52 protein-coding genes (2 of these 52 running past the window's edge) are annotated in these 57,671 nt (G+C 35.0%); 22 read left to right on the forward strand and 30 right to left on the reverse strand.

Annotation, left to right across the window (positions count from 1 at the left end):
- The 3 genes from dprA to ACXR6G_RS16260 form a co-directional block, all read right to left on the reverse strand.
- Nucleotides 1–896: the 5' portion of a DNA-processing protein DprA gene (gene dprA, locus ACXR6G_RS16250; protein WP_458362499.1), read on the reverse strand. It extends 208 nt beyond the left edge of the window; 896 of the gene's 1,104 nt are visible here — the first part of the coding sequence; its start codon is at nt 894–896; its stop codon lies off the left edge, out of view.
- A gap of 62 nt (nt 897–958) precedes the next feature.
- Nucleotides 959–1,525 (reverse strand): hypothetical protein, encoded by a 567-nt coding sequence (locus ACXR6G_RS16255; protein ID WP_458362500.1) that lies wholly within the window; start codon nt 1,523–1,525, stop codon nt 959–961.
- Nucleotides 1,526–1,567: 42 nt separating this feature from the next.
- Complete coding sequence (locus tag ACXR6G_RS16260; RefSeq protein ID WP_458362501.1) at nt 1,568–2,026, reverse strand: hypothetical protein; 459 nt, start codon at nt 2,024–2,026, stop codon at nt 1,568–1,570.
- 142 nt (nt 2,027–2,168) lie between these two features.
- Here ACXR6G_RS16260 and aroB point away from each other — a divergent pair, with 142 nt between their 5' ends.
- The 11 genes from aroB to ACXR6G_RS16315 all read left to right on the forward strand — a co-directional run bounded on the left by aroB (nt 2,169) and on the right by ACXR6G_RS16315 (nt 11,842).
- Complete coding sequence (gene aroB / locus ACXR6G_RS16265; RefSeq protein WP_458362502.1) at nt 2,169–3,230, forward strand: 3-dehydroquinate synthase; 1,062 nt, start codon at nt 2,169–2,171, stop codon at nt 3,228–3,230.
- Nucleotides 3,214–3,762 carry an adenine phosphoribosyltransferase gene (locus ACXR6G_RS16270; RefSeq protein WP_458362503.1) on the forward strand — a complete coding sequence of 183 codons (549 nt, stop codon included), beginning with the start codon at nt 3,214–3,216 and terminating at the stop codon, nt 3,760–3,762. Before aroB ends, ACXR6G_RS16270 begins: the two co-directional genes overlap by 17 nt.
- 198 nt (nt 3,763–3,960) lie before the next feature.
- Nucleotides 3,961–5,181, forward strand: a complete 1,221-nt coding sequence (aroA, locus tag ACXR6G_RS16275; protein ID WP_458362504.1) for a 3-phosphoshikimate 1-carboxyvinyltransferase — start codon at nt 3,961–3,963, stop codon at nt 5,179–5,181.
- Between the two features lie 160 nt (nt 5,182–5,341).
- A complete protein-coding gene (locus ACXR6G_RS16280) occupies nt 5,342–5,785 on the forward strand; it encodes a DUF2141 domain-containing protein (RefSeq protein WP_458362505.1) in 444 nt (147 codons plus the stop codon).
- 154 nt (nt 5,786–5,939) lie between these two features.
- On the forward strand, nt 5,940–6,854 hold the full coding sequence (locus ACXR6G_RS16285; RefSeq protein ID WP_458362506.1) for a hypothetical protein: 915 nt from the start codon (nt 5,940–5,942) through the stop codon (nt 6,852–6,854).
- Between the two features lie 103 nt (nt 6,855–6,957).
- Complete coding sequence (locus ACXR6G_RS16290; protein WP_458362507.1) at nt 6,958–8,103, forward strand: beta-ketoacyl-ACP synthase III; 1,146 nt, start codon at nt 6,958–6,960, stop codon at nt 8,101–8,103.
- 24 nt (nt 8,104–8,127) lie between these two features.
- On the forward strand, nt 8,128–8,562 hold the full coding sequence (locus ACXR6G_RS16295; protein WP_458362508.1) for a hypothetical protein: 435 nt from the start codon (nt 8,128–8,130) through the stop codon (nt 8,560–8,562).
- Nucleotides 8,549–9,553, forward strand: coding sequence for a BtrH N-terminal domain-containing protein (locus tag ACXR6G_RS16300; protein WP_458362509.1), 1,005 nt, complete (start codon nt 8,549–8,551; stop codon nt 9,551–9,553). The genes ACXR6G_RS16295 and ACXR6G_RS16300 overlap by 14 nt, the downstream gene beginning before the upstream one ends.
- On the forward strand, nt 9,553–10,302 hold the full coding sequence (locus tag ACXR6G_RS16305; protein WP_458362510.1) for an ABC transporter ATP-binding protein: 750 nt from the start codon (nt 9,553–9,555) through the stop codon (nt 10,300–10,302). Before ACXR6G_RS16300 ends, ACXR6G_RS16305 begins: the two co-directional genes overlap by 1 nt.
- Nucleotides 10,302–11,567: an ABC transporter permease gene (locus ACXR6G_RS16310; RefSeq protein ID WP_458362511.1), complete on the forward strand. Its 1,266-nt coding sequence runs from the start codon at nt 10,302–10,304 to the stop codon at nt 11,565–11,567. Before ACXR6G_RS16305 ends, ACXR6G_RS16310 begins: the two co-directional genes overlap by 1 nt.
- 14 nt (nt 11,568–11,581) lie before the next feature.
- Complete coding sequence (locus ACXR6G_RS16315) at nt 11,582–11,842, forward strand: phosphopantetheine-binding protein (RefSeq protein WP_458362512.1); 261 nt, start codon at nt 11,582–11,584, stop codon at nt 11,840–11,842.
- A 125-nt stretch (nt 11,843–11,967) separates the two neighbouring features.
- On the opposite strand, the gene ACXR6G_RS16320 is transcribed toward ACXR6G_RS16315, so the two are convergent.
- From ACXR6G_RS16320 to ACXR6G_RS16380, 13 genes are all read right to left on the reverse strand, one after another.
- Entirely contained in the window at nt 11,968–12,834 is an 867-nt protein-coding gene (locus ACXR6G_RS16320; RefSeq protein ID WP_458362513.1) for a UbiA family prenyltransferase, read from the reverse strand.
- Between the two features lie 27 nt (nt 12,835–12,861).
- On the reverse strand, nt 12,862–13,659 hold the full coding sequence (locus tag ACXR6G_RS16325) for an SCO family protein (protein ID WP_458362514.1): 798 nt from the start codon (nt 13,657–13,659) through the stop codon (nt 12,862–12,864).
- A 685-nt stretch (nt 13,660–14,344) separates the two neighbouring features.
- Complete coding sequence (locus ACXR6G_RS16330) at nt 14,345–14,995, reverse strand: hypothetical protein (protein ID WP_458362515.1); 651 nt, start codon at nt 14,993–14,995, stop codon at nt 14,345–14,347.
- 95 nt (nt 14,996–15,090) lie between these two features.
- Nucleotides 15,091–15,324, reverse strand: coding sequence for a hypothetical protein (locus tag ACXR6G_RS16335; protein ID WP_458362516.1), 234 nt, complete (start codon nt 15,322–15,324; stop codon nt 15,091–15,093).
- A gap of 137 nt (nt 15,325–15,461) precedes the next feature.
- Complete coding sequence (locus ACXR6G_RS16340; protein WP_458362517.1) at nt 15,462–16,784, reverse strand: DUF4302 domain-containing protein; 1,323 nt, start codon at nt 16,782–16,784, stop codon at nt 15,462–15,464.
- 189 nt (nt 16,785–16,973) lie between these two features.
- The gene (locus ACXR6G_RS16345; protein ID WP_458362518.1) at nt 16,974–17,885 is read right to left on the reverse strand and encodes a zinc-binding metallopeptidase; all 912 of its coding nucleotides are present in this window, start codon (nt 17,883–17,885) and stop codon (nt 16,974–16,976) included.
- 17 nt (nt 17,886–17,902) lie between these two features.
- Nucleotides 17,903–19,411 carry a RagB/SusD family nutrient uptake outer membrane protein gene (locus ACXR6G_RS16350; RefSeq protein ID WP_458362519.1) on the reverse strand — a complete coding sequence of 503 codons (1,509 nt, stop codon included), beginning with the start codon at nt 19,409–19,411 and terminating at the stop codon, nt 17,903–17,905.
- A gap of 122 nt (nt 19,412–19,533) precedes the next feature.
- Nucleotides 19,534–23,136, reverse strand: a complete 3,603-nt coding sequence (locus ACXR6G_RS16355; protein ID WP_458362520.1) for a SusC/RagA family TonB-linked outer membrane protein — start codon at nt 23,134–23,136, stop codon at nt 19,534–19,536.
- Between the two features lie 148 nt (nt 23,137–23,284).
- Nucleotides 23,285–24,466 (reverse strand): FecR family protein, encoded by a 1,182-nt coding sequence (locus ACXR6G_RS16360; protein WP_458362521.1) that lies wholly within the window; start codon nt 24,464–24,466, stop codon nt 23,285–23,287.
- 232 nt (nt 24,467–24,698) lie between these two features.
- Entirely contained in the window at nt 24,699–25,217 is a 519-nt protein-coding gene (locus ACXR6G_RS16365; protein WP_458362522.1) for a sigma-70 family RNA polymerase sigma factor, read from the reverse strand.
- Nucleotides 25,218–25,481: 264 nt separating this feature from the next.
- The gene (locus tag ACXR6G_RS16370) at nt 25,482–27,344 is read right to left on the reverse strand and encodes a tetratricopeptide repeat protein (protein WP_458362523.1); all 1,863 of its coding nucleotides are present in this window, start codon (nt 27,342–27,344) and stop codon (nt 25,482–25,484) included.
- Nucleotides 27,345–27,475: 131 nt separating this feature from the next.
- A complete protein-coding gene (gene deoD, locus ACXR6G_RS16375) occupies nt 27,476–28,192 on the reverse strand; it encodes a purine-nucleoside phosphorylase (RefSeq protein WP_458362524.1) in 717 nt (238 codons plus the stop codon).
- 278 nt (nt 28,193–28,470) lie between these two features.
- The gene (locus ACXR6G_RS16380; RefSeq protein WP_458362525.1) at nt 28,471–28,923 is read right to left on the reverse strand and encodes a nucleoside deaminase; all 453 of its coding nucleotides are present in this window, start codon (nt 28,921–28,923) and stop codon (nt 28,471–28,473) included.
- 175 nt (nt 28,924–29,098) lie between these two features.
- Between ACXR6G_RS16380 and aspS the strand changes: the two genes are divergently transcribed.
- Nucleotides 29,099–30,859: an aspartate--tRNA ligase gene (gene aspS, locus ACXR6G_RS16385; protein ID WP_458362526.1), complete on the forward strand. Its 1,761-nt coding sequence runs from the start codon at nt 29,099–29,101 to the stop codon at nt 30,857–30,859.
- 137 nt (nt 30,860–30,996) lie between these two features.
- Here the strand turns inward: aspS and ACXR6G_RS16390 are convergent, their stop codons facing one another.
- The 11 genes from ACXR6G_RS16390 to ACXR6G_RS16440 form a co-directional block, all read right to left on the reverse strand.
- The gene (locus ACXR6G_RS16390) at nt 30,997–31,284 is read right to left on the reverse strand and encodes a hypothetical protein (RefSeq protein ID WP_458362527.1); all 288 of its coding nucleotides are present in this window, start codon (nt 31,282–31,284) and stop codon (nt 30,997–30,999) included.
- Between the two features lie 36 nt (nt 31,285–31,320).
- Complete coding sequence (locus tag ACXR6G_RS16395) at nt 31,321–31,497, reverse strand: hypothetical protein (RefSeq protein ID WP_458362528.1); 177 nt, start codon at nt 31,495–31,497, stop codon at nt 31,321–31,323.
- A 68-nt stretch (nt 31,498–31,565) separates the two neighbouring features.
- Nucleotides 31,566–32,732: a 1-acyl-sn-glycerol-3-phosphate acyltransferase gene (locus ACXR6G_RS16400; RefSeq protein ID WP_458362529.1), complete on the reverse strand. Its 1,167-nt coding sequence runs from the start codon at nt 32,730–32,732 to the stop codon at nt 31,566–31,568.
- Between the two features lie 188 nt (nt 32,733–32,920).
- Nucleotides 32,921–34,261 (reverse strand): peptidoglycan DD-metalloendopeptidase family protein, encoded by a 1,341-nt coding sequence (locus tag ACXR6G_RS16405; protein WP_458362530.1) that lies wholly within the window; start codon nt 34,259–34,261, stop codon nt 32,921–32,923.
- Between the two features lie 5 nt (nt 34,262–34,266).
- Nucleotides 34,267–34,641 (reverse strand): BlaI/MecI/CopY family transcriptional regulator, encoded by a 375-nt coding sequence (locus ACXR6G_RS16410; protein WP_458362531.1) that lies wholly within the window; start codon nt 34,639–34,641, stop codon nt 34,267–34,269.
- Between the two features lie 150 nt (nt 34,642–34,791).
- The gene (gene groL / locus ACXR6G_RS16415; RefSeq protein WP_458362532.1) at nt 34,792–36,426 is read right to left on the reverse strand and encodes a chaperonin GroEL; all 1,635 of its coding nucleotides are present in this window, start codon (nt 36,424–36,426) and stop codon (nt 34,792–34,794) included.
- 44 nt (nt 36,427–36,470) lie between these two features.
- Complete coding sequence (locus tag ACXR6G_RS16420) at nt 36,471–36,749, reverse strand: co-chaperone GroES (protein WP_458362533.1); 279 nt, start codon at nt 36,747–36,749, stop codon at nt 36,471–36,473.
- Nucleotides 36,750–37,101: 352 nt separating this feature from the next.
- Nucleotides 37,102–37,449, reverse strand: a complete 348-nt coding sequence (secG, locus tag ACXR6G_RS16425; RefSeq protein WP_458362534.1) for a preprotein translocase subunit SecG — start codon at nt 37,447–37,449, stop codon at nt 37,102–37,104.
- 2 nt (nt 37,450–37,451) lie between these two features.
- Nucleotides 37,452–38,498: a hypothetical protein gene (locus tag ACXR6G_RS16430; RefSeq protein ID WP_458362535.1), complete on the reverse strand. Its 1,047-nt coding sequence runs from the start codon at nt 38,496–38,498 to the stop codon at nt 37,452–37,454.
- 120 nt (nt 38,499–38,618) lie between these two features.
- Nucleotides 38,619–39,119: an LptE family protein gene (locus tag ACXR6G_RS16435; RefSeq protein WP_458362536.1), complete on the reverse strand. Its 501-nt coding sequence runs from the start codon at nt 39,117–39,119 to the stop codon at nt 38,619–38,621.
- A 72-nt stretch (nt 39,120–39,191) separates the two neighbouring features.
- On the reverse strand, nt 39,192–40,433 hold the full coding sequence (locus ACXR6G_RS16440) for a sigma-54 interaction domain-containing protein (RefSeq protein ID WP_458362537.1): 1,242 nt from the start codon (nt 40,431–40,433) through the stop codon (nt 39,192–39,194).
- Between the two features lie 307 nt (nt 40,434–40,740).
- Here ACXR6G_RS16440 and kdsB point away from each other — a divergent pair, with 307 nt between their 5' ends.
- Nucleotides 40,741–41,490, forward strand: coding sequence for a 3-deoxy-manno-octulosonate cytidylyltransferase (gene kdsB, locus ACXR6G_RS16445; protein WP_458362538.1), 750 nt, complete (start codon nt 40,741–40,743; stop codon nt 41,488–41,490).
- 207 nt (nt 41,491–41,697) lie between these two features.
- Here kdsB and ACXR6G_RS16450 read toward each other — a convergent pair whose 3' ends face one another.
- Entirely contained in the window at nt 41,698–42,645 is a 948-nt protein-coding gene (locus ACXR6G_RS16450; protein WP_458362539.1) for a radical SAM protein, read from the reverse strand.
- A gap of 547 nt (nt 42,646–43,192) precedes the next feature.
- Between ACXR6G_RS16450 and ACXR6G_RS16455 the strand changes: the two genes are divergently transcribed.
- Nucleotides 43,193–44,530: an MATE family efflux transporter gene (locus ACXR6G_RS16455; protein ID WP_458362540.1), complete on the forward strand. Its 1,338-nt coding sequence runs from the start codon at nt 43,193–43,195 to the stop codon at nt 44,528–44,530.
- A 74-nt stretch (nt 44,531–44,604) separates the two neighbouring features.
- On the opposite strand, the gene ACXR6G_RS16460 is transcribed toward ACXR6G_RS16455, so the two are convergent.
- Nucleotides 44,605–45,282, reverse strand: a complete 678-nt coding sequence (locus tag ACXR6G_RS16460; RefSeq protein ID WP_458362541.1) for a Crp/Fnr family transcriptional regulator — start codon at nt 45,280–45,282, stop codon at nt 44,605–44,607.
- Between the two features lie 387 nt (nt 45,283–45,669).
- Between ACXR6G_RS16460 and ACXR6G_RS16465 the strand changes: the two genes are divergently transcribed.
- The 4 genes from ACXR6G_RS16465 (at nt 45,670) to aspA (ending at nt 51,267) form a co-directional block, all read left to right on the forward strand.
- A complete protein-coding gene (locus tag ACXR6G_RS16465; RefSeq protein ID WP_458362542.1) occupies nt 45,670–46,983 on the forward strand; it encodes an anaerobic C4-dicarboxylate transporter family protein in 1,314 nt (437 codons plus the stop codon).
- A gap of 50 nt (nt 46,984–47,033) precedes the next feature.
- A complete protein-coding gene (locus ACXR6G_RS16470; protein WP_458362543.1) occupies nt 47,034–48,107 on the forward strand; it encodes a type II asparaginase in 1,074 nt (357 codons plus the stop codon).
- 149 nt (nt 48,108–48,256) lie between these two features.
- The gene (locus tag ACXR6G_RS16475; protein ID WP_458362544.1) at nt 48,257–49,426 is read left to right on the forward strand and encodes a porin; all 1,170 of its coding nucleotides are present in this window, start codon (nt 48,257–48,259) and stop codon (nt 49,424–49,426) included.
- Between the two features lie 434 nt (nt 49,427–49,860).
- Nucleotides 49,861–51,267: an aspartate ammonia-lyase gene (gene aspA, locus ACXR6G_RS16480; protein WP_458362545.1), complete on the forward strand. Its 1,407-nt coding sequence runs from the start codon at nt 49,861–49,863 to the stop codon at nt 51,265–51,267.
- 203 nt (nt 51,268–51,470) lie between these two features.
- Here aspA and ACXR6G_RS16485 read toward each other — a convergent pair whose 3' ends face one another.
- Entirely contained in the window at nt 51,471–52,370 is a 900-nt protein-coding gene (locus ACXR6G_RS16485; RefSeq protein WP_458362546.1) for a hypothetical protein, read from the reverse strand.
- Between the two features lie 820 nt (nt 52,371–53,190).
- Between ACXR6G_RS16485 and ACXR6G_RS16490 the strand changes: the two genes are divergently transcribed.
- The 4 genes from ACXR6G_RS16490 to pstC form a co-directional block, all read left to right on the forward strand.
- Entirely contained in the window at nt 53,191–54,777 is a 1,587-nt protein-coding gene (locus tag ACXR6G_RS16490; RefSeq protein WP_458362547.1) for a sensor histidine kinase, read from the forward strand.
- A 3-nt stretch (nt 54,778–54,780) separates the two neighbouring features.
- Complete coding sequence (locus ACXR6G_RS16495; protein ID WP_458362548.1) at nt 54,781–55,479, forward strand: response regulator transcription factor; 699 nt, start codon at nt 54,781–54,783, stop codon at nt 55,477–55,479.
- 465 nt (nt 55,480–55,944) lie between these two features.
- Nucleotides 55,945–57,009 carry a phosphate ABC transporter substrate-binding protein PstS gene (gene pstS, locus ACXR6G_RS16500; RefSeq protein ID WP_458362549.1) on the forward strand — a complete coding sequence of 355 codons (1,065 nt, stop codon included), beginning with the start codon at nt 55,945–55,947 and terminating at the stop codon, nt 57,007–57,009.
- Between the two features lie 185 nt (nt 57,010–57,194).
- Nucleotides 57,195–57,671, forward strand: the 5' portion of a protein-coding gene (gene pstC, locus ACXR6G_RS16505) for a phosphate ABC transporter permease subunit PstC (protein WP_458362550.1). Its footprint extends 378 nt past the window's final position; 477 of the gene's 855 nt are visible here — the first part of the coding sequence; its start codon is at nt 57,195–57,197; its stop codon lies beyond the right edge, outside the window.

Genomic DNA, 57,671 nt, shown 5'->3' on the forward strand with positions numbered 1-57,671 from the left:
TCCTTCTTTCCCAAATCATTCTCCCAGCCAAGAATATATTCAAGGTCAGCAACTGATTCTATCAAATGAGCCTGATTGGTTTTAATTAAATGATTACATCCTTGTGAATAAACATCACCAGATCTACCAGGGAATGCAAACACATCTCTATTGTATGAATTCGCAATTTCAGCTGTAGTCAGTGATCCACCTTTTCTGGCAGACTCAATCACTAGAGTAGCATCAGCCATGCCAGCAACAATTCTATTTCGACGAACAAAGTGTCTTGGATCAATATTACTTTTCGAAGTAAATTCACTAATGATACTTCCACTATGAATAATCTCTTCTGCATATTTCCGATGCTGGGCTGGATACATCAGGTGAAAACCATGTCCTACTACGGCAACGGTTGGTAAATTATATTTCATTGCTGCCTTGTGAGCGCAAATATCAATACCATAAGCCAAACCACTCACTATAATAGTCTTCTCAGCATGTGAAGCAAGTGCTTTAATAAGTTTATCACAATTATCCTTCCCATATTCTGTGGCATTACGAGTCCCTACTACACTCAATATACGGGAAGCATTAAAATCAATATCTCCTTTATAATATAGTGTGGTTGGAGAATCAGGACAATTCAATAAACGTTGTGGGAAATTTTCATCGAGATAGAAAGCTACTTTAATAGCATTGTCTTCAATAAACTTCAATTCAGATTCAGCATCTCGCAAGGCAGAATCTCGATCTAACTTCTGTATGATGTTCTTCCCAATACCAGGAATTTTCAGTAGGTTTTGTTTCTTTTCCTTAAAGAACGCCTCAACGCCACCCGAATAAGCAATCACTTTTCGTGCATTAATACTGCCGAGACCAGTTAAAAAACTAAAGGCTACTTTATAGAGTGTTTCCATCGTTTGGATTTAGATCATCCAAATTAGGGAATTACATTGTTAAAACAAAAAAAGATAAATTCTTACATATCAAATGCAAAACCTATAGTCACAAAACCGGCATTACCATAACCCAACTCTGTAAAAATGTCGATATTCTCACTTATATTGTATCGGCCACCAATCAGAATTCCTAAATCGAATAAAAAGTTATTCTCTTTATTGTTAATACCTTTTTCAGTTTTAATTTGCTCCAAAGAGAAACCTGTTTTTAATGAGGCATATAAGTCTACTCCAAATTCGGGGGATATATTTATTGCATCCAAGAGGTCATTCAGATCATAAGATATCACACCTCCAAAGCGGTAATAATTATAAGTGATCTCAGTAAACTCATCAAACAGAGATTCATTCTTCTGTCCCGCAAAACCAATATAAGCACCTAAACGGAACCCATCACGCCAAGGCTTATCAGCCTGAATCAAAAATGAGGGGTATTGAGTTTCATTTCCATTTTTAAAATTGTGATCAAACTTCCCGTACTTAGCAAATGGTAAACCCACTTGAATTCTTAAGCCCTCTTCTACTTTCTGTGAAAATAATGACAATGATAAAAAAGACAGAACAGCTAAAATGATATATTTTTTCATGTATATATTATAATGAATACTTAATTAGTAAAATATCTGTAATTACTTTTTTGAATACTTCGAAAGAGATTTTAAAACCTCAGATCTTTGTTCTTTCGATAATGCTGACAAGCTAATTCCTGGATATTTGGCCAAGCCTTTTGCGCTCATTTGAAAGAGAAAAAGATCTTCACGCAATCCTAAGCTTCGTTTCTCTAACTCAAAATGAGAAAAGGTCTTCTTACTTATTTCAATAGATTTAAACTTATCGTGAAAAGGATGTAAAGGGTAATACCTCACAATAAGCTTATCGTCAGTCTCTTTATAAATAATAAAATTATATTCCCTTGTTAGATTAAGCCCTATCATAATAACAAAAACGGCAAATAGACTTACCAGTATGAGAGTCATATAGGATGGGTTAAGATAAACAGTTAGAACAGTTAAACTCAAATATAGGAAAGTTGTGATATAATAAAAAAGCTTAATATGTGCTGCTCGGTTCTGATTGCTTATAGTCATGTCTGTATCAATATAAATTATTGGTATATGATTGTTATTAGTCTAAATAGCCTTAGTACATATTTTTGAAATCAGCAAGTTTGACATCACTCGCTAAAATACTATATTTGACCAAAGTTAGAAACTATAAATAAGTTCGCAAATGAGTCTTCAATCATACGATTTAATTTTTACTGAAAACATTGAAAAAGAGCTTGGCAAAATTTTGGAAAACTATTCCAAGTCAAAAATCTTTATTCTTATGGATTCAGGTGCACAAGAACATTGTTGGCATCTACTTTCGGGAAATGAGACATTGCAAAATGTTCCTAAGCTTTTAATTGAGAATGGAGAACAAAACAAATCACTGGAATCAGTTGTGAAAGCATGGGAGTTCCTTGGTGAAAATGGAGCTAACCGACACAGTCTTGTCATCAATATTGGTGGTGGCATAATGTCTGACTTAGGTGGTTTTGTTGCCTCTACTTTTAAGCGTGGCTGTCACTTTATTAATATACCAACAACACTTCTTGCACAAATTGATGCTTCGGTTGGCGGAAAAACAGGTTTCAATTTTAATGGACTTAAAAATGAAATTGGCATTATAAATCAACCTGACATGGTAGTTATAAGCCCCGAATTCTTAAAAACGTTACCCATAAAGGAATTCAAATCTGGCTTTGCAGAAATGTTGAAACATGCCATCATCTTTAGTCAAAATTACCTAGATGAGCTTATCACATTTAATTTTGATGATATCAACTACTCCAAATTACTTAACCTGATTAGAAAATCAGTTGCAGTAAAACAAGAGTTTGTGATGAAGGATCCGATGGAAAAAGATGTGAGAAAGGTTTTAAACTTCGGACACACCATTGGTCACGCTTTCGAAAGTTATGCACATCGCCATAAGCTAGAACTGTATCACGGTGAAGCTGTAGCGCTAGGTATGATAGGAGAACTTTATCTATCGGTAAAGAAAAAAGCCTTCCCTCAAGATAAATTTGAAGAGATAGTGAAATATATAACAGATATTTACTCAGACTTTTCTATTTTTGCGGAGGATTACCCCGAATATTATCAATTGATGTTACACGATAAGAAAAATAGTGATGAAGGAGTTAATTTCACTCTTCTTCAGGATGTTGGCGCTTATACGATAAATAACATCTGCACAGAAGAAGAAATATTTGAAGCTCTCAATCAGTATGGAAAAAGAAATTAAGATGGACGTTAAACTTCAAGAAGCAAAAGACTCAATTAGAGATATCGTTGATTTTCCTAAAGAAGGTATTGTATTTAAAGATATAACTACAATGTTGAAGGATGAAAAACACCTAAACACATTAGTGGATTCTCTTTATGAGCAGTATAAAAACAAAGGTATTACTAAAGTAGTAGGACTCGAAAGTCGCGGTTTTATTCTAGGTACAGTTTTAGCCTATAAATTAGGCGCTGGTTTTGTTCCAGTACGTAAACCTGGAAAATTACCTGCACCTACCTATTCAGAAAAATATTCTCTTGAATATGGAGAAGATGAAATGTTCATTCACCAGGATGCATTAGGCACTGATGATGTTATTTTAGTACACGACGATTTATTGGCAACAGGTGGGACAGCTAAAGCGTCTATCAACCTAATCAGCAAATTCAATGTTAAGGATGTTTATATCAACTTTCTAGTTGAGTTAGACTTCTTAAACGGACGTGAGAAATTAGATACTCATTATCAAGTTGATTCTCTTTTCCATTTCTAGACAATAGAAATTAAGGAATTACACCATACAGCCGTTGGGAAATTCAGTTTTCTAACGGCTGACTTTTTGTACAATCATTTTTAAGGATAAAGATCTCAAGGATAAAGGTTAAAGGATAAAAGGGAGAGATAAACCGAATTATACTTAATAGGTATCAACTCTTTTAACCCATATCAATTTCACTCATAACCAGAAGCCATGCATTACACTATATCTAAGCCAGAAAAAAACATTGAAGGGAAAATCATTGTTCCCTCATCGAAAAGCATTTCGAATCGAGTGCAAATCATCAATGCTTTAAGTTATAGCTTTGAACCGATTAAGAATCTATCTATCTGTGATGATTCTAAGGTCATGCAAGATATTCTGTTTTCGAACACCAATGTTTTTGATATTGGACACGCTGGTACAAGTATGCGATTTTTAACAGCTTACTTATCAAAAATATTAGGCGAATGGACCCTTACGGGTTCTGATCGAATGAAAGAGCGCCCAATATCTGTTTTAGTCGATGCACTAAATTCTTTGGGAGCCCAAATCACATATCTTGAAAAGGAAGGATATCCTCCTTTGAAAATAATGGGATCGAATATCACGGGTAAAGAAGTTGAATTAGCTGGTAACACCAGTTCTCAATATATTTCAGCATTACTCCTTATTGCTCCTACTCTTGAAAATGGTCTTCGCATCAAACTACAGGGCAAAATTGTATCTCGTTCGTATATTGAAATGACTCTAGCTATCATGGAAGAGTTTGGAATCCAGTCGGAGTTTAAAAACAATGAGATTTTTGTTGAGAAACAAGCCTATAAAGTAATGCCTTACACGGTAGAAGGCGACTGGTCCGGAGCTTCGTATTGGTATGCATTTATGGCGTTGGCTCCAAAGGGTAAACTCTATTTAGATGGGCTAAGAAAAAACAGTTTTCAGGGAGATTCTGGTTTAATTGATGTGTTTGAGAAACTTGGTGTGAAAACCAATTTCACTAAAAAAGGTATGTATATCGAACAAACTAATGATGTTTGTAAAAAACTGGTTTTCGATTTTATTGAGATGCCTGACTTAGCACAAACATTTGCAGTGGTTTCCGCCTTAAAAAATATTCCTTTCCATTTTAAAGGCCTAGAGACACTTAAGATAAAGGAAACCAATCGTATTACAGCCCTTATCGATGAGTTAGCAAAATTAGGCTATGTGCTATACGAACCACAAGAAGGTGAATTGGCTTGGGATGGTGAAATGAAAGCTGAAAGTAAAGAAGTTATCATCGAAACTTATCACGATCATCGTATGGCAATGGCTTTTGCCCCTATTGCGATGATTCGCCCAGAGATTAAAATTGATGATCCAATGGTTGTCAACAAATCTTACCCTAACTTCTGGGAAAAGCTACAAGAGGTAGGATTTGAGATAAAGTAAGGTAACGAAACAATTGGTGTTTTATAAGGTTAACACTAATTGATAATCTAAGCACTTTGCATGTGAGACAATCAAATTACACAGTCACTAATCCTAACAAAAAAACGGATCAAAACATTGTAAAACAAGTTATTCATATCAAACAAAAGCATTTCACTCAATGATTAAAAGACTCTTTTTAATATTTATATTTACAACAATTAGCATTTATTGTTTTTCACAAAAAAACATAAACAGAGCTAATATACACGTGAAAATTAAAAATATATCAAGCAAAAAAGGGAAAATCACTGTATCCATCTTCAACAGTGAATATTCATTTCTTAAAGATCCATTCAAAACATATGAGGGAGATATTGTTAATAAAGAATTAATTGTTAAATTTGATAATATCCCATTAGGTACATATGCAATTTCATGCTATCATGACAAGAATTCTAATGGAAAATTAGACATGAATAAAATTGGAATGCCTAAAGAACCAATAGGAACATCAAATAACGCAAAAGGGCAATTTGGACCTCCTAAATTCATCGATGCCAAATTTATTCTCGATAAAAACAACATCAGTTTAGAAATAAGTCTCATTGATAAATTTCATTAGCTTCACGTAATTAAAACATATTAATTACGTGAAGCTAATGAATAGGCTATAATAATGTATTAGGATAAAAGCGAAAATTTTAATACCGAAAGCTTCCTTCTCATAAAAGAACAAGGAAAAAAAATTACAAAAAAAAAAGATAACTTCTATTTAGATGAAAAAAATATTGGTCCTTTATTATTCACAAACAGGACAATTAAAAAACATTGTTAACTCAGTTACAAAACCATTACAGAATTGTAATGATATAGAACTTACTTTTACAAATTACTCCCCTATACAGGCTTATAGCTTCCCTTGGACATCTGAAGATTTTTTTGATGCATTTCCTGAGTCCGTAAATGGAATCCCATGCAAATTAAAACCATTAGATTGTGATATAGAAAAAGATTACGATTTAATAATATTAGCTTATCAGGTATGGTACCTATCTCCCTCTATACCAACATGGAGCCTTTTATGCGACGATAGATATTCTAACATTTTTAAAGGGAAGAATGTAATAACTATTCTAGGTGTTAGAAACATGTGGATAGGAGCTCACAAGAAACTAAGCAAAAAGCTAACAGATATAGGCAGTTCTCATATTGGGAATATTGTTCTTACAGACCCATACCCAAACCTTATTAGTGTTGTTACTGTAATAAAATGGATGACAACAGGTAATCAAGGTCCATACAAATTTTTCCCACGCTCTGGTGTCAAACAAGAATCGGTCGAATCCGCAACAGCTTTTGGATATATAATTAAAGAAGCTATTGAAAAGAATAGTTATGACGACTTGCAGGAAAATCTTGTAGCTAATAATGCTGTAAATATTGACTTTACACTAAAAACTACTGAACAAAGTGGACTAAACATATTTAAAATATGGTCAAAATTTATTCTTAAAAAAGGAGGAGCTGGGAATAAAGACAGAAGGAATAGAATAAGGCTTTTCAAATATTTTTTAATGACATTAATATTTGTAATATCTCCAATCTCAACAGTTTTATTCAAAATAATTAATCTTTTATTTTACCCTATTTTGAATAGCAAACATAAAAAAATCAAACTCCTTAAAGAATAATAATTATCTTCAGCATTCAAAAATAAATCAATTCCCTTTTTTCACTTAAAAAGTTAAGTGTATAACGCTATTTTTCATACACTAATCCATACAACACAAGAAAATGAGTAACAAAGTCTATATCACTAAATTAAGAAAATTCCTCCCAAATAAAACCGTTGAGAATAGTGAAATGGAAAATCATCTTGGTTTTATAAAAGGAGTTAAATCAAAAGCAAAAGCACTCATTTTAAGAAACAATGGTATAAAAGCACGCTACTATGCCATTAATAGTGACGGAAAACACACACATACTAATGCAGAGATGGTTGCAGAAGCAATAAAAAAACTCTGCCCTGAAAAAGAAAACTTACAAAATATCGAAGTACTCGCAGTAGGCACATCATCACCTGATCAGCTATTACCTGCCCATGCATCAATGGTACACGGTTTACTAAAGAACAATCCTATGGAAGTTATTACTCCAGAAGGATCATGTAACTCAGGAATGCTAGCTTTTAAATACGCATACATGTCTGTCGTCAGTGGAAATTCCAAAAACGCTATTGCAGGAGGTTCTGAGAAATTTTCATCTTGGTTAAGATCACAAAACTTTGAAGATGAAGCATCTAAACTTGAAGAACTTAAACAAAAACCTGTAATTGGTTTTGAAAAAGAATTTCTGAGATGGATGCTGTCAGATGGTGCTGGAGTAGCACTACTAGAAAATAAGCCAAATAAATCAGGATTATCCCTAGAAATAAATTGGATTGATATTACCTCCTACGCAAATGAATTACCAAGCTGTATGTACGCAGGAGGCGAACGTACAGAAAGTGGTCAGATGAAACCTTGGAGAGAATTTACACCTCGTGAAATTGCGGATAATGGTCTTATGTCACTACGTCAAGATGTAAAACTTTTAGGAGACAATATTATTAAATATGGAGCTCTTGGATTAAAACGAGTTACTGAAAAATATAATTTTAACACAAATGAAGTAACTTATTTCTTACCACACATGTCATCAGAATATTTTAGAGCCCAAATAGAAGATGAAGCTGAAAAAATAGGCTGTCCAATTCCACAAAAAAAATGGTTTACAAATCTTTCTAAGTTTGGAAACGTAGGTTCAGCATCAGCATATTTTATGCTAGAAGAGTTATTCAACTCAAACAAGCTCAAAGCTGGTGACAAAATACTCATTATGAGTCCTGAAAGTGCAAGGTTTTCATATGCCTATGCAATGCTTACAGTTATTGATAACTAATGATAAAAAGCCAAATTTTCTGTTATGGAAAAACATAATGTACCACAAGACAATATTAATTTATTTAATGAAAAGCTCGATGAATTACAGTATGCTCTTGATTCTAATGGCAATTATGTTCAGGTTAAAAGTGTTGGATGGGAACCCAAAAATATTGCCATGAGGCAAGCTTGGGAAGAAGTTGACGATAAGATTAAGATTGCAATTGAAGCAGTTAAAAATGAAGAGAAAAGTCCGATATTCTATTATATGCATAAAAACATAATGAATATTAAAATATTAGCTGAATATACAGGTATGTACTCTTGGACTATTAAGAGACATATGAAACCTAAAAATTTCACAAAGCTAAGCGACAAGAAACTTGAAGCATACCGAGAGGCTTTTAATTTATTAACTATTGATGAATTAAAGAGTTTTAATATCAATTTGATAATAGAAGTAAATGATAAACTTTGAACACAGAATGTCAGGACATTGTGAAAATGGAGTGACTTCAAATATATTACGACACTATAATATTAATCTAAGTGAAGCAATGGTCTTCGGATTAGGTTCAGGTTTATTTTTTGTTCACTTACCATTTATAAAGTTAAATGGAGCTCCTGGCACATCTTACAGACCAATGCCTGGTGAAATTTTCAAAAGAGTTAACAAGGTTATTGGTATAAAAACCAAAATTACAAGATATAAATCGAATCCTGAAAAGGCAATGTCCGAACTCGATAAAAAACTTGAAGAAGGAACACCTGTAGGATTAGTCGTTGGCGTTTATAACCTAACTTATTTTCCTGAAGTATATCGATTTCACTTTAATGCACATAATATAGTCGCATTCGGAAAAAAGGAGAATAGATATATAGTAAGTGACCCAATAATGGAAACTCCAAAATGGATTACTACTAATGATTTAAAAAAGGTTAGATACGCAAAAGGACTCATAAAACCCAAAGGGAAAATGTATTACGTAAAGGAAGTTCCCGAAAATTTTGATTTGAAAAAATCAATAAGAATATCAATAAAAAGAACCGCCAACCAAATGCTGACACGTTCAAATCCTTTTGTGGGCATAGCAGGAATTAGGCTTTTAGCAAAGTCGGTTGTTAAATGGGAGAAAAAATTATCAAAACAAACTGCAGCCAAATACTTAGGTTCAATCATACGTATGCAAGAGGAAATCGGAACAGGTGGTGCAGGGTTTAGATTTATCTATGCAGCATTTCTACAAGAGTCAGGCAAAACCCTTAACAACACAGAATTACTGACAGCCTCTAAAGAAATGACAAAGATTGGAGATATGTGGAGGAATTTCGCTTTGCATGCCTCTCGCCTATGTAAATCTAGAATAACTGAAAATGAATCCTATTCAATGTTATCAAATCTATTATTGGAAATCGCAGATGCGGAAAAAAAACATTTTAAGAACCTATTGAAATTAAACCTCCAATAATGACTAAGCCATTTATCTTGATCGAAAACTTATATAAAAGCTATAAGTCTAGCCAGACTAAAGCTTTAAACGGTTTAAATCTCAATGTTTCAAGAGGAACAATTCATGCTTTACTAGGTCCTAATGGTGCAGGAAAAACCTCAAGTATAAATATACTTTGTGGATTATTAAAACAAGATTCTGGAAAAGTCACAATAGCTGGCTTTAAAGTACCAGAACAAAAAAAACACATAAAAAAACTAATTGGTTTAGTTCCTCAAGACATTGCATTATATCCTGAGTTAACTGCATATGAAAATCTCATGTTTTTTGGAAGTATGTATCGAATTCCTAAAAATGAGTTAAAAATTAGAATTGAATTATTACTTAAAGAACTAGGCCTTTTCGAGAAAAGAAATAATCAAATAAACAGTTATTCTGGAGGTATGAAAAGAAGAATTAATTTAATTGCTGGCCTTCTACATTCACCAGAAATATTAATCTTAGATGAACCAACAGTCGGAATTGACATTCAATCGAAATTAGTTATTTTAAATTTCTTGAAAGAAACAAATAAAAAAGGAACAACAATTATATACACTTCTCATCATTTAGCTGAAGCTGAAAAGTTCTGTGATTACATTTCTATTATAGATCATGGCGTTGTGATTGAAGAAGGCTTGTCATCAAATTTGCTAAATAAGTATCCAAACTACAACAACCTTGAGGAAATTTTCATACACTTAACAGGGAAAAAATTAAGAGATTAATGAGAACGTTTATTCAAATAATAATAAAAGATTTTCGTCTACTTATTAGAGATAGAACAGGACTTTTGATTCTCTTCGGAATGCCAATTGTTTTAGTTTTAATCATGACATTACTCCAAGACTCTTCATTAAAAACTCTACAAAAAGAAAAGTTCGACCTAATAATAATAAATCAAGACAATGATATAATTGGAAATGCAATAATATCGGGTTTAAATTCATCTAATATCTTCAATACCTTTAGTTCATACGAGGAAAAAACACCAACAATTGAAGAAGCTAAACAACTGGTAGCAAAAGGAAAATTTAAAATGGGATTAATTATTCCAAAAAATGCTACATCAAATTTTAAGATTATTATTTCAAAGGAGATAGGTAAACAAATAACACAGAGTCAGAATTTTGACAATCAAAATCCAATTTCAAACTTAGAAATATTCTTCGATCCTGTTATAAAAGCTTCATTTAAGCAAGCACTTAACGGAACTATTCGCCAAATAATAGCAAATATTCGAACTCAATTGTTATTTAAATCATACACTACTGTTGTTGAAAAGTTAAATGGAAACGCAAACAATGATACATTCCCTACTGAAAATTTCAATATTATTGAAACAACTGTTGGGGCTAAATTAAATAGTAAACTTCCAAATTCAACAGAACACAACATACCAGCTTGGTCAATATTTGCAATATTTTTTATTGTTATTCCTCTCACAGGAAATATAATTGCAGATAAAACTAACGGAATCTCTGTAAGGTTAAAAACAATGCCAACATCGTATATATCACAAATGATATCCAAAATAGTTTTATACACGATTATTGCACTATCACAGTTCTGTATCTTACTAGTTATTGGCTGTCAATTATTACCATTAATCGGGCTACCAAAATTAAATTATTCTAATATCTACAATATTATTCTAACAACATTATTTATCGGATTTGCAGCAACTAGTTATGCTATATTGATTGGAACGATAGCTAAAACACATAACCAAGCATCCAATTTCGGTAGTATTTCTGTTGTCATTTTTGCAGCAATTGGAGGCATCTGGGTTCCTACATTCATGATGTCAGACACAATGCTCATTATTAGCAAAATATCACCTCTAAACTGGTCGCTAACGGCTTATTCAAAATTATTTTTACAAAATGCTAGCCTAATAGAAATTAAATACGAATTACTCAAGCTCTTCTTTTTTTCAATACTTGCTTTAGCATTAGCATCAATTTATGAGCTTAAAAAAAACAATTATTAAAACACACAATACTCATGGAAGAATTGATTAAAGAACTGAAAGAGAACATCATAATACAACTTAAACTTGAAGATTATACCATCAATGATATTGGCACAGATGATCTTCTATTTGGGGATTCTCTAGGTTTAGATTCTATTGATGCAATTGAACTAATAGTTCTACTAGAGAGAAATTACAAAATAAAAATCGAAGATCCTAAAGAAGCTAGAAACATACTCATGTCTGTTAAAACTATGGCAGAATACATACACGAGCATGTAGATCAGCATTAGAAACACACACCAACTTCTGGGAACAGTTAAAAGAAGTAGGATTCAATATTGAAGAGAATTAAAAACACATTTATATAAAAAAAGCTCGACCTACAAGTCGAGCTTTTTTTATGCTGTAATTTCATTTACAGATAAAGCTTATCGATGCTAATCATGATCATGATCAGCAAGAAATATAAGTTGAGTTGAAGAAACAATTTTCGAACTGAAAGTCTATCGTAGTTTTTCAAAATAGGAAAACTGTAAACGATAATCCACAAAGAAAGAATCAACAAAACCCATATTGCAAATTGTGAACTGATGACATCGTACATAGGCAGTAGAAGAGCGACCATAATGGTTGCCAACATCCAAATAAGCGTAATAAAATGAATCTGTTTAACGGAGAACACATCGGTTAGAACTTTAAAGCCTCCGCGCTTATAATCTTCACCATAAAGCAATAACAGAAGCCAGAAGTGAGGAATTTGCCCTATAAAAAAGAAGAATGCCAAAGCCAAAATTGGAGGTGCTAAAATATCACCCCCAGCAGCCACATAGCCAATTAATGGTGGGAAAGCGCCACTTAGTGCACCAGGAACAACGGCAAAAGCTGAAATTTGTTTTAAGGGTGTGTAAAGTAGATTATACCACAGAATTGAAAAAAGAGCAATATAAAAACTCAACATATTACCTCCCCAAACTAGCAAGCCACAACCAACTATTAAGAATAAGAAACTCCAAACAAACGCCTCCTTCACACTCAGTTTACCTGATGGAATCGGTCTAAACATTGTTCTATTCATCAAGGCATCTTTCTTATGCTCCTGAATGTGATTAATGGCTGAAGCGCCAGCAACAATGAACAAAATCCCAAAAATAACGGCAGCCATATCCAATGAGAAATCAATCGATTGCAACAAATATCCTGTGAAACAAGAAACTGCTATAGGAATAGCAATCTTAATTTTCCCCAATTCTAGTAGACTCTTTATTTTTGAAGTTTTCGACATAGATTAATATTTAGAATTCAATTTCTTTTAATTATCCACTCTCTTATATAATTTTCTCTTTGGCTTGAAAAAAATTAATAATAAAAAAATAATTAAGGCCATAAAGATGGTAACGCTAGCCGTCACCGCAGTGATATTAAAAACGTAAGTTCTACCAACAGGATCGTAAGAATAGCAATATTCAAGTACTTTTTTTATAGTTGGTCCTGTTTGTCCCTTATTGGCTTCTCTAATTGCCAATTGAAACTCATAAGGCAAAAAGTAAGTTCCATTTAAATAGCGAGTGATTGTTCCATCGGGGCTTACGATGATAACCGTTGCAGCATGAGTAAACTCATTCCCTGCTTTATTATAGAGAAAGCCGACATTTTCAGTAGCCTTAGCAATGTTCAAACTATCTGCAGTAAAAAAACGCCAACCCTCATCTGTATTTTTATCATGAATCAAATCTTGATAATTTTTCTTCTTTTGATTGGCTAAATCTGTTGTTTCCTGTGGGTCGAAACTGATGGTTAAAACCTGATAATCTTTGGATATTTCTAGATCGCTAGCATCAATTAAACCAGTCAAACCATCCAGTAATGGACTACAAATACCAGGGCATTTAAAATAAACGAAAACAATAGCTGTGGGTTTATCTATCTGATCAAGTAGATTAACCCTTTTCCCCTCCTCATTTATGAGATTAATATCATCTGATATTTTTTCGCCAAGATGCTCAACAATGCCAACCTTAAAATCGGAATCATATTTTGTTTCAGTTTGGCTGAAAAGGGAAATAGCAAAAAGGTTAATTAAAAAGCAAAGACTAAATTTCAACTTCATAAATAATCCTCCAGCGTGTTAGATTAGGGTAAGAAATAGGTTTTAATCATACTAAAAAACAACATATGACTCTTACTAAAAATATGAAATTATTCTGATGGAGCTTAGTCTGAAAAGTCTTTTTTTTAATGACTTAGCTTATTTAGACTAAGGCAGAATCAATACAAATAAGTTAAGATTCAAGCTATACAATGTTTACATAGGAGTAATACACAATTAAGGAGTCTTAGATTAGGTAATCATTCAAAATAAGAATTTAAGAAAACGAAGGGTACGAAAAAAGGAGAAGCTTGGGGGTTTCTCCTTTTGTAATGCATCCTACTTTAGATCTAAATTACACTCTCCACAGCCACTTGTATTTTGCAAATTAAACTGAAACAACCGATAAAATTGACTTCGATGGCTGTGAAGAGAATGTAATAGGGCAGTTTAAATTAAAACAAACAAAACCCAAAACCTTGTTTTCAATTTCCATAAAATCAGATCCGACCAAAGAAGATTTAAGTGAAAGTTTGTACTTCGAAGTACCAAACAAAGTTACAGAGGGTTCTGCTCTTTTACCGACTAACTAAAAACTTTACTAATAAAACAACTCAAATTCAAAACTGGGTGGGTGTTACCCTGAATTCTTTTCAATCTACTCTAAACCTATAAATTATCAAGTTACTCGTCACCGCTCATATTCCTATTTATTATGGGCATTATTTTCTTTACCTTTTCTATTCATCCATATTTTCATAGTAAAACCAAAACTCAAGCCACCTATAAGCCAGATAGGGATTCCTATTAGCATACTCTTTTGTGTGATTTGTTCTTGTTCAATAAGTGGGAAGATTAAAGTCATTGTTACATACATGAAAAATCCCCAAAGAAGTCCTGCTTTTAACCAATTCTTAGTAGTGTTTTTCTTGTCAACTACTTCAAGATTTAAATTCTTATACCTTTCAGGTTGCTTGTCCAACCAATTTTGTTTTAGTGTTTTCCTAAACCAACCCCATAAAGGGAAAGTCACAGTTAGAATTAACAAAGAGGTTAGATTTCTTTGAACAGGAATTATTTCAGAACATTTGTCACAATAGCAACCATACCAGTTTTTTAATGCGGTTTTATTTTGAGCTGAATATTTAACATCTGGATGCAATTCCCCACAATGTGGACAGGGTATAATAGAACGCTTATAAAAAGGTTTACCCCCAAACCTCTCAATCAGAATTACTTTCGGCATAGTCTGCCCTAATACCAATTCATTAAATACTAATCCTGGATTAATTATCCAATGTAGAATAACTGGGCTTTTCCAGTTCCAAATCTTGTATTTTGTTTTATCATATTCCATAGTGGTAGTTTTTATTTATATTGCTCATAACGCATAGATAAACGCTTTTCGTTCTGCTTTATCTTTAAAATTTACTCTGCTAACTATTTTCATGATTAATCGGTTTTTTCGCCTATCTCTCTTCTTCCTTTTTTATTTATACTCTTAAACTGAAGATATTGCATCACCAAGCCGCCAATTAACCAAATAGGAAGTGCATACAATTTTTGCCAGTTTATTAACTCACCCTCCATCAAAGGCAAAAGAAAGGAGATAGCAAGGAACATGATGACTCCCCAGATTAAACCCGGGTAAATCCATGTTTTTAATCCATAACTCGTATCAAACATTTTCTTTTTTTATAATTCATAATATAAAAAAGCCCTCCTACCATTAGTACTAAAGAATACAAAGGCAGAAGGGCTATTAAATCACCAACTAATCATTCATTTTTAATCATTTTGATTGACCAGTAATCTAAACTTGACTAATCGTCAGAATAAGTCAACCCAAAGGTCATGTACATTTCCGGATCCTCATTACTTACCAAACAGTAAGAAGAACCATACTCCTTAAGCTCTATAGGAACTATAGTCCATCCCTTAGTACTTGTTATCAATGCTTTTATAGCCTGACCTTTCTCTGTAGACATTAATGCCTCAACATAAGCCAGATCATCAAGTGGTGCAGCATAATGTGGTGCATAGCCTAGGAATTCCATTTCAACAACATCTTCAGTTATCTTATTATAATTAACTTTAATCTTAAGAGAATTCCAATCTTTAAAATTTAAATTGAAAGTACAAGGTGACCAAGAACCAACATAAGTATCTGTAGAAACATAATTTAATGCAGCCTCAGGATATACACCATCAATCAAATCAAATAATTTAGGACTAAATATCTTTGCAGAACCACCAAATGTTCTTGGTCCAAAAAACTTATCAGTCATCCCATCCACATGAGCAGGACAAACTCCCTCATATTTAAAAGTACCCGTTACACCAGCATCTGTTACATCAAACTGATTCTTAGCTTCATCATATTTAAAAGAACGAACGCTAATGCCATTAAAAACTAAAGGGTGATGAAATTGAAAACCTTCGTGAGTAAAATTAACTGGCATAAACTCACGTTTAGTTTCTCCACCGTCTACATAATTAAGAAATGCAATAATCTTATCGCCACTATATACCATGTTTACTTTCGCATCCCAACCTTCAACTGATAAGTTAAAATAAAAAGGAACAACAACTTTTTCATTTAGTCTTTCTAAAAGATCAGTATACTTTGCATATTCTCTAAGCTGAGTCGTTGTTTCAGCCGTAGCTTTAACAAGAACCATAGGGTCTTCATTGACTCTTTCAGCAAGATACAAGGTATCTCCGTCAGCTGATTGTCTAATGAAACCAAACTCTAGTTCGCCACCAAATCCCTTACCTGCTATGCCAATCTCAGGATCGGTCATCTTTGAAAATTTACTATAAGTATCGAAAATCAACAGAGGCTTTTCAAGCATCTTTACAGAATATTCCGCTTCATCAGAATAATCATATAACTCCCAATTCATATTTACAGTACCTGTTTCCTCAAATTTAAGCATATAGGTAACTGAACCTAACTTGTCTGGATTAGGATAGTAATGGGTTAACCATCCATACTCAGATGAGATTAAGGCCTCTTTAAACTCCTTAACAGCTTCACTTGCTCTTTCGTCCGGGGAAAGATCAAACTCACTTTCGAAATCATTATTACATGCCGAAAACGCAAGTAATATGAGAGAAGTGATATATAAATTTAATGTTTTCATATGTTTATAATTTCATGTTTTTATCATATGGAAGTCGCCAAAATAATCCTCTTTCTGTGTGTGAAAGCATTACTCATAGCTCGTTTCATGTGATTATAATTTTCGAATTAAGGTCTTATGAAAGTCGCCAAACGATACTCATGCGTGAGAAAGATTTTCTCTTGGTTCGTTTCATAATAATTTCATCTTCTATTCACCTTTAATTTCCGCTAAAATTACTTCAATCTCATCCTGAAGATCATAGATATTTATATTCCAAACCTGCTGCATATAATCAGCAACAATTTTCTCTTTCTGTCGAATTTTAGCTTTAGCTTTATCTGCTGCTGGTATATCTTTATTCCAATTCTCATCGTAAATATAGATATCATCAATAATCTTATTCCAGCCCTCATTACCTGACATTAAAAACTTTGACAACATCTCTACAAAATCTTCATCAGGATTAAGCATCGAATAGGCCGTAATAAAACCCAATCTCTTAGCTTCTATATTATTAAAATTCATCCAGTTGGATGTGTACTCAGTACAAATCTTCTTGTATTCGATAGGATAAGCTACAGTTTGGTGTAGAATATGCCCAAATTCATGATGCATCGTCGAGAAAACTCTCAATATAGGCTCCATAGCTTTACTTTTTTCCCAGCTTTCTAAACCTGATAAATCGAATGAGATATAATTCAAGTCGAAAAGAGAGATTTTTCGTCCACCCTCAGCCTGTCCTAAAACAATAGATCCATTATCGTTATAATTATGACTCCCAATAAGAACCATTTGTTTAGGAATAAATCTTTTCATGAAATCAATACCTCCAGCATTCACATAGGGATCTATCCATATTTTCTTCATATTATCAAGAAAAGGAATCACATCTGCTTTTGCAGGAGGCGTTAAAATTTTAGAATTATCTACCTCTGAATTATCCCAACGGTATTTAACTTCAACATTGAATGGGTAAGTATAATTTTCTCTTATCCACTCATCAACATCATTCAACTCCGGTATGGAGGTATCAATTAATGACTTTCCTAAATCATCTTCCTTAGTACACGAGGTAAAAAGGATAGAAATAGAAAAGAATAGAAATAATATCTTTTTCATATCTTATATTTTTATAATTATCGTGGGTTTGCCTGTAATCCTATTGCAACTGCCTGAGCTGGTATCTGAATGGCTCTTCTCAAATCATCTTTTGGTAAAGTAACCGTAGAACCATCTACAAGATTGTGAACAACTTCAATATTAAGTCTCTTAACATCGAACCATCTTAAACCTTCGTGAACAAATTCTCTACGACGTAAATCAAGAAGATACGATACATAAAATTTCTGATCGGCATTAACCGTGTAGAAAGGAGCCAACTCGGGCGCAGCAACCACATCATAGGCAGCCTTAATTTGATCCAAATCGATTTTATTATCAGGATTATAAGATTTCTTTCTTTTTGTATAATAAGCATCCAAATCAGAAAGAGCAGATGTATAATCAGTCGTCATCGCATAAGCTTCAGCACGATTAAACAAAACTTCTTCGGCAGTAAATATGGGTACTATTGAATTGGGGTAACCGATATCAGCATTACCACCGTGCGATTCAATACGATTCTGAAACTTGGGAATAAATCCTAACTGCAATTCGCTAGCAGCATAAAGTAATTTATCACCTATAATCAGATCGAAATTAGATTCACCAGCATCAGATTCACCAAATAATTCAGTTGCCTTCGAAGAAGCAAGTGAATACCTGAATACAACAAGACCTCCACCCCAATTGGTATATTGTCTATTAAGTAATAAGTTTGCTGATTCTTCAGATTTTGTGTATTGTGCCCACAATTCCATAGCCTCATAAGTCATATACTTACCAGTCCAGTCTCTTAATTTAGAAGCGGCATTAGCACCTAAAACATAATTAGAATGTTCAATCACTTTGTCCCACTCGCCTTTGTATAAATAAAAACGTGAAGCAAAGGCATGTAAAGCTGTTTTAGTCATATGATATTTAGGGACAGAATAAGCTTCATCACTAATAAGATCGAAAGCTAGATTTAAATCTCTTTCGATGTTATCGTAAACTTCCTGAACAGTAGCTCTTTCATACTCTTTAAAAACAACTTTTTCCGATTCCTCAACAAAAGGAACACCTAAATCCGATTTAGCTGTTTCTGGATTGAAATGTTTAGCAAAAAGATTAACAAGCATAAAGTGAGAATAAGCTCTTGTCGCAAGGGCTTCACCCTTTTGTGCTTTGTAATTCTCTTTATCGGGGGCCAATTCTATCGCATTTAGAGCTTCGTTGGCAGCTGCAATAGCAGCATAACATGAATTCCAATAAAAAACAGGCGTATCATAATCTTCAGATCCGCTGTCTTTCCAAAAGAAAGCATCCTCATTGGCCTGGTATTCTGCAATATATCCTCCTACTCCCTTATCAGCAACATTATCCGACATCACTTCAGTAAATGCCAGACAACCTGCTTCTGGATAAGAAGAAACCAACAACTCACTGATAGCTTCCGGTGAATCTAATTTTGTCCGGTTATCAGGTGTTTCATCTAAAAAGTCGTTACATGACGATAGTAAGGCTATCCCCATTAAGACCAAGACTTTATTCTTTATATTTTTCATTTTATTTTTTTATTTTAGATATAAGTACAGAGATGATTTTAAACTTCAGTTAATTATCTCAAGTTCTTGATAAGCGAATTCATCAGTTATCACTCTATTATTTTATTACATCATCTTTAGTTCTAAAAGCTAGCTTTTAGTGTGAAAGTATATTGTTTTGGCACTGGCATAGCCACACCTCCAGAACCTAAAAACTCAGGGTCTTGACCATTCAATTTCTTGTCAGAGTATATCAGGAATAAATTTGTTCCCTGAACTTTTAATGAAAGATCACTAAAACCAAGTTTTGCCGCAAAAGTTTTAGGCAACTTGTAGGCTAATGAAATTTCTTTCATTCTGGCAAAAGAACCGTCTGCAACTCTTGCTGTAGACATATTATAGGCATTATAAGCCTTTTGGTCGTTTGCATTATGCATACGTTGAGATAAAATAGTAGGAACATCAGTGACATTCTCATCACCAGCTAACATCCAACGATCGAAAAATTCCTTAGGCATAGCATCCAAGTCAGAATATCTTGACTTAAATTCAGGATACAATCTCACCTTATTACCATACTGATAAGTCATGAATACATTCAATTTCCAATTCTTGTAAGAGAATGTATTACCTAAACCTCCAGTAATTGATGGATCGATAGAGCCTTCATACTTTAAGTGTTCGATATTATTTGATTGGAAATCAAAATCATTAACCGTTAAGTCTCCCTCCTCATTAATAAAGGTTGGCAAACCTTCGCTGTTTAAACCTTTATATTGAATAGAGTACAGCCCCCTTACTGGACCACCTTCCAAAGGTCCTCCAGTATCTCTAATCAAAGAGATCATCTTAGGAAATGATTTCAGATTTGTAATCTCATTATGATTGTAGGCAAAAGTGAAATTGGTATTCCATTTAAAATCTTCAGATTTAATGTTTTTAGTCGATAAGGTAAACTCTATACCATGAGATTTCATATCAGCGTAGTTGGCAAACTTCCAGAATTCTCCCCCAATACCTGAAGTCTTCACATAACCAATCAGGTCGAAACCTTTTCGTTGATAAGCATCCATACTGATATTAACTCGATTATTAAACAAACCTAGATCCATACCAATATTGGTCTCGTATTGCTTTTCCCAAGTCAGTTCAGAATTCTCTAAAGCGTCAATATACATTTGAGATTCCTGCTCCGAAAGATAAGGACGATCAGTAACTTTGTTCTTTAGTACTAGCGTTGAATTTTGAGCATTACCCATACTCGCTGTTAAACCATAAGTCGCTCTAAAAGACAGATAAGAAATTGTACCATTATCTTTTAAGAAATCTTCTTCTTTAGCATTCCACGATCCACTCACGTTCCATGTAGGTAACCATCGAGCCGAAGTAGAAATACCTAATTTATTAGACCCATCATATCTAAAGGTTCCATTAACCGTATATTTACCTGCATAAGAATAACTTGACGTGGCAAAAAAGGCAGCATATCTATCACGAAACTCTTCCATCCCATAGTAAGAATATCCATTTTGTAATTGATGTTTTACAAAATCAGGATTGATAAAAGGAACGCCTCCTCTTTCATACTGATAGCCAATACCATCAAAAGAACTGTTTTTTCGATCGGCGGATTTGACTTCCATACCCGCAAACGCATTGACAATATGTATTTCATTAAATATTTTATTCCAGTTCGCTGTTCCTCTAAAATAGTAGTTCAATAGCGTATTGTCGCTTCGGTTGTAAAAGCCACCCTTAGGTAAAACAACTTGAGGTAGTGAGTTTGGAACCTCATAATCCTTAAATAAAAACTTATTATTCCTAGCAATTTCATAAGTATCAGCTGCTCGATAAGCAGAAGCCATATTAGAATTTTCAAGGACTTTATGTTCCTGAGTCGATTTCACATATCTAATTGAAGCAACAGCACTTAAATCCAAACCTTTTATAGGTGTATAATCTAAATTAGACTGAAGTTTCAAATCAAGCACATCCAGTTCGAGATAATTGTTTTTCATCTCGTCGAGGATATTAAAATCAGCATAATTCATACGGTAATATTCCAAATTTCCATTATCATCGTATGGACGCATTGCTCTACTGGTATTAAGAGCATATGAAAATGGATTGATATCAAAATCACGACTATATTCCCCATTAATAGGATCCTCAGTACGATTTACTGATCCTGGCGCCTTTTGCTGTCTAAAAGATCCAGCTGTAAGAAAACCAAGTTTTAATTTATCATTGATTTTTACATTACCATTTGCATTGACAGTATATCGATCTACTTTATCTGCAATCGACCAACCTTTATCTCCATAATAACTGGTTGAAAAATAGAAGTTCGACTTATCTGTACCACCGGAAAGACTTACAGAATGATTTTGAGTTATGGTATTTTTGAATAACACATCAAACCAATCCGTATTTGCCATTTCATATTTCTGTAAAAATTTAGCTCTGGCCTCAGGTGTATTCTCCAAACCAAAACCTGTAGTCGGATCGTAGTTATTAATTTGGTCATACATCTTCTTATAAATACCACCATCTTTCTGACGGGATATTTCAGCATGATTTAACCATCCTTTGGTCTCTAGTTCTCTATAAACAGACATCTGCTCACGAGAATTCATGATATTATAACTAGAGTAAGAAGGTTTCATTCTCATGGTATATTCACCCGAATAAGAAACTTTTGTAACACCTGTCTTACCTCTTTTTGTTGTAATAACAATTACCCCATTCATGGCACGGGCTCCATAAAGAGCCGTAGCCGAAGCATCTTTCAGAATCTCAAATTTTGCTATATCATCAGAGTTCAATCCGGCAACTGCTGAACTGATCAAAGTAGAAGCATCACCCGACGAAAGATCATCAGGAGAAACATCAACAACATCCTCAAGAACAACGCCATCAACTACCCACAAGGGTTTTGAATCACCATAAATGGAAGAAGCTCCACGAACTCTAATTTTAGGCGCAGTACCAAAAGTTCCGGAAACAGTTTGAACAGAAACACCAGCTGCTTTACCTTCAAGCATCTGTGCCACATTAACAATACCATCCACTTTAGCTTCTTCAGACTTTATCGAAGTAGCAGAACCTGTAAATAATCGACGATCCGTTTTTCTAAAACCATCCGAAACAACCACAACTTCAGCCAATTGTTCAGCATCGGGCAATAGTGTAATTTTCAAATCCTTTTGTCCTTTAACAAGAATCTCTTGAGATTCCATTCCGATGAAAGAGAAAACCAAAACCACTTTCCCATTAGCAGGAATCTCAATTGCAAACTTTCCATCAAAATCAGTAGAAACACCATTCGTGGTTCCCTTTTCCAAAACAGAAACGCCTGGTAATGAAATTCCCAAATCGTCAAGCACTACACCTGAAACCTGCTTCTTTTGCTGCTGTTGTGTTTTCGCAGGTGAGTGAGTTGGCGAAGAGATTTTTCGTAAGGTTACGGCCTTACTCTTGAACTCATATTCCAATCCACTATCTTCCAAGCAACGGTTCAAAACAGATTTTACGGTTTCGTCCTTAGCATCCACGCTAAGTTCTTTTACATCTTTAACATCAGAAGAACTGTAAAGAAATACCAGACCAGTTTGTTCATGAATTTCCCACAACACCTGTTCCAACTCTGCACCTTCCATGTTAAATGTCACTTTTACATCCTGTGCCAATGTATTTGCCGAAGCACTTAATACACTAACAAACAGAAAAATGGCGAGCATTTTCATAACTAGTAGTAGTTTAAACAGCTTCCGGGATCGGAAGCCATTATTCAAACATTTTTTCATAACTTTGTAAAGATTTAGGTTTCACTTAAATTAGATTTCTGTTACTGCAGAAATATATTAGACAGGAAATGTTACAGCATTTCCTGTTTTAATTTTCACTAATTACAATGGTTTCTCCATTGATTTCGGCATTCACCTTATTGGTCAGCTCAAACATCTCCATGATAGAACTGATTTCACTACTTCGATTAAAATGCCCACCAAAACGGTGCTCCTTTGCCGAAGGATTATTATAAAACACCTTTAGGTCGTACCACCTTGCCAATTCGATCATAATATCCTCCATTCGTTGGTTTTTAAATAAGAAAACACCTTCCCTCCAGGAAGTAAACAGGGTCACATCTACTTCTCGCATATCAATACTTCCTGTTTTTTCATTCACTATAGCCTGCTGACCTGGTTCCAAGAATAACGACTCAGCCTCATAAGCTGAAGATTGCACCTTCACACTTCCTTCAACTAAAGTCGTCACAACTTCCTCGTTCCCTTCATAAGCTTTCACATTAAAAGACGTTCCTAACACTTCAACTCTAGTACCAGATACATTCACGACAAAAGGGTGTTTTGCATCCTTAGTCACTTCAAAATAAGCTTCTCCAAACAACTCAACTTCTCTTATTTCTTCTGAAAATTGAACCGGAAATTTCAAGGAACTCATGGCATTCAGATGAACTTTTGTACCATCGGCAAGAACCAACTTATACTCACTCCCACTGGGTATTTCGACTGTATTATACAGTAGCTTCCCTTTTTCGCCCCCTGCCTGATACGTTAAATTGCCTTCGCCTTTCTCAATTCGAGTTCCATCCTTCTCTTTTAAAGCAGAGACTTTTTTATTATCCAAATTCACCTTCTTTCCATTTGCTAAAATCAACTGAGCTTTCGGCTTTTGTACTTGTAATTGTGCAAACTGCTCTTGCTCCGGCAGACTAATCAAATCGTTGTATAAATAATAACCAACTCCCGAGAGAAACAGAGGAACTAATATAACTGCAGCATAGCGGAGGATGGTCTGAAATGCAAACACAATTCTTTTTGGGTTTACTGCCTCATCAAATCGCTTCCACCCTTCCTCTACATTCACCTGATGAAAGTCTTCATCCCAATTAAGAAACCCTTCTTGCTTCCTAATTCTATCATAAACCTGTCGGTTCTCTTCACTCTCATTGATCCAAAAATCCAATTTCTGCTTCTCGATCTCATCTAGTCCAAAATTCACTTCTTTGGCAATTAGCTGAGAGATTCTTATATGTTGGTCAATTCTATTCACTAGATATTTTTATTTGTTCTCTTTGGTTCCATAAAATCAAATTTACATGAGGTATGTTCTTTTGATCCAACAAACTTCTGATCCGGAACATTTCCTTAAGAAGATTGTACTACTAAAACAACTCAAAAATAAAAGGGGGTGGGAAGGTTTCGTTTTTTTTCAAAAAAAATATCAGAGCCCACATGAACTCCAACATAAGTGTGTGATTAGATATAAAAAACAGGCATTTTCATCAAAAAAACCCAGCTAATATCAACAAGAAAACAACAACAACATTCTTCAACTGTAAACGAAGCAAGCGATAAGCATTCGCTTTTACCGACTTGACGGTATTTATAGATATATTTAATCGAAGGGCAATCTCAGGATTTTTTATACCTTTCATACTCATTTGAACAACACGCTTCCCTTGTAAGGGTAGGATTTCAATGGCCTTATGAATTTCATAATAGGTTTCTTCCTCAAGAATATTATCTCTGAAGAATAACTCCTTCTCCATAGCCTGAACAGCGAAATCTAAAACAACTTTGGAATGTTTAATATAGTTTAAGCAAGAGTTTCGGGTAACCATATACAAGTATCCCTTCATGGCATTTTCATTATCAAATGCCTCCTTACCGTTCCATAACTTAATAAAAGCCTCCTGAGCCATGTCTGCAGCTATATCTCTATCATCAACATACTTGTTGGCAAACAAACACAAGCTGGAATAGAAGCTTTCAAAAAATGGTTTAAATTCTTTCTTCTTCACTGTGGCTAATCATTTGGGGTTAGACAATCGTAAGCGTATCAGGAAGAATTAGGGACTTCCCAAATACAGTGCTAAAATTATCAAAGCCAAACAAAATAGCTGAATTTACAGGCTGGACAAAAGGGGTCACGGACGGTTTAGCGACATAGACAAAAGGGGTCGCTGGTGAAAAACAATTGGAATTTTAATGAATTTATCCTTTGGGAAAGGAAAAAGTAATGATCTTGTGACGCCCATGAGTTCGGCATCTATATTGTATTTTTTTTAGAAATTACTAAGGAATTCAAAGAGATTATCAGAGGAATCCAATCCCAATTTTTTTCTTAATCGATAACGACGTTTCTCGATAGCATTAACTGAAATATTGAGGATGCGTGCAATTCCCTTAGCATCTAAATTCAACCTCAGGTAAGCACAAAATCTTAAATCGTTTGTATTTAAATCAGTATATTTCTCAATTAGTCTTTTAAAGAAACCTTGATGAACTTCCTCAAAATGCATTTTAAACATCTCCCAATCCTGATCCAGATTAATATTACCCTCTATTTCCTGAATGAGTCGTTTTAGGGAGCGTTGAACCTCATCTTTATCAGATGCTAAAACAGCTTCAACAGATTTTTTCAGACTGTCAAGCGTTTCGTTTTTACTTACAACATGTAATGCATTGGCAGCTAACTCACGCTCTTTGTGCTTTAAATCCTCTTGAAACTTCAACTGCTCAAGGCAATTTATCTCCTCATTGGCAAGCATTTCTTCATGCAACCTTAAGTTTTCAAGATCTTTCTCCCTTTTTTCGGAATCCATTTTTTCAAGAGCCAGTTTATCCATTAAACTAACTTGTTCAAGAAGTAGATTTTTTCTTTTAAGATTGACTTGCTTTAAATGTAGAAGTCTAAGAATTAAAAAGGATATGATTAGCAAACCAACAATAAGAATAACTTGATTTCTACGTTGAGTCCTCATTCTTATTTGTAGCAACTCAATTTCTTCTTCCTTTTTTTCTGTATCGTATTTTATTTGCAGTTCCTGAATCTGCTTCTGCGTTCTATCATTATATATTTCATCCTTATAAACCATGAATCGTTTCGTATTCTCCAAAGCTTTGGCAAAATCTCTTTTCATGGCATACACTTTAGCAATCCCCTCATAACAATCCTTAACATTCTCTTTATAAGCAGCTTTAAGCGAAACGCTTAAGGCATCCTCATAGAAAACCAAAGCCTTATCATAATCTATAACTGCTGCATAATACTCTCCGAGATTAAAAGAAGCCGAGACCACTCCCCTTTCATATTTAATTGATTTGGCAATTTCCAAAGCGGACTTATAGTTTTGATAAGCTTCCTTATAGTTCTGCTTTTTTAAATAAAGATCGCCCTGAGAATTCAAAGTTGAGGCAAGCATCTGTTTTTCACCAAACTCCTTCAAAACCGGGATAGCCTTAGACAAATAATCTAATCCTTTATCAAGATCTCCTAACTCATCAAGAATAATAGCCATATTAACTCGTGTTCTTGCAACTTGCAAACTATTATTCTCTTTTTGATATATCTGCAATAACTTATTAAACCACTCCAAAGCTTTGGAGTGATCTTTATATATGGAATAAATAATGGCAATATTGGTTTGAACAGCAATAACCCTCTCCTGATATTTAATATCCTCAGCCTTTTTCAAAGTCTGAAAATAGTACCTTAAAGCCTCATCATAACTCCCCATATTAAAATAGGTTATCCCTATTTCATTCCAGGAATCAACCAAGCCTTTCCCTTCCTTTTCACGATCAGCAATTCCTGCAGCTTCTTTGAAATGTTGCAAACCTTCAAAATAATGACCCAGATTGGAATCTTCTCGTCCTAAAAAGATCAATGCTTTAACTTGGTCTTTAGGCCGTTTTAACTTTTGAGATAGCTCTAAAGCTTCCTGTGCATAAGCAATACATTTCTCAGAATCGTTCTCAACCAGTTCCTGACAGAGTTTTAATAAGAGTTCCAGCTTATCATCTCCATCAACAATCATTAACCTGTTTTCCAGACTATCGACTTTTTCTTCATCTACAAAAGTCATATTCTCGGCAAAAGAGGATACAGATAAAAAAACAAGTAAAAAGGTCAGTAGATATCTCATGGGGACTAGTGTTACGAACATCCCAAATATAGGATATTAATTCGCTTATTGAAAAAAGTCGAATTACATAAATAAAAAAAGGAGAAACCCCCAAGTTTCTCCTTTTTAAATGCAATGTATTTAGATCTAAATTACTGCTTGATTGCAGTTTCCAAACCAATTGTAATCATTGTATTCAATGATGTTTGACGTTCTTCAGAAGTTGTTTCTTCTCCTGTTAAAATATGATCACTAACAGTCAAAATAGCTAATGCTTTAGCTTTGTGACGAGCTGCGATTGTATATAAAGCAGTGGCTTCCATTTCTACAGCTAGTACGCCATAGTCAGCCCAAATTTTAAATGGTTCTGGATTATTATCCAAGTCATGATAAAAGATATCAGAAGTTAGAGTTGCTCCAACTTTAATATTAACACCTTTTTCTGTAGCAGCTTGATGTGCATCAGTTAACAAACCAAAATCAGCACATGGAGCATAGTCCATACCTCTGAAAAGGTTTTTGTTCATTGCTGAATCTGTACAAGAAGTCATAGCAAGAATCACGTCAAATACTTTTACATCGTGATTGAATGAACCACAAGTACCAATACGAATCACGTTTTTCACGCCATACTGAGTAATTAATTCGTGAGTATAAATACTTATTGAAGGTATACCCATACCAGTTCCTTGTACAGAAATACGCTTTCCTTTATAGGTTCCAGTGAAACCCAACATATTTCTCACCTGATTATAACAAACAACATCTTCTAGAAAGTTGTCTGCAATATATTTTGCTCTTAGTGGATCTCCAGGTAATAGGATAGTTTCTGCAATATCACCCATTTTAGCTTCATTATGCGCGCTCATAATATCTATTTTTTAATGTTTTATTATTAAAAATGTAGTTCCCAAAACAATTTATTGCAAAATATATTGCACAAGGATACACAAATCTACAAAAGATTATAAACACTTTCAACAAAGAGAAATGGATGATATAAATGGTTGGATTGTAGTGATCCTAAATAGGTAAAAGGTTAAATTACCCCTAATAAAACCCCTATTTACTTCTTTAGGATTTTCAACTTGCTAAACTAATGCTTTTGTTTGGTGTTTCAAAATTAGGAATAACAAAACAACTATTCTTATCGTTTTTTAACAAAGAAACTCTTTACCAAATCAGCACTTTCTTTTTCTAAAATACCAGTTACAAGCTCGGTTCTTGGATGTAAGGGTGAAGGTGAGAATGCCGTATAACCTCTTTTCTTATCGCTTGCACCGTAAACAATACGGCTTATTTGTGACCAAGCTAAGGCACCAGCACACATATTACACGGTTCTAATGTCACATAAAGTGTACAATCTTTTAAATACTTACCACCTAAATAATTTGCAGCAGCTGTAATAGCCTGCATCTCAGCATGAGCAGTGACATCGTTTAAGCGTTCCGTCAAATTGTGAGCTCTTGCAATAATTCTATTATTACATACAACAATAGCTCCCACTGGAATTTCGTCCTCATCAAAAGCTTTATGCGCTTCTTCTAAAGCTTGCTTCATAAAATATTCATCCGAAAATGGATTAATCGTATCTCCCATAAAAGTTAAAAATAAAGAATTATTAGCCTTGAATGTAACTAGTCGAATTAAAATTAGGAGCTACAGTTTTGTCTCTAAACAAGATAAAATGCAAAAGCTTGCCCTATTTCAAAAAAAATCTATTCTAATTCACAAAAACTTAGTATTTTCGCAAAGTTAATAAAATAGGAATAAGATGTATAGAACTCATACTTGTGGTGAATTAAGAATTCAGAATATAAAGGAAACTGTAACCCTTAGTGGTTGGGTACAAAAAAAACGTGACCTAGGTGGAATGACCTTTATTGATCTTCGAGATCGATATGGTATTACTCAATTTGTTTTCGATATGGAAACCAATCCAGAGCTTTGTGCTCAGGCTAGAAAATTAGGTCGTGAATTTGTTGTTGCAATTACTGGAACCATTCATGAACGTCAAAGTAAAAACTCAAAAATGCCAACTGGTGATATTGAGGTGATTGCTGATAAAATTGAAGTGTTGAGTAAATCAATTACGCCTCCTTTTACTATTGAAGACAATACCGATGGTGGAGACGAACTAAGAATGAAATACCGTTACCTTGATTTACGTCGTAAATGTGTTCGCGAGAATTTGGTATTACGTCACAAGATGGGTATCGAGATTCGTAATTTCCTTGATCAGTTAGATTTTATCGAAACTGAAACGCCAGCATTGATTAAGTCTACTCCTGAAGGAGCTCGTGACTTTATTGTACCATCGCGTATGAATCCAGGTGAGTTTTATGCTTTACCACAATCGCCTCAGGTATTCAAACAACTGTTGATGATTTCTGGTTTCGACCGTTATTACCAAATTGTAAAATGTTTCCGTGATGAAGATCTTCGTGCTGACCGTCAGCCTGAGTTTACTCAGATTGATTGCGAGATGGCATTTGTAGAGCAAAACGATATCTTAAATACATTCGAGAGTCTAACGAAGCACTTATTCAAGAAATTGAAGAATGTTGAATTAAACTTCGATTTCCCTCAGTTGGATTATGCTGATGCCATGACTTTTTATGGTAACGACAAGCCTGACATACGTTTCGATATGAAGATTGTTGACTTAAGCGTTGTTGCTAAAGGAAATGATTTCAAAGTATTTGATGAAGCTGAATATATTGGTGCAATCTGTGCTACAGGTTGTGCAACTTATACACGTAAGCAATTAGATAAGCTAACTGACTTTGTAAAAAAGCCACAAATTGGCGCTAAAGGTTTAGTTTACGTGAAATATAACGAAGATGGTTCTTTCAAATCATCTGTAGATAAATTTTACTCTGCTGAGCACTTACAAAAATGGGCTGAAGCTTGTAATGCAAAACCAGGAGACCTAATCTTAGTTCTTGTTGGTGATCGCAACAAAGCGCTTCCTCAGCTTTCTGAGTTGCGTCTTGAAATGGGTTCTCAACTTGGATTAAGAGATAATGAGAAATTCTCTCCACTTTGGGTTGTAGATTTTCCTCTATTGGAGTGGGATGAAGACAATAATCGTTTTCACGCGATGCACCATCCATTTACATCACCTAAGAAAGAAGATCTTCACCTTTTGGATACTGATCCAGGAGCTGTTCGTGCTAATGCATACGATTTGGTTATCAATGGTGTTGAGATTGGCGGAGGTTCTATCCGTATTCACGATACAGATCTTCAAGCTCAAATGTTCAAGCATTTAGGTTTCACCGATGAAGAAGCTCAAGAGCAGTTTGGCTTCCTTATGAATGCATTCAAATATGGTGCGCCTCCACATGGTGGAATTGCTTTCGGTTTTGACCGTCTGGCTTCACTATTTGCAGGTATCGAATCTATTCGTGATGTCATTGCTTTCCCTAAGAACAATTCGGGTCGCGATGTGATGATTGATTCACCGTCAACAGTTTCAGGTGCGCAGTTAGATGAATTAAACTTAGCATTAAAAGCTATTGAGAAGAAATAAATCTCAAGCTCTTAAAATACATTACAAAGGCTGTCTCTTAGGAGATGGCCTTTCTTTTTTTAACGAATAGCTCAATCTGTTGCATAAAAAAACCATCGAATAAAATCCGATGGTTTTGAGATATCTTAGTGATTAGACTACCAGTCTATATCAGTGTCATCTTCTTTTTTATCAACAAGACCTTTTTCACGCTTAATCATGTCTTTATACAAGCCTCGCATAAACAAACAACCGTGCTTTACCGCTTCTTCCTTACTTTCGAAATTAGCTTTAATCAAATGATGCTCGCTAGTTTCCAGATCGGGATTATCTGTATAGTAATAAATACCAACATTACCTCTTCCACCCTTTTTCTTAATTTCTAGTCCCATCCAGGTTTCAAAAACCTCACCGTCAACCTTTATATGTCGTTTAAACTTTATCATTTCAATTCTATTACTTGATAAAACAAAATTAGAGCTTTATTTATCTTGCTCCAAATCCTTTATTTTCTTTTCCAAATTATTTACAAGAACCATGGTTAGTGTTAAAACAAACATCACCACCACTTCAATATAAATACCTGTTTTGTCTCCAGTTTCTCCTGTCGAGTGTAGAAGGTTTAAAACACTTGCTACCATAATTAGGAAGGTAGACATTATCAAAAGAAATTTAATCAGTTTCATCCTTATTAATATTGGTCTTAGTAATTGATATCTATTAAATCTTATACGTTATCTAATATAAAATCAGGCTTTGTTAACTCTATCTGATTTTTTACTGGATTAGCATATATTTCGAAGAATATTTCTTTTAATCTATCGTCGTTTCCTTCAACAGCTCCCAACTTCTTGTCCATATGTTTCAAGAACAATTCCTTTTCCTCATCCGTATATTTTTCTTGATATTCATCTGTCTTATTCAAAATATCAAAAGCAATATAGTTATCAGGCCAAAGTTTGAAGTTTTTATGAATTTTATAGTCAATCAAATCAGCCAAAGCTTTAAACTTATCACGACTATCATCCATCTCTTCTATCACATCAAGCATCTCAGAAATTGGCTTCCCAACTCTAAAATGAACGCGGCCTTTTTCATTAATAAGCCCCTTAAGCATGCTTAATAAATCATCCTTAGGTGTCTTCTTATAACCGTCATCAGTTTCTTTCAAGAAAAGCTCACGTGACTTTAAAGCATCGCATGGCTCATACTCATATGAAATAGCAACAGGAACAATTTTTAAAGATTTAAAATGCTCTGAGAAGGTTTTATTACCACCCATCTGCAACATCTTTAACAAACTCTGCTGTGTTCTATCATCACCATCTTTTGTTCTTCCTTCACGCTGTGCTATCCAAACCGAAGATTTCTTCGTCGTTATAGCATGCTCAATATAGGATGATAGATGATTTGAATTCACCAACATATCACGCACCGACGAATTTCGCTTGACAACAAAACTCTTATTAAGCTTTACCAAGTCGCTAATCCACGGTTTGATCAATAAATTAGATCCGATCGCAATTTCAGTTGTAGAAAAATCATTTCGATATAATAGAATATTCAAAAGAGCAGAGTCTAGAATAATATCTCGGTGATCAGATATAAAAAGGTAACTCTCGTTATTATCCAATTTATCTAATCCTTCGATACTGATTCCTTTTGTCGTATTTTTTATGATATTATTCGCCAAAGGGACAATGAACATCGATTGAAAATCATCAACAGTTTTTACTTGTGACAAGCTACCTTCAATTTTTTCTCGAGATAAATCGGGGAATAATTGTAAAGCAAATTTTAAAAAATCGTCATTCTTAATTAGTCGTTCTATTACTTCCGACACTTCGGAGTCGCAATAAGGACGTATATCATCATATTCTGATTCAGAAATCATTATCAAATCGGATTGGTTTTAAGGAACTGCAAAAATAAGTAAATTAAATGGATTATCTAAATAGTGAAGCATGATACAAACTCATTATCCTCTATATCAAACACTAAAATACAAAAGCAGTTACTAAAACTTTTCATTTAGCAACTGCTTTCAATTATTTTAAGTGTTTTACTCTTATTAATCGATATTTATTTCCTTTTAAGCGTGGTAAAATCAATCAAGTCAGCGGGATTAACATTTTGTCCATCCTTCTTAATTTCAAAATGCAAATGTGGTCCAGTAGATATACCTGTATTGCCAACATAAGCTATTAAATCACCTTTTTTGACTTCAGCCTTAGTATTTACCGTTAATTTCGACAAATGCGTATAGCGACTTGCGTAATCACCAGCATGTACAATGACAATATATTTGCCATGACCACTTTGCCCATTTGCATCTGTTATATCAACAACACCGTCTGCAGTTGCATAAACTGGTGTTCCTATAGATGCTGCGATGTCAATACCATTATGAAATTTTTTCGAATTTAAAATTGGATGAGTGCGTAATCCATATGTCGCAGAGACTCTCACCTTGACTGCTGGCTTTATAGGTAGAGTAAAACTTACTTTTGAATCTGATATTTTATTCTCAGATTTATTTGTTTTGACTTCGGCATAATCAAAACTCAACATTGAGATAATGAGAACAGGAAGTATAAGTACCAGCTTCAAATGAGCCCATACTGATGTATTTGATTTTTTAATCATTTTTATACGTTTTAGTGTTAATGAAGATTTAAATGCACTTGTCAAATTAAAGTTCATTTTACTTTCAATATGCTGCACCAAACACTGTTGATAACCAATCTTATTTGTATCATCGATGACACAGGCTTGATCAGCACAGTATTCATGCACCTCGACCAAGGCATTTTTTAATAGATAGATAATAGGATTAAACCAGAAAAAGGCCTTGAGTAATTCTATTATAAGCAAATCGATACTATGCAACTGTTTTGAATGAATTGACTCGTGCAAAAGAATCTGCTTATTTTCTGTCTTTGAAAGAATTGACGGATTCAAAAAGACATAATTAAAGAAAGAATATGGCGAATGAGCTTGTTCCAAATAAATCAAGTTCAAATCACCTTCTTTTTTTATTTCATTGGCTCGAATGATTTTAAAAATTGAAATTAAATTTAAAATTAAACGACCTAAAATCGTTAAAACACCAAGACTATATAAAAGTGTCAACCAAAAAGCAGAATCAAAAATAGTCTCCTGCGAAGAATCAGGATCTACAACAAATAGTTGATCTTCGATAGAGTTCTCAAACTCCCAAACAATCTGATTTGCTTTAGCCAATTCCTCATGTTCAATCGTAAAATTAATTGAGGGTAGAACTAAAGAAAACAAAATGGCAGCGAGTAAATAAATGCGATTCCTCTTAACATGTGTTTCCTTTACCAATACAAGCTGATAAAAGCCATAGAATATGGCAAGACACAGGCCTGATTTAATTGAATATAGAATAAAGTCAGTCATCAGAATTAACTTTTTTTGTTTTTGATTTGTTCTTCGATTAAAGCTTTCATTTCTTCCAATTCACTTAAAGACAGATCTTGTTCTTTGGTGAAAAAGGAAGCAAAACCTTTTGCTGAGTTATTAAAGAAACTTTTTATCATTCCTGACATAAACTCACGGGCATAAACTTTTTTAGGCACTAAAGGAAAATACTGATGGGTTTTACCAAAGGTTTCAAATCCAATAAATCCCTTTTTAACCAGAATTCGAATCACGGTTGCAACAGTTGTATTAGCGGGTCGTGGTTCTGTAAATTCTGATACAATATCCTTAAGGAAAGCTTTTTCTAACTTCCATAGGTATTGCATAATTTGTTCTTCTGCTTTCGTCAATTCTTTCATGACTCAAACATACGACTAATAAACTAGTCGTGCAACTATTTTTATAGTTTATCTTTAATGAAATATTATTTATCCAAGAAATAAGTAGACACAAAAAGGGCTGTCGATATTGAAATCGACAGCCCTTTATATATTTATATGAAATCAGATTTACATCATACCTGGCATGCCACCACCCATTGGAGGCATAGCAGGAGCAGATTCTGCTTCCTTTTCTTCAATTAATACACACTCAGTTGTTAAGAACATACCTGCGATAGAAGCAGCATTCTCAAGAGCAACACGTGAAACTTTAGCAGGATCAATAACACCAGCTTCGATCATATGTTGGTACTCACCAATACGAGCATTGTATCCAAAGTCAGCTTCACCAGCCTTAACTTTATCAACAACAACTGCACCTTCACCACCTGCATTAGCAACAATCTGACGCAATGGCTCTTCAATTGCACGTTTCACAATCTCGATACCTACAGTCTCGTCTTCGTTGTCTCCTTTAAGGCCTTCTAAAGCTTCAATGGCACGAATATAAGCAACACCACCACCAGCAACAATACCTTCTTCAACAGCTGCACGAGTTGCACTCAAAGCATCATCAACACGGTCTTTCTTCTCTTTCATTTCGATTTCAGAAGCAGCACCTACATACAATACAGCAACACCACCAGCTAATTTAGCTAAACGCTCTTGTAGCTTTTCTTTATCGTAATCAGAAGTAGAATTATCAATTAAGGTTCTAATCTGAGCAACACGAGAGTCGATATTTTCTTTCGCTCCAGCGCCATTCACTATCGTTGTGTTCTCTTTATCAATAGTGATTTTTTCACACTGACCTAACATTTCGATTGTAGCTTGCTCAAGCTTCAATCCTTTTTCTTCAGAAATAACCACACCACCAGTCAGGATAGCAAGATCTTCAAGCATTTCTTTTCTTCTGTCACCAAAACCTGGAGCCTTAACAGCAGCAACTTTTAATGAACCTCTCAAACGATTCACAACCAAAGTAGCCAAAGCTTCACCTTCAATATCTTCAGCAATAATCATCAATGGACGACCAGCTTGTGCAGCAGGCTCAAGAAGTGGCATCAACTCTTTCATTGTTGAAATCTTCTTGTCGTATAATAAGATAAAAGGATTCTCAAGCTCAGCTTCCATCTTATCTCCATTGGTAATGAAATATGGAGAAATGTAACCACGGTCGAACTGCATACCTTCAACTACTTTTACGTAAGTTTCGGTACCTTTAGCTTCCTCAACAGTAATAACACCTTCTTTTTTTACTTTTTCCATTGCTTCTGCAATAAGAGAACCGATTGTCTCATCATTGTTTGCAGAAATCTTAGCAACTTGCTTAATCTTGTCAAAGTTATCACCAACTTCGATAGATTGAGATTTGATATTCGCAACAACAGCTTCAACAGCCTTGTCGATACCTTTTTTCAAATCCATTGGATTAGCACCTGCAGTTACATTTTTCAAACCTACGTTAACGATAGATTGAGCCAAAACAGTTGCAGTTGTTGTTCCATCACCAGCATCATCAGCTGTTTTAGAAGCAACCTCTTTTACCATTTGAGCACCCATGTTTGCACCTGGATCTGATAATTCAATTTCCTTAGCAACAGTCACACCATCTTTAGTAATTTGTGGAGCACCAAACTTACGATCGATTACCACATTTCTACCTTTAGGTCCTAATGTTACTTTTACTGCATTTGCTAAAGCATCAACACCTACTTTTAGTAGATCGCGTGCTTCTATATTAAATTTAATTTCTTTAGACATCTCTAATAATTAATGATTAAAACTAATTGAATTTACGATTGCAATTAAGCAATATATAGGATATCGGCTTGCGACATCAATAGATAATCTTCATTGTCGATACTCAATTCTACACCTGCATATTTACCGTAAACAACCGTATCACCAACCTTAAGTTCCATTGGCTCATCCTTTTTATCAGAACCGACCAATACAACTTTACCTTGCAATGGTTTTTCTTTTGCTGAATCAGGAATAATAATACCACTAGCTGTCTTCTCTTCTATTGCTATTGGATCAATTAAAATTTTGCCCGCAAGAATTTTTCCTTTTAAGTCTGCCATGATTTTAAATATTTAGGTTTATTTTTTTGTTACTTTAATTTAGATCTTCAAAGATCAAGCTGTTTAAATAAACAACATCCTGCTTTTGTCATAATCTATGCCAAATAAAAAATCTTGACATTATTGCAGTTCGAAGATTTATTCAAATCTGAATTTACATCTAAACAATCAATATAGCAAGATCATAAACGTTTTACTATATTATATCTTTCATTAAATCAAGGCACTATGATAGTATATAACAAAACACCTCCTTGAAATCTTGAATTGTCCTAAAAACATCAGGGTATAAAAAAAGTGTCAGTATGATGACATACTGACACTTAAATATCTTAGAAGATGTAATTTAAAATTACTCTGCCTTTTTTGTTTCTTCCTCTTTAGCAGGAGCTTCAGTTGGGAAAACTGGCACTTCAGGAGCTGTTTCAGTTTCCTGTAATTGCTGTTCGATAACCGATTTAGGAGCACCATTATTGCCACGATCAACGGTAGCAGCTGCACCCATACAAAGTGCAAAAAGAATTAAAGCTAATCCCCATGTTGCTTTTTCAAGAAAATCTGTAGTTTTCTTAACGCCCATAATCTGGTTAGAAGATGAGAAGTTAGAAGCTAATCCGCCTCCTTTTGAGTTCTGTACTAAAACGATTAAAACCATTAGCACACAAACAATAAGGATCAATACTGAAATAATGGTAAACATACTTATCTATTTTTTAATTTTTCTATTCTTTCTAATTGACTCGCAAAGTAAATATTTTTTTCGGGATTTTTCAACATTAATTTCTCATAAACAGCTTCAGCCTTGTCAAAAAGTTTCTGTTTAATATAAATCGCTGCTAAAGTCTCACTCATACAACCGACATCATCTTTCAAACTTGCCTTTGAAATATCAATCTGGTTTTCAGCCTTTTCATTGAGTTTTGGTATTCGAGGCTTGTTTTCTATAAAGTTGGAAATCAAGTCGAAATTCTTGTTAGATTTCTGCTTTTCTGTTGACTTTTTTTCTTCCTTTTTGTCTACTATTTGTACTGATTTTACATCCGAAGAGGCCAATCTCGACATCCAATCCGAAAAAGAATGATTTCCATTTGACTCGGGTTGATCAGCAGCTGGCTTATCATCTGAATTTAAAACATAAAAATTACCTCCAAAATCCATATCATAGATTTCAGATTCCAAATTTAGTAAATCTGAATTTACAGATTTCTTCAGATTAGATTCAACTGTTACTTTGTTCTGATTATCTATTAGGGTTTCAACTTGATTTTCATTGGAAACACCTGCTTCCAAATCAACAAAATCGATAATTTCACCATTTGTTTCACCTAGTAGTTCATCTTGTTGAATCGATACTGGGAGATCAGTTCCCAGAGAAGAAAAAATCAAGGCATCAGTCCCTTTATCATCTAAAGTAAAAACCTCTTCCTCCTTTTCTATCTCGACAACTGAAACCTCATCCTCTTTGTTTTTTGTTGATGAAGCTAGAGTTTGCTCTGCTTTATAAACAGGAAATTCTAACTTATCGTTTAGGTACAAATACAAACGACGACGATCTGGAATAAGTAGAGCTGAATTCTTTAATTCTTGACTAAAACGAATGCTCTTTTGTTGATTTAATGTCTTTAGTAACAACAAATAGGGTGCTTGGTAAAATGGATATTCATCAATAAGAGCTTTCAACTCTTTATGACTATTCCCATCCATTTTCTGTGGATCTTTTAACCAAGTTTGCAACAATTCCTTGTTCATTCTTCAATCATTTATTACAGGTTCCCAATTGGGAATAATACGATATTCAAATTTCCTGTTTATCGAATCTTCAGGCTCAATGTTAAACTTAAGGAAAAATGCATTAATAAACCTCAAGAATTACCAGTTAACTACCGATTGGTTGTAAATATCATCTAGAATTTTCTCCACAAGGTCATTTTCAACATCACTCAACTGACTATTACTATCAAAGTCTTCGAATGCAGAAAAGCTCTTATCGAAATCATTATCTGGATCAATCTCATTGGTGAATTTCACACGAATCGTAATTGTCAAACGGTTAGTCGAAGCAATATCATTACTTGTGATGTCCATCGCTCGCGTTTGGTAACCGGTTATTTCACCTGAGAAATTCAAATGGCCTTCACCATCAACAATCTCATTGAGAGAAGTACGGCTACGGAATTTTTCTTTTAAATCTTCAGTAAACTTATCACTCAGGTTAGGATTTACCAAAGGGGCTCTATTCTGAAAAAACTGCACAGAAAAAGTTTTCACTCCTATTGATAAAGTTCCTCCTGTAAATGAATAGCTCACTTTACATGCTGTAAATGCTAATCCGATAATTATAATGAGTAATGATGATTTGATCCAATTCATAATTCTAATTCTTACATATTCTATTTAAAATCTGCCTCGGTAAATATACTCAAAAGCAAGCTTTCAATCGATCTAATTAATATCGTATTCCTTAATTTTTCTATAAAGCGTTCGTTCCGATATGCCTAAGTCCTGAGCCGCATGTTTCCTTTTCCCATTATGTTTATCTAGAGCCTTACGAATCAGTTCCTTTTCTTTATCCACAAGCGATAAAGATTCTTCAACAAACTCTTCGGTATCCTGAATATGAGGCACGTCTACATGAGACACATTCCCTTTCGAAGATGAGAATGCTTGATGCTGTACCACATCCAACTCCTGATCTTCATAGAGTTTACGAATCAATATGGCATTTTTTTGCTGCAATTCATTAGAATCTCCATCCTTCTGCATTAAATCAAAAACCAATTTTTTCAGATCAGTCATATCTTTCTTCATATCGAAAAGGACCTGATATAAGATCTCTCTTTCCGAAGAAAAACTTTTCTCCTCACTTTTATCTTTCCTATAAATAGCGGGCAACATCTGCTCATCATTTACTGGCAAATAGTTTTCTAAAATCTCAGCTGTAATCAAACGCTCTTTCTCAATAATTGAGATTTGTTCGGTTATATTCTTCAACTGACGAATATTTCCTGGCCATCTATAAGCTTGTAGAAGCTGTTGAGCCCCCTCATTTAATCTTAAAGCTGGCATTCGATATTTTTCGGCAAAATCCTGAGCGAATTTTCGAAACAGAAGATAAACATCTTCACGACGCTTACGCAATGCAGGCATTACAATAGGAACCGTGTTTAGTCTATAAAATAAATCTTCTCTAAACTTCCCACTCTTTACAGCTTGTGGAATATTGATATTTGTAGCAGCAACAACACGTACATTCGTTTTTAAAACCTTTGATGAACCTACTTTCATAAATTCACCTGTCTCCAAAACGCGTAATAGTCGAACCTGAGTAGAAAGAGGTAATTCTCCAATTTCATCCAGAAAAATGGTCCCATTATTAGCAACATCGAAATAACCTTTACGATCGGACAAAGCACCTGTAAAAGCGCCCTTCTCATGACCAAAAAGTTCTGAATCTATTGTCCCTTCTGGAATTGCACCGCAGTTAACGGCGATATATGAAGCATGTTTGCGTGCACTAAACTGATGAATAATCTGGGGGAAGACCTCCTTACCTGTCCCACTCTCACCCGTAATGAGTACAGAAAGATCAGTAGGTGCCACTTGCACAGCAATATCAATCGCTCGACTTAGGTCATATGTATTCCCTATAATTCCAAAGCGTAATTTTATTTTTTGTACATCCATTCTTTCAATATTGATAGAAATTTGATTTTAATATCAAGCTGTTTGAGCTCATATAATCCAAAATTAGCTCTAAAAACCTGCAATTATTTCCGATTGCATGACAAAATTACTACTTTTTGGATAGATTTCTAAAAATGATGCTCCCATTCTTTGGTAAATAATGTTAATAATAAAACTGAAATTTATTTATCCCTAAGGAAATTTTAAAAGGAAAGGAACTTCTTATCTTTACTCAATCAAAAATAAATGAAGAGACACTCTCCTATTTAAAAATTGGAGAAGCATATAAAATACAAATAATAGACACATGAAATTCATAGGCATTATTCCAGCCCGTTATGCATCAACCCGTTTCCCGGGCAAACCTCTAGCCGATATTGATGGTAAACCCATGATTCAACGCGTTTACGAACAAGTGAAGATTGCATTAGATGATGTGGTTGTTGCAACTGATGACAGTCGAATAGAAGAGGCTGTTAAAGCTTTCGGTGGTGAGGTAGTCATGACTTCAAGCGAGCACCAAAGCGGTACAGATAGAATTGCGGAAGCCATTGAAAAGATCGAAGCTGAAAGTTCTGAGAACTATCAAGTGGTTATTAATATACAAGGTGATGAGCCTTTTATTCAGCCAGAACAGATCTTAGCGCTAAAAGATTGTTTTAAAACGGCATCGACACAAATTGCAACCCTAATCAAACCCATTGAAAACTCCGATGAGATTTTCGATATGAATAAGGTGAAGGTCGTTGTGAGCAAAAATCTTCGCGCACTTTATTTCAGTCGTTCGCCTATTCCATTTTTACGAGGAAGCGAAAAGGAAGATTGGATAAAGAAGCAAACCTATTACAAACACATTGGTATGTATGCTTACCGTAGAGATACGCTAAACGAGATAACCAAGTTGCCGCAAAGCCCACTTGAAATTGCAGAATCTCTTGAGCAATTACGATGGTTGGAAAACGAATATGTCATCAAAACTGACATCACAAAACATGAATCGATAGGTATCGATACGCCTGAAGATTTGGAACGCGTTAAACAACTTGGCTTGTTATAACAACAAATCAAAGTTGGCCACAAATTTCACATCCCGATAAGTATCGAGGATAACACAAATTTTAATTTGGCATATATCATGCTCTGACTATAAGCAATCTGTGCTTGTAGAGTATGAATAAATATAGATTGTGATGAACAAAAAGAGCCTACTTTTAAGTAGGCTCTTTTTGTATATTGTAGTTGCTTAGTGGAATTAAGCTAAATCTTATTTTCCATTTTTATTCTTAAGCTGATAAAAGACACCTCTTTCTTCTTCAACTCTATCAATTACCCCCTCTAAATCTAAAAGATCAAGATATTCATTGATTTTATTGCTATCCAAGCCTAGAATCTCTGTCAAATCTTCAAGTGTACATGGTCTTCGAGAAATAGTTTCAATAATAGCCGATTTTGAATCTTTACGAAAAGATTTAGCTTTATCGCTCTGCTTGGGTTTTGCTATGATTTCAACATTATCAATTTTCCAAAAATCTACGATACGCTGCAATTCATCTCTTGTTGCACCTCGTAGGTTAGGTACTGTTCCTGGTCTATCCAAAGTATTCAGTTGAATAGATTCCGGCTTAATTTTCACGATGACTTTTTTTAGTTCTTTAAGCTCATTTTCATGATCATTATAACCTGGTAAAATAAAGACCTCTAGCCATATTCTCCCCTTAAACTCATTACATAAAGCGATCAATCCTTGAATACAAGTATCAACACTCAAATTATCAGCTGGCCTATTAATTTTCTTAAAAACCTCATCAGTTGCTGCATCAAGAGAGGGAAGCAACAGATCAGCATGCATTAAAGCTGCCCTCACCTTCTCATCGTGAAGCAAGGTTCCATTTGTAATCACAGCAACTGAAACATCAGGATTTGTCTGCTTTATAAACTGGATAATATCACCAAGATGCAGGTTTAATGTGGGTTCACCCGAAGCTGTAACTGTAATATAATCTGGAGCAGGGTTATTTTCAAAGTAATGTTTCAATTCATCCTTAATACAGTCTGAGTTGATATATTCCTCACGATTAAGTGATAATTTTGTTGTTCTTCCAACTTCACAATACACACAATCTAACGAACACACTTTTTTAGGAACTAAGTCAACACCTAATGACATTCCCAATCTTCTAGAGGGTACAGGTCCAAATAAATACTTATACATTCTGCTTATTTTCAAATTCCATCATTCAATAATCTAATCTTCACTGAGCAAATGTAGGTATTATGGATCAATGCACGCCATCTAAAAAAGAACTATGGCCTATTCTTTATTCTTAATCGAAAGAATAGACGTTCCTACTAAATCTTCAATACAACAAGTCGATAGTATCGATAGCGTGAAGAATTAGAAAGAGTCAAACAATTTAGTCTATTATAATGCAATGAAGAGTCTACCTTAAACAGATTCTTTTTTTTATTTTGATAAAAGTCAAAAAACATTACCTTCGCGGCCTTAAACATATAATTAACGACTCACTTACATCGAGTTTTTGTTTTGCAACATTTCACACCTTGAAATCCGAAACGCCAGTTTCGAAAAGAGTACAAAACAAAAGATGTAAGCTGGAGGAAAAGGTCTCGTTTTACTACCATTTTTATTATTAATAACATCTGTATTTCAATAATGAAATGCCGCAATTTCGTGCGCACAACTGTTGCATGACATTGAAGTGCTTTATTGTGATATGGATGTAAAATTTCAACTCATTATGAGACTTTGGGAGCAACACGCGGGTGAATACAAAAAAACACTTTCACTTAGTATTCCTGTGATTATCGCACAGGCAGGACAAATTACAGTCGGATTAATCGATAATGTCATGATTGGTCAATTGGGCACAACTCCATTAGCTGCAGCATCATTTACCAATACACTATTCAATCTGGTTTTAATATTCGGGATGGGTTATTCATTTGCTTTAACGCCACTAATTGGCAAAAGCTGGGGTGAAAAGGATCATGCTTCCGTTGGCTCCTGGATTAAAAATGGTCTCATGGCAAATGCCTTTATGGGCCTTGCCTTAGCCCTACTTTTAATCATTCTATATGTATTTATGCCCTATATGGGACAGCCTCAATCGGTACTCCAACCTTCGCGAGATTATCTGGCTATCCTGATAGCCTCGGTGATACCCATGTTGATCTTTTTTGGCTACAAACAATTTGCCGAGGGGATTGGTGATACAAAAACAGCAATGAAAATTATGCTTTGGGCCAATGTGGTCAACACCCTAGGCAACTATATGTTTATGTATGGGAAATTTGGTGCACCCGAAATGGGGCTTACCGGAGCAGGAATCGGAACATTAATAGCTCGAATATTTATGGCTATCGCCTTTATTATCCTTTTCTATAAAAACCAGAAGTACAAATTATTTACCAAACTCTTCAATCAGGCTTCATTCTGTTGGTCTAAATTTATGCAGGTCGTAAAATTAGGTATTCCCCTTGGTGGACAAATTGTAATGGAAGCCTGTGCATTCGGACTATGTGCAATTATGATGGGATGGGTTAGCGAAGTCGGTATGGCTGCACACCAAATAGCTATTACCCTTTCGACATTGGGATTCATGATTTATCAGGGATTAGGCTCAGGAACGACCATACGTGTTAGTCATTATAAAGGAGCGAATAATAAGGAAGGCATAATTCGGGCTACAAAAACGGCTATGAATTTAATGTACGTCTACTGTGCTTTTTCTGTCATTCTGTTTGTAGGTGCTCGTAATATATTACCTCTCATGTTTACCTCTGACACCACGGTTATACAACTAGCGGCTCAAATGTTGATTGTTTGTGGCGTATTTCAACTTGTAGATGGTATTCAGATTGTACTTGTAGGAACCTTAAGAGGATTTGCTGATGCTAAAATTCCTGTCATCATAACCTTTATATCTTACTTCATCGTTTCTCTCCCATTCAGCTATATGTCAGCATTTGTATGGGGTTTTGGTGCAGTGGGTATCTGGTTTGGATTTCCTATAGGGCTGATTGTTTGTTCAGTTCTATTCCAAATGCGATATAAATATATACTCAGGAAGATTTAATCAGAAAACAAGCTAATAAAAAAAAGAGATCTAATCATAGATCTCTTTTTTTGGCTTTTATATATAAGGATGATTTATCCTTTTTTCTTAATTTGTATCAAGAGGTCAATGTTCAGAAGTTCCACCCATTTATCTTCAACCTTGATAATCTTCTCCTTATTAAATTTTGAAAAAGTGTGGATGACACTTTCTCGAGAATAACCAATGGTCTCAGCTATCTCTTTTCTCGAAAAGGGCAATTTAAAGGTATTGGCATTTTCCATATGAGCATAGTGCAGTAAAAAAGTAGCCAAACTTCCCTCTACATTCTTATTGCTGTACATCACCATTCGCTTTACTTGGCGGTGCGAAGTCATCGACATGGTTTCAATGATACCCATGGCAAAACTACCATTGGTTTTTATTAGTTGTTTGAATACAGCGATATCTATCAGCAATACCCTGGTGGTTTCCATTGCAGTAGCCGAAATATGATAGGTCTTATCATAGAAGGCATGCGACAAACCCAAAAATCTGAACTCAGGCGCCATGCGAATCGTATTGTTTCGCCCATCAGATTCGATATTAATCTTAGCTAAACCACTTAAAACGTAATATATATGTGTCGCAAAACTTCCTTGCTTTATAATATTCTCATTCTTCTTAAAGTCAAGAGTTGTACTATTATTAATAATCATGCTCACATCCCGACCAGAAAGGGATGAAAAGCAAGGGTGCTTCAAATATTGCTCTAATGCTAAATTCTCGTCCATACTAATTCAATATTAAAATTTTTCATCAGCAAATATCTGCTATTTTTTCTCAACATGCATGATACAAGTTACTTAATTTCGAATTCATAGAGTAAAATAACTCACCATATAAGCTGATGTGTTAAAATAGCAAAAAAAAACACAGCCTCCACAACCAATCCTATTGTCCACTAAGTCATTGACTATCTTGAAAAACGAAAACAAATAAACAAAAAACAAAGTACATAGCTATGCTAGGGTGAGATATTTCACCATCAGTGATGAAGTATCCTCTTCTTTAGAGTAATTTACCCGCTCCAATTCCGTGTCCAGCAACAGATTACAAGGTATATCTGAAATGAAATAGCCATATATCTTTACCACCGAACTAGATAAAGAAATAAGCATATGTTTTGGATTGAATTTGCGGTCGTATTAATAGCAATTTTTGTTGGAGCCCGATTAGGGGGTATTGGTCTTGGAGTAATGGGGGGTATTGGTCTTACCGTTTTAACTTTTGGATTTAATCTACAACCTACGTCACCTCCTATAGATGTGATGCTGATGATTGTATCAGTAATTACTGCCGCTGCAGCCATGCAAGCCGCTGGAGGATTGGACTATTTGGTGAAACTAGCAGAAGGCGTACTTCGAAAGAATCCCAATCGAATTACCTACTATGGTCCAATTGTATCCTACTTGTTTACACTAGTAGCCGGTACTGGTCATGTATGTTATTCCATACTACCTGTTATATCAGAGGTAGCACGCGAAACGGGCGTACGTCCAGAGCGACCATTGTCTATTGCAGTGATTGCATCTCAACAAGCTATTACAGCAAGTCCTATATCAGCAGCAACCGTTGCTCTATTGGGTATGCTAACACCATACGACTTTCAATTGATCGATATATTAATGATCAGTATTCCTTCTACTTTCTTTGGCGTTTTGTTGGGAGCATTTGCTGCCAATAAAATGGGAAAAGATTTAAAAGACGATCCTGAATACCAAAAACTTCTAAAAGAAGGAAAGCTAAAATCTAATTCTGAAAGAGTAGATAAAGAAGTACCTACTACAGCTAAAATATCAGTTGCCTTATTTATTCTTGGGGCATTCGCGATTGTCATGTTCGGTTCATTTGAAAGTTTGCGCCCCGTATGGAACGTAGGTGGTGAGATGATCAAAATGGGCATGCCTGCAACCATTGAGATGGTGATGATGGCTATTGCAGCCTTAATCCTGCTTTTCTCAAAAGTTAAAGTTGAAGACGTTGCCAAAGGGAATGTTTTTTCAGCAGGAATGCAGGCAGTAATTGCAATCTTCGGAATTGCCTGGATGGGTGATACCTTCTTCGCAGCCAATATGGAGTACTTGGGCGGTGGTATTAAAGAGATGGTAACCAATATGCCATGGTTATTTGCCTTCGCATTATTTGTGCTTTCAATCCTACTTTATAGCCAGGCAGCTACAGTTCGTGCACTAATGCCTTTGGGTATTGCGTTGGGTATACCTGCTCCTGCACTTATTGCTATGTTCCCATCGGTAAACGGATACTTTTTTATTCCAAACTACCCGACTGTAGTCGCAGCAATAAATTTTGACCAAACGGGTACAACACGAATTGGAAAATACCTACTGAATCATAGTTTCATGATTCCGGGCATGGTCGCTACCATTGGAGCGGTTTCAATGGGCTTCCTATTAGTTTCAATACTATTCTAGAATAGCCAAAAATAAAACTTACTACTAATTAATAATTTAAAACTAAGATTATGAACCTGAAACAAAAATTTACTCGAGTATTACTTCTGGTAGCTATTGTTAGCATGGGAGCACTGTCTACCCTAAATGCACAAACATTACCAAACCTGACGATTATCGCAACTGGTGGTACCATTGCAGGATCAGGTAATTCAAGCATCAAATCAAACTATACTGCAGGTGTAGTAACAGTTGATAAATTGATAGCTGCTGTTCCTCAAGTTATGGAATTAGCTACAATTAAAGGTGTACAGATTTCTTCGATCGGTAGCCAGGAAATGAACGATGCTGTTTGGTTGAAACTTGCTAAGAAAATCAACTTATTGTTGGCATCTGACGAGTGTGATGGTATTGTGATTACTCACGGTACTGATACAATGGAAGAAACTGCTTACTTTTTGAACCTTGTTGTAAAAAGTGACAAGCCAGTTGTATTGGTAGGATCTATGCGTCCAGGATCAGCAATGAGTGCTGACGGACCAATGAACCTTTTCAACGCTGTAGCTTTAGCAGTTAACCCTGCATCTAAAGGACGTGGTGTTATGGTATCAATGAACGACCTTATTTTAGGTGCTGACGATGTAACTAAAACGAACACAACAAACGTTTCTACGTTCCAGTGTCCTAACTTCGGTTCTTTAGGTTATATGCACAATGGTCAGCCTACTTTCCGTCGTGCTACAACTGCTAAGCACACAACTGCTTCTGAGTTCGACATCACTAATTTAAACAAATTACCTCAGGTAGATATCATTTACGGTTACTCAAACGCCAACGCTGTTGTTGTTGACGCATTTGTAAAAGATGGTGCTAAAGGTCTTATCCACGCAGGTGTAGGTAACGGTAACCTTTACCCAACTGTAATGGATGGTTTAGTTGCTGCTCAAAAAGATGGTATTCAAGTGGTACGTAGCTCTCGTGTATTTTCTGGTTCAGCTACTTTAGATGCTGAAGTTGATGATGACAAATTTAACTTTGTTGCTGCTCTTTATAAGAACCCACAAAAATCAAGAATCCTTTTGATGTTGGCTTTGACAAAGACTAACGACTACAAAGAAATTCAGAGAATGTTTTACGAGTATTAGAAATCTGATTCAGTAGAATCATTTCCAGTATTGTATTAAAAATTAATCCTGGGGAGGATCGAGTGGTCTCCTCCCCTAGGGTTCTTTATCCCAAATTTTCGGGAAAACCGCTCAATTACTTACAAAAGAAACCTATTTAAACTACTAGGATGAATTTCAAAAAATATATTATCGCTTTAGTTGCTGTTCTTACCATAGGTGGAACAGCAATGGCTCAAGAAGCTTTAAACCTAAAAACTTTAGAGAAAAAGATAGCTGCTTTAGATCAAAAGAATGACTCTTTTAACTTCTACCTAAATCTTCAAAATTCTGCTAACGTCTATTTGAATGGCGGCGATTATGAAGGAATCGATTTCAAAACAAACCAAATGCGTTTAGAAATGCGTGGTGAAGTGGTTAAAGGTATCCGTTACCGTGTTCGTCACCGTATGAATCGTGGCACTTCTGCTGAAGGTTTAGATAACCTATCTCGTGCTACTGATATTGCTTCTATCTCTATCGATGTTGCAAAAAACTTCACTATTACTGGTGGTAAGCAATGTACTGCTTTTGGTGGATATGAGTTCGACTTGAACCCTATTGACATTTACCAGTACAGCGACATGATCGATTATATGGATAACTTCCTTACAGGTGTGGATTTTGCATACCAGGTGAAAGGTCAGGAATTCCGTTTTCAGGTTGTGAATTCTCGCAACGATTATATGGATAATATCTACAATGGATTGAATGGTGTAGAAGCTAGCAAGAATGCATTGGGTTATACATTAAACTGGAATGGTAGCCTTTTCGACGGTATTGTACAGACTCGTTGGTCTTACTCACTTTTCGAAGATGCTAAGGATATGAACACAAATTATATCGCTTTGGGTACTCAAGTGAAATTGGGTAAGAAAGCTCAGTTACAATTCGATTGGATGAACTCTAGCGAGGACATCGACCGTAAAGGTATTGTGTCTGATATGATTAATACCAATGGTGGTGAGTATGTACGCGCTACTGACGTTGTGTATAACTCTTTTGTTGCTAAAGTAGATTACCGTTTGAACAACAAATTCAACATGTTTGTGAAAGGTATGTACGAAACTGCAACCAACAAAGGTAACACAGATGAGAACCTAAACGACGAATTCCGTACATCATACGGTTATATGACTGGTTTGGAATATCACCCTATTGCTGATGGCTTGAAGATCTTCTTCACATACACAGGTCGTCACTTCGATTACGATAGCAATTTGACTGAAAGCATGGGACTTAAAGATCAGCATACAAACCGTTTCTCAATTGGTATGGTTTACAGACTGAAAATGTACTAGACGCTATGTTATTAAGGATTAATTAAATGTTACAGTCTGAATTCACAATTTAAATAAAATGCAGCTCGCATTTTAAAACCTACTGTTACAAAATATCCGAGAGGGGTATCTGTTCAATCAGGTATTCCTCTTTTTACAAGTCACTAATAAACAAAGACTTCATCATCTAGAGGTGAAATATTTCACTCCATCATAGGCGATAAAGAGTTCAATTTTAAGTCGAACAGCATAGCATATTTCTCTAAGTATACTGCTACTTGATCTACTTTTGAACTGAAATAAAAACAACAAATCTGAGCTTAAGAATTCTTGGAAACAAAAGCCTCCTCAGACAATCTCATTCACAGAAATGTGGCGAGTTAATCAAAAGGGACACAATAATAAAGGATAAAAGCAATCAGATAGATTCATTAATAATTATAGGAATTCCTTCGATGAAAACAAGACAAGAACACGATCTATTAGGTTACAAAGAGGTACCAGCTGATGCTTACTATGGCATCCAAACACTTCGCGCCGTTGAAAACTTTGATATCTGTGGTGTAAAACTTAGCTTCTATCCTCTATTTATTGATGCCTTAGCAATGGTAAAAATGGCTTCTGCTAAAGCAAATAACGAACTAGGATTACTTTCTGATGAGCTGACAAAAGTAATTGTTAAAGCTGGTGAAGAAGTTTTAGCTGGTGAATATTACGACCAGTTTCCTGTTGACATGATTCAAGGTGGTGCAGGTACATCAACCAATATGAATGCCAACGAGGTGATTGCCAACCGTGCTTTAGAATTGATGGGATTAGAAAAAGGTGACTACGAGCACTGTCATCCAAACAACCACATCAACCTTTCACAATCTACAAATGATGCCTATCCTACGGCTATCAAGATTGCTCTAATCAATCACAACACCCGTTTGATTGAGGTATTGAAACAATTAATTGAGGCTTTCCATGCCAAAGGAAAAGAGTTTGACCATGTGATTAAAATGGGTCGTACCCAACTACAGGATGCTGTACCAATGACACTTGGACAGGAATTCGAAGCTTATGCCGTTAACCTTGAGGAAGAAATTGCACGTTTGAATCAAAACGCACAATTGTTCCGCGAAGTGAACATGGGAGCAACCGCTATTGGTACAGGAATTAATTCTGAGCCTGACTATTCTGAAAAAGTGGTGAAACACTTACAGCAAATCACCGATTTGGATATTGTTTTAGCTGGTAACCTTATTGAGGCTACTCCTGATACAGGGTCTTACGTGATGTATTCTTCAGCACTAAAGCGTTTGGCTATCAAATTGTCTAAGATTTGTAATGACCTTCGTTTGATGTCTTCAGGACCACGTTGTGGTTTTAATGAGATTAACCTGCCAGCAATGCAGCCAGGTTCTTCAATTATGCCAGGTAAAGTAAATCCGGTTATTCCAGAAGTGGTAAACCAGGTTGCGTACAAGGTTATTGGTAACGATTTGACTGTAACTTTCGCTGCTGAAGCCGGACAATTGCAACTTAATGTGATGGAGCCAGTATTGGTAAGATCTATTTTGGAATCAATGGAGATGCTTGAGAATGCAATGAACGTTCTAAATACAAAATGTATCTCCGGTATTACTGCCAACGAAGAGCATTGCCGTGCTATGGTTCTAAACAGTATTGGTATTGTTACCGCATTGAATCCAACTTTGGGTTACGAAGCCTCTTCATTACTAGCACAGGAAGCGCTTGCAAACAATCGCAGCGTTTACGATTTGGTATTGGAGAAAAAGCTATTGACCAAAGAGATGTTGGACGAATTGCTACAACCAGAGAGAATGATCAAACCTCAGAAGTTTGTGACTAAATAATAGAATACAGATGGCGCTGAGCGATATCAGCGTCACTCTAAATTTACCTTTCAAAAGTGAGAAACGGCAAGTTCGCTGTTTTAGAATAGTACTCGATTCTAAAACAAGTGGCTTGCCGTTTTTTGTTTAAGCGGATGGGTTTTGAAGACCTACTCCCCCAATGATCTACGAGCGTGTATTATCTCCTGCTTTTAATTATTATTCTAATATTTAAATATTAGAATATCTGAAGCCATCATAGGATGACCATTAACTTCGTTTTTATCTAGTTTTCTTCCTCTTCTCCATTTATCATACGGTTCTCTCCAATACCATGTGAGATTATCACGAGGTTTTTCATGAGACAAGCCTAAAACTACATTTTGTTGAGATGTTTTATATTTCTTTTTCCTTATTGTAACATATGTATCCGCAATACTATTGGGTAATGCTTCCACTGCGATAAAGAAACCAGTTGGAGGAAAGTTAATTTGATACTTTATTAGATCTACAACGACCCATTCCTCACCAATTGTACCAGATGTATATATAGCTTCCGGCAATAGATCTTTACCAGGATCATTTGTAAGGCTGTCAACAGCATATAAATGTATCCTGAATTTTTTATCGGGAGTTCCATCATTTGTTATGTAGAAACGCACATTCTGAATAATGCCATCATAACTTTTCTGATTCGGGATGTAAAGAGCAAATTGTCTTTTAAAAGTAGTCTTATACCAACCTTTAGTCTTCTTTTTATAAATTCCAAAAGTTTTATTTTTTTTCCTTTTAACCTTTTGCGTTGAAACAGTAACTTCCCCAATAGAATAATGCTTTGGAGTAAGTAATATTTCTTTAACATCACTTGCCAAGTAATTAGCCAGTGGCGCTTTGTAGGTTTCATATCCTAAACATTGCACATATAAAGTATCTTCACGACCTATTTTCTCTAATTCAATAAAAAAAGACCCATCCTTCCATGTTATCGTCTTATGATCTTGTAATAAAACACCTGCATAAGATATAACATCCTTAGAATTAGAATCCATAACGATCCCTTTGACGACTTGTTGAGCAAATCCAATATGGGGAATAATAAAGCAGAGCAAAAGTAAATTCTTCAAATTTGTAATTTAATAAATTATTGATCTCACAAATGTCTATTTAAAACAATCTGAGAAGTTGGTTTAACATGGCATTAACGTATATGTACCATCAATATTGATGGTAGCTCTCTGATATCTTAAAAAAAATCATTCCTATAAGATGATACTAAAGTATTAAATCTAAACTAAGACACATACTGTCAAGTTTGTCAAATTCCTAATACCCATAAATACCTTCTTCAATTTTTATCAGCGATAATCTGTGTTATCAGCGGGAAATAGATACTGTATGATTTCGTCATTCCCTGACATTCACAGCTTGCCTAAAGTCAGAGAATGACAGATTTATGCATTCCAATCACTTACCCCGGCATTTATGCCGGGGTTCGCAGGCAATTCACAAAAGGACTTTAGTCCTCAAATATTCAGAATAAAAACACAGGGCTAAAGCCCAATCTTCACACAATTCATTAGTACCGCTCTAAAGAGCGATGCTAATGATACTGAATCAATAGGACGAAAAAGTTAGGATACCCTGAACTTTACAGCTTGTCTATAGTCATCCCGATAGCTATCGGGACATGACGGACAGAAACAAAAGATTCATCAAGAAAAAAAAGAATGACTTCTGAGTGGATAAGATATCCCCAAGTCAAAACCTGCAGATAACATATCTGCAGGAGCAATTATATTCTTATCTCGTTAATCCGATAAATCAGCGGGAAAAATAAATTAACCCTAACTTTAACTTTTCCTTAAGTTTAATTAGCTGTTCATTAAGAGTCAAAATCTAGTTCAATTATTAAATTTGTAGATAAGCGAAACTTAAACTGTTCTTATGAATAAAAAACTCATCATCGGTCTTATCGTTCTCATGTCAATTTCTTTGATTGGTATTATTGGGGTTCAAGTCTTATGGATTCAGAATAGTATTCGTGTTGAAGAGAAAAAATTTGATGATAATATCAAGGATATATTAGAGACTGTTGTTGAGAATTTAGAACAAGATGAAGACATTCACATCATTGGGAAAGGCCTCAATTGGGTCAAAGAAATTCATGGCGATGATAATGAAATTGTCAAAATATCAGAGTTTATAGACAATAAGACTCACAGGAAACATCAAAAGATTATTATTACTGGAGATCACGATTCCCTTTCTAAAAAAAAGTTTCTCGAAACGAGAGCAAAAATCTTAATTCAATCGGATGATACAGAACTTGAAGTTCACGGTGATTCTTCTGAAGACAAAAATTCAACGATTGACATTAATATCAATCTCACAGACACCGATACCCTGATTCGAATAAAAAATAAGGAAAAGCAAATAGAACACCTATTCAGTAAGGTTATTTACGAATACAAACTAAAGGACAACAAGCTTGAAGACAGAATTGATCAGGAGGATATTGCCAATCAATTGAATTTAGCTCTCGAGAATGAAAACATCGAAATCGACTATCAGTTTGGTGTATCCAACAGGCAAAACAATAAGCTCATATTCAGTTCTGATTCCATTCAAAACCCCATCATTTTAAATTCGAAATACAAACAGAGTCTATTCCCTGGTGATGTTTTCAAAAAAAACAATCAACTATTTGTTGCTGTAACAAATCGCGGTAGCCTGGTTTATAAGAGTATTCTCCCTTTATTAATTCTTTCGGGAATTTTCACATTCTTCATTCTAGCTAGTTTTGTGGCCACTGTCATTTTCATATTCAAGCAGAAAAAAATCAGCGATATCAAAACGGATTTCATCAATAATATGACTCATGAATTCAAAACGCCTATTGCAACTATTGCCTTAGCTAGCGATTCAATTGTCAATACTAAAGTTATTGGTCTGCCTGAGCGTATTCGATATTTTACCGCCATCATTAAGGACGAGAACTACCGAATGAATAAACAGGTTGAGAATATCATGCAATTATCTCTGTATGGCAAACACGAATTGGAAATTAACCCACAAGCTCTACATTTAAACGAAAGCATACAAAAGGCCGCCGAGCACATTCAACTCCAGATTGACGAACGAAAAGGAAGTTTGAATCTGAAATTAGATGCCATTAATGATATTGTAAAAGTCGATGAAGTTCATTTTTTCAATGTCCTTTTCAACCTACTCGACAATGCCATTAAATACTCGGAGGGAAATCCTGAAATTGAAATCGGAACAAAAAATGTGGGACGACAGATCTGCGTTTGGATTAAAGATTCAGGAATGGGTATGAATCAAAAAACTCAGAAACGTATTTTCAAAAAATTCTATAGAGCACAAACAGGAAATATTCACAAAGTAAAAGGCTTTGGGCTTGGACTGAGCTATGTGAAATTGATTGTTGATCGACATATGGGAGATATTAAAGTCAGCAGTAAAATTGGGCAAGGTACATGTGTTGAGATTAGTTTACCTTTAAATGTATAAACGATGGAAACAGCTATAAAAATATTACTTGTAGAGGATGAAGCGAACTTCGCAGCTGTAATGAAAAGTTATCTCGAACTTTCTGATTTCACTGTCGACCATTGTGATGATGGACAAAAAGGCTACGATCATTTTATGAAAAATGAATACGACTTATGCATTTTAGATGTGATGATGCCCGAAATGGACGGCTTTACGCTGGCTAAAAAAATAAAAGATCTCAATCCAACGATTCCTCTTATTTTCCTTACTGCAAAAACCCTTAAGGAAGATATTATACAAGGTTATAAAATAGGAGCTGACGACTATATTACCAAGCCATTCGATTCGGAATTACTCATTTATAAATTAAAAGCTATTCTGAATAGAAACCTGAATGAAGAGAATGGGAATAGTAAGAATGAGTTCAAAATTGGAAACTTTGTATTTATTCCCCGTTTAAGGACGCTAACAGGTGAAGATGAAGAATTCAAACTCTCACCTAAAGAATCAGAATTGTTAAAGCTATTATGCGAGAGTGAGGACGAGGTTCTGCCAAGAACAAAAGCTTTAAAAGTAATATGGGGTGATGATAATTTCTATACGACAAGAAGTATGGACGTTTATATTACCAAACTGAGAAAGTATCTTAAAAAAGATGCATCCATTAAAATCGAAAACATTCACGGGAGTGGCTTCCGTTTATTAAGTCTGAAGCAATAAATCCTAAAATCAATACATCGCTCTAAAGAGTAATTTTGATTGAAAATTCACCGCAAAGCCCGCTAAGATTTTTTCGCAAAGCACGCAAAGAGCTTAAGGCACTTATTAGGTCTTTGCGAACATTACAGACTTGGCACTCTTCGCGGTTAAGCTAAATCCAATCATCCCAAATCAATTAGTCATACCCTGATATTTACAGCTTCCCTATAGTCAGAGCATGACGAGTGACCCATTATTATCTGCTAAATCAGCAGGAAAATCCTACCCTCAAGAACACTTTACTTTCCCATTTCAAAACCTTCTCTTAACATTGGGAGCCAACATCTAATGTTTTATTAATATTCCTTTTAAACTGACTTAATGCTGTAGCATTATACTTGCAATATGATTTTATGGACAGAACAAATCAAACAGCTGTTCGCAAAATTAGTTTAAAACAGACAAATATTTTTAAAAGACAATAGAATGAAAAAGTTTCAATTACTACTAGTAGCTATCATTTCGATTTCAATGATGACATCATGTGGGAATTCTGGTAAAAAACAGAATAGCGAGAAAAAAGCTAAAGCTTTAACAGGTGCGGGAGCAACTTTTCCACAACCTTTTTACAACACAATATTCAAAACTTACACCAAGTCAAAAGGTCTTTTGGTAACCTACGGTGGCATTGGTTCTGGTGGCGGTATTCGAAGTTTGAAAGATAAGATTGTAGATTTTGGCGCAACAGATGCCTTCCTTTCAGATAAAAAACTGACTGAAATGCCAGGTGATGTATTACATATTCCTTCTTGTTTAGGAGCTGTTGTGGCTGCCTACAATCTTCCTGGAAAACCAGAGTTGAAATTCACATCTGAATTGATGGAAGGTATTTTCATGGGGAAAATAACAAAATGGAATGACGAGAGAATTGCAAAAATAAACCATGATGCTCAACTTCCTGATTTAGCGATCACGGTTGTTTACAGATCAGACGGAAGTGGAACAACTTTCATCTTTAGTGATTATATGAGTAAGGTAAGCTCGGAATGGAAAGAGCAGATTGGAGCTGGTAAAGCATTAAAATGGCCTGTCGGTTTAGCAGCTAAAGGAAATCCGGGTGTTGCCGGAACAATCAATTCTACTTTAGGTGCTATTGGTTATATCGGATCAGAGTATGCTTTTGCACAAGGTATTCCAGTTGCTAGTATTCAAAACCAAGCTGGTAATTTCATTAAGCCTTCTGTTGCCTCGGTAAGTGATGCAGCTGCTGGAGACATTCCAAACGATACCCGTGTCACATTAACCAATACAAGTGCTGAACAAGGTTACCCAATCTCAAGTTTCACATGGTTGATAGTTTACAAGGAGCAATCTTACAATGGCCGAAGTAAAGACCAAGCCATGCAAACCAAACTTCTTTTAAAATGGGTTCTTGGACAAGAAGCACAGAAACAAACGAGCAAAGTACATTATGCACCTCTTCCTGAAAAGGCTGTTTTAAAAGCTCATAAAATCTTAGATCTGATTACCTATGACGGTAAAGGATTATAAAAAAAAACGATTAAAACACAAAGAGGTTCAGAGCAGATCTATGTTTTTCTATTGATAAGTTCACCAAAAGAAACCTTGTTTTGGACCTCTTCTTTCTTTCAAACGAAATTCGTTTGAACACGATTACAACTACAGTTGCTTTGAGATCTGTTTAAACTCATTACAACTGACCACAGAATTATAGAATGAAAAGTGAAAGACTGTTTCAGTATTTTTTAAAATTAAGTGGCGTTTTGATTCTTATGGTGGCTCTAGGAATTATAGCCACTCTAATTATAGGATCAATACCAACTTTCAAAGAATTTGGTTTTGGTTTCGTCTATTCCTCTGAGTGGAATCCTACTGAGGGGCGAGAAAGTTATGGAGCACTTCCATTTATAATTGGGACAATAGTAACTTCCCTATTAGCCTTAGCTCTAACTTTTCCTTTTGCCTTTTCTATAGCCTTATTCCTAGGCGAATATTTTAGAGAGGGGCGAATGGCATCCATCTTAAAATCAATGATTGATTTATTGGCTGGAATTCCATCAGTCGTTTATGGCTTGTGGGGTTTTTATACAATAAGACCCATCGTCGTCGAATTAGGATTAAACGCTCAGGGCTTTGGAATTTTCACATCGTCATTCGTTTTAGCTATCATGATTATTCCCTATGCTTCCTCT

Source organism: Ancylomarina sp. YFZ004 (genome assembly GCF_054254355.1).

Bases quoted from the DNA above. Each gene is read 5' to 3' on its own strand.
- ACXR6G_RS16255 (WP_458362500.1), bottom strand. From the start codon at position 1,525: ATGAAAAAATATATCATTTTAGCTGTTCTGTCTTTTTTATCATTGTCA.
- ACXR6G_RS16260 (WP_458362501.1), bottom strand. From the start codon at position 2,026: ATGACTATAAGCAATCAGAACCGAGCAGCACATATTAAGCTTTTTTAT.
- aroB (WP_458362502.1), top strand. From the start codon at position 2,169: ATGAGTCTTCAATCATACGATTTAATTTTTACTGAAAACATTGAAAAA.
- ACXR6G_RS16270 (WP_458362503.1), top strand. From the start codon at position 3,214: ATGGAAAAAGAAATTAAGATGGACGTTAAACTTCAAGAAGCAAAAGAC.
- aroA (WP_458362504.1), top strand. From the start codon at position 3,961: ATGCATTACACTATATCTAAGCCAGAAAAAAACATTGAAGGGAAAATC.
- ACXR6G_RS16280 (WP_458362505.1), top strand. From the start codon at position 5,342: ATGATTAAAAGACTCTTTTTAATATTTATATTTACAACAATTAGCATT.
- ACXR6G_RS16285 (WP_458362506.1), top strand. From the start codon at position 5,940: ATGAAAAAAATATTGGTCCTTTATTATTCACAAACAGGACAATTAAAA.
- ACXR6G_RS16290 (WP_458362507.1), top strand. From the start codon at position 6,958: ATGAGTAACAAAGTCTATATCACTAAATTAAGAAAATTCCTCCCAAAT.
- ACXR6G_RS16295 (WP_458362508.1), top strand. From the start codon at position 8,128: ATGGAAAAACATAATGTACCACAAGACAATATTAATTTATTTAATGAA.
- ACXR6G_RS16300 (WP_458362509.1), top strand. From the start codon at position 8,549: ATGATAAACTTTGAACACAGAATGTCAGGACATTGTGAAAATGGAGTG.
- ACXR6G_RS16305 (WP_458362510.1), top strand. From the start codon at position 9,553: ATGACTAAGCCATTTATCTTGATCGAAAACTTATATAAAAGCTATAAG.
- ACXR6G_RS16310 (WP_458362511.1), top strand. From the start codon at position 10,302: ATGAGAACGTTTATTCAAATAATAATAAAAGATTTTCGTCTACTTATT.
- ACXR6G_RS16315 (WP_458362512.1), top strand. From the start codon at position 11,582: ATGGAAGAATTGATTAAAGAACTGAAAGAGAACATCATAATACAACTT.
- ACXR6G_RS16320 (WP_458362513.1), bottom strand. From the start codon at position 12,834: ATGTCGAAAACTTCAAAAATAAAGAGTCTACTAGAATTGGGGAAAATT.
- ACXR6G_RS16325 (WP_458362514.1), bottom strand. From the start codon at position 13,659: ATGAAGTTGAAATTTAGTCTTTGCTTTTTAATTAACCTTTTTGCTATT.
- ACXR6G_RS16330 (WP_458362515.1), bottom strand. From the start codon at position 14,995: ATGGAATATGATAAAACAAAATACAAGATTTGGAACTGGAAAAGCCCA.
- ACXR6G_RS16335 (WP_458362516.1), bottom strand. From the start codon at position 15,324: ATGTTTGATACGAGTTATGGATTAAAAACATGGATTTACCCGGGTTTA.
- ACXR6G_RS16340 (WP_458362517.1), bottom strand. From the start codon at position 16,784: ATGAAAACATTAAATTTATATATCACTTCTCTCATATTACTTGCGTTT.
- ACXR6G_RS16345 (WP_458362518.1), bottom strand. From the start codon at position 17,885: ATGAAAAAGATATTATTTCTATTCTTTTCTATTTCTATCCTTTTTACC.
- ACXR6G_RS16350 (WP_458362519.1), bottom strand. From the start codon at position 19,411: ATGAAAAATATAAAGAATAAAGTCTTGGTCTTAATGGGGATAGCCTTA.
- ACXR6G_RS16355 (WP_458362520.1), bottom strand. From the start codon at position 23,136: ATGAAAATGCTCGCCATTTTTCTGTTTGTTAGTGTATTAAGTGCTTCG.
- ACXR6G_RS16370 (WP_458362523.1), bottom strand. From the start codon at position 27,344: ATGAGATATCTACTGACCTTTTTACTTGTTTTTTTATCTGTATCCTCT.
- deoD (WP_458362524.1), bottom strand. From the start codon at position 28,192: ATGAGCGCGCATAATGAAGCTAAAATGGGTGATATTGCAGAAACTATC.
- ACXR6G_RS16380 (WP_458362525.1), bottom strand. From the start codon at position 28,923: ATGGGAGATACGATTAATCCATTTTCGGATGAATATTTTATGAAGCAA.
- aspS (WP_458362526.1), top strand. From the start codon at position 29,099: ATGTATAGAACTCATACTTGTGGTGAATTAAGAATTCAGAATATAAAG.
- ACXR6G_RS16390 (WP_458362527.1), bottom strand. From the start codon at position 31,284: ATGATAAAGTTTAAACGACATATAAAGGTTGACGGTGAGGTTTTTGAA.
- ACXR6G_RS16395 (WP_458362528.1), bottom strand. From the start codon at position 31,497: ATGTCTACCTTCCTAATTATGGTAGCAAGTGTTTTAAACCTTCTACAC.
- ACXR6G_RS16400 (WP_458362529.1), bottom strand. From the start codon at position 32,732: ATGATTTCTGAATCAGAATATGATGATATACGTCCTTATTGCGACTCC.
- ACXR6G_RS16405 (WP_458362530.1), bottom strand. From the start codon at position 34,261: ATGACTGACTTTATTCTATATTCAATTAAATCAGGCCTGTGTCTTGCC.
- ACXR6G_RS16410 (WP_458362531.1), bottom strand. From the start codon at position 34,641: ATGAAAGAATTGACGAAAGCAGAAGAACAAATTATGCAATACCTATGG.
- groL (WP_458362532.1), bottom strand. From the start codon at position 36,426: ATGTCTAAAGAAATTAAATTTAATATAGAAGCACGCGATCTACTAAAA.
- ACXR6G_RS16420 (WP_458362533.1), bottom strand. From the start codon at position 36,749: ATGGCAGACTTAAAAGGAAAAATTCTTGCGGGCAAAATTTTAATTGAT.
- secG (WP_458362534.1), bottom strand. From the start codon at position 37,449: ATGTTTACCATTATTTCAGTATTGATCCTTATTGTTTGTGTGCTAATG.
- ACXR6G_RS16430 (WP_458362535.1), bottom strand. From the start codon at position 38,498: ATGAACAAGGAATTGTTGCAAACTTGGTTAAAAGATCCACAGAAAATG.
- ACXR6G_RS16435 (WP_458362536.1), bottom strand. From the start codon at position 39,119: ATGAATTGGATCAAATCATCATTACTCATTATAATTATCGGATTAGCA.
- ACXR6G_RS16440 (WP_458362537.1), bottom strand. From the start codon at position 40,433: ATGGATGTACAAAAAATAAAATTACGCTTTGGAATTATAGGGAATACA.
- kdsB (WP_458362538.1), top strand. From the start codon at position 40,741: ATGAAATTCATAGGCATTATTCCAGCCCGTTATGCATCAACCCGTTTC.
- ACXR6G_RS16450 (WP_458362539.1), bottom strand. From the start codon at position 42,645: ATGTATAAGTATTTATTTGGACCTGTACCCTCTAGAAGATTGGGAATG.
- ACXR6G_RS16455 (WP_458362540.1), top strand. From the start codon at position 43,193: ATGAGACTTTGGGAGCAACACGCGGGTGAATACAAAAAAACACTTTCA.
- ACXR6G_RS16460 (WP_458362541.1), bottom strand. From the start codon at position 45,282: ATGGACGAGAATTTAGCATTAGAGCAATATTTGAAGCACCCTTGCTTT.
- ACXR6G_RS16465 (WP_458362542.1), top strand. From the start codon at position 45,670: ATGTTTTGGATTGAATTTGCGGTCGTATTAATAGCAATTTTTGTTGGA.
- ACXR6G_RS16470 (WP_458362543.1), top strand. From the start codon at position 47,034: ATGAACCTGAAACAAAAATTTACTCGAGTATTACTTCTGGTAGCTATT.
- ACXR6G_RS16475 (WP_458362544.1), top strand. From the start codon at position 48,257: ATGAATTTCAAAAAATATATTATCGCTTTAGTTGCTGTTCTTACCATA.
- aspA (WP_458362545.1), top strand. From the start codon at position 49,861: ATGAAAACAAGACAAGAACACGATCTATTAGGTTACAAAGAGGTACCA.
- ACXR6G_RS16490 (WP_458362547.1), top strand. From the start codon at position 53,191: ATGAATAAAAAACTCATCATCGGTCTTATCGTTCTCATGTCAATTTCT.
- ACXR6G_RS16495 (WP_458362548.1), top strand. From the start codon at position 54,781: ATGGAAACAGCTATAAAAATATTACTTGTAGAGGATGAAGCGAACTTC.
- pstS (WP_458362549.1), top strand. From the start codon at position 55,945: ATGAAAAAGTTTCAATTACTACTAGTAGCTATCATTTCGATTTCAATG.